This window comes from Variovorax soli NBRC 106424 (assembly GCF_001591385.1).
Classification (GTDB): domain Bacteria; phylum Pseudomonadota; class Gammaproteobacteria; order Burkholderiales; family Burkholderiaceae_C; genus Variovorax; species Variovorax soli.
On record NZ_BCUU01000010.1, the window covers coordinates 1 to 55,954 of the forward strand.

Sequence of the window (55,954 nt, forward strand, 5' to 3'; positions counted from 1 at the left end):
CGCCGGCGCCACGGCTTGCGCGGGACAGGCTGGCGCGCAGCATCTCGGTCAGGTCGATCACCTCGGCGCCGCCGCTGTCCTCGGGGTGCGCCATGGCCACCACTTCCTGGCCGGCGATCTTGGCGTCGATGGCGGCCAGGATGCGCTTCTTCTCCTCGTCCTCGTATTCGGCGGGGTCGTAGCTGTCGGCCGAGATCTGGTCGATGAGCTGCAGCGCCAGCTTGAGCTCGGCCTGCGAGGGGGAGCTCTGCTCGATGTCCAGGTCTTCCAGCGAGCGCACTTCGTCCGCATAGAGAAGCTGCTGCAGCACCAGCCCATGCTCCTGCGCACGCACCTGCACCACGTACTGCTTGCCTTTCCAGGCCCAGCGCGCAAGGGCGCAGCGCCCGCTGTCCTGCATGGCGGCCTTGAGCAGGTTGTAGGGCTTGCCGCCGCGCTTGTCGGGCGCCAGGAAGTAGGCCTTGTCGAAATAGATGGGGTCCACCGCCTCGACCGGAATGAAGGAGACGATGTCGATCAGGTGGCTGGCGTTGTTCTCCAGCGCCTTGAGTTCCTCGGGCTGGAAGATGACATAGCGGTCCTTCTCGAACTCGTAGCCCTTGACCATCTCGGCGCGCGGCACCACTTCGCCGGTCTTCTCGGAGATGTACTGCTGCTTGACGCGCGAGCCGTCCTTGGCCAGCAGGTTGAAGTGGATGGTCGCCGAGCTTTCGGTGGCCGAGTAAAGGCGCACCGGGATCGAGACCAGGCCGAATCCGAGCGAAAGCGACGCAATGGAGCGTGCAGCCATGTGTGACCTCCAAGCCGCGAGGGGCAGGAGAGCCACTTTAGTTTTCTTTGCCCGTCGGAGGCAACTGCCGCGTTGCGGCCCGCCCACGCCCCCGGGCTTGTTCAGAGCTTGTGGGTGGACAGCAGGATGCTGGTTTCCGTGCTGGCGATCCCCTCGATCGCGCGGATGGCGTTGAGCAGCGTGTCGAAGGCCTCGAGCGTGTCGGCCCGCAGCTCGGCCAGCAGGTCCCAGCGGCCGTTGGTGGTGTGCAGGGCCACCACCTGGGGGTGGCCGCGCAGCAGGCGCAGCACCTGTTCGCCGTGGTGGCCGTCGATGGCGATGCTCATCATGGCGCGGATGCCGTGCTGCTCGCCTTCGGGACGCAGGCGCACGGTGTAGCCGACGATGGTGCCTTCGCGCTCCAGCCGGGCGATGCGGTTCTGCACCGTGGCACGGGCCACGCGCAGCTTGCGCGCCAGTTCCACCACCGACAGGCGCGCGTTGTCGCGAAGCAACGAGATGAGCTGGCGATCGGTGTCGTCCATTTGCTTAATTGCCAAGCTGGGCCGGCAATCTGCCAAGTCCAGCAGCAAAGTTGCCAAGTTGCAGGCTTCATTCTGGCAGCCCCATGGCCAAGAATCCCAATCTACGGACGCCACCAGGGAGAAGCCATGACCCAGCTCGCCGACCTGCCCACCCTCTCGCGCTTGATACGCAAAGTCGGTCTCGAACGCTTCATCGAAGGCCTGGCCAACACAATCCGGGAAGACTTCCTGCGCTGGCCGCAGTTCCAGAAACAGCCTCGCATCGTCGACCATTCACCAGGCGGCGTGATCGAGCTGATGCCCACGTCCGACGGCCAGCGCTATGCCTTCAAGTACGTCAACGGCCATCCCGGCAACCCGGCGCGCGGGCTTTCCACTGTGGTGGCGTTCGGCGTGCTGGCCGATGTGGAGACGGGCTATCCGCTGCTGCTGTCGGAGATGACGCTGGCCACCGCACTGCGCACCGCCGCGGTCTCGCTGCTGGCCGCGAAGGCGCTGGCCCGTCCGGGCGCGCGCCGGATGGCGCTCATCGGCAACGGCGCGCAGGCCGAATTCCAGGCGCTGGCCTTCCATTGGCACCTGGGCATCGACGAGATCAGGCTGTACGACATCGACCCGCACGCCACCCGCCGCCTGATGCGCAACCTGGCGCCCTACCCGGCCCTGCGCCTGCTGCCTTGCGAGTCGACGGCCCAGGCCGTGCGCGGCGCGGACATCGTGACCACCATCACCGCCGACAAGCGCCGCGCCACCATCCTCACGCCGGAGATGATCGAGCCCGGCATGCACCTGAACGCCGTGGGCGGGGACTGCCCGGGCAAGACCGAGCTGCATGCGGACATCCTGCGCGAGGCACGGGTGGTGGTGGAGTACGAGCCGCAGTCCCGCATCGAAGGCGAGATCCAGCAGATGGCCGGGGACTTTCCGGTGACGGAACTGTGGCGCGTGCTGGCCGATGCGGCGCCCGGACGCGAGCATGCCCAGAAGCTGACCGTGTTCGACTCCGTCGGCTTCGCGCTGGAGGACTTCTCCACCTTGCGCTACCTGCACCAGCAGCTGCAGCGCCACGGCCTGGGGCGTGAGCTGGAACTCGTGCCGAGCCTGGCGGACCCGAAGGACCTGTTCTCGCTGACGCACGCTGGGCAGCCCGAATCGCCGACGCCGGCCTACACTGGCGCGACGCATGACGACGCCCCGGCAGCATCAGCACACAGCACCGGCCTCGACCCGGGCGCAGCCCCTGGTCACCGTGATCACCGCGCACGGCGGCAACCCGCTGCTCGCGCGCTGTGTTGAATCGGTCGCCGCGCAAAGCCACGGCAACATCCAGCACCTGGTGGTGGCCGACGGGCCGCAGCACTGGGAACAGGCGCGCGCCGCCATCGCGCAGCATGCGGGCCGCGGACACATCGACCTGATCCAGCTGCCCTACCCCACCGGCCGGGACGGCTGGAACGGCCATCGCATCTACGGCGCCGCCACCTTCCTTGCCAAGGGCGAGTACCTGGCCTTCCTGGACGACGACAACGCGCTGGCGCCCACGCACATCGCCGACTGCCTTGCCGTCTGCAGCCAAGGCCGGCCATGGAGCTATTCGCTGCGCAACATCGTGGACCGCGAGCATCGCTTCATCTGCCGCGACGACTGCGAAAGCCTGGGGCGCTGGCCCAGCGTGCTGGGCGAGCAGGACTACCTGGTCGACGTCAACTGCTACTTCCTGCCCCGCCTGCTGGCGGTGCAGGTGGCGCCGCTGTGGTTCAACCGCATGCGCGATCCCGGCGTGCCGGGCGTCGACCGGCTCATCTGCCACGCCCTGCGCCAGATCGCGCCGGACTTCGACTGCACCTACCGCTACACGGTCGACTACCTGGCGGGCAACACGGAACACTCGGTCACGGCCGACTTCTTCCTGCGCGGCAATGCGCAGATGCTGCAGCGCCACGGCGGCAGGCTGCCGTGGGTGCAGGATCAGGCGAACTGAGCGAGCGTCAGGCCGCGGGGCAGTTCGCCGCCTGGTTCGCAGCCAGCGCGCCAACGTTGCGCGCAATCTCGTCGGCCAACCGGCCCGTGATGCGCTGCGCACCCACCGCCACGCCGTCCACCCCGCCGCTGACCGCTTCGCTCAAACGCATCTGGCAGGTGAGCAGCGCGTCGCCGTCGCCGCGCCGGATGCTCCAGCCGAAGGCCGAATCCACCCGCGTGCCCGGCTGGGCATCGAAATCGCGCAACTGCACCGCGATGCGGTAGACCGGAATGCCGCGCGGGCGGCCCGCCTTGGTGGCATCGAATGCCGACAGGCGCCCCGCAATGCCCGCGGCCAGCGCATCGCGCAGCTCGTACTCGAAGGACGAGGACCAGCGCGACTGCTCCAGCACGTCCACCTCGGCTTCGGAGGCGTCGCGCAGCGGCAGCATGCCGCCGCTGCGCCGCACCACCAGCTGCGGGCGCGCCAGGCGCTCGGGCAAGGCGACCGGCGCCATCTCGATGGCCAGGGCCGCCGTGTCGGCCGTGCTGCGCTGGGCCGCGGCGGGCGGCGTGCTTTCGGCCAGGGTGTAGTAGCGCGTTGGCGTGCCGCCGCACGCCGCCAGCAGGCCGAGGACGGCGGCAGGCGCGAGCAGGCGCAGCGAGGAGGACTTCTTCTTCAAGGTCTTCGGGGTCATTTCTTCGTGTCCTCCGGCTTGCCGCGCAGCAGCGACTCGGGGTGCCGTTCGAGGTAGTCGGTCAGCACGCGCAGCGACGCGGCGGCGCGGGTCAGCTCCTGCAGGGTCTGACGCATGTCCTGCTGCAGGGGCGAATCGCTGGCGATGGTGCGCTCGGCCGTGTCCAGCGTCTTGCGCACATCCTTCATGGCGGCGGTGATTTCCGGCGACACGTCGTTGTTCAGGCCGCGCGTGAGCTGCTCGACGCTCTTGAGCGTCTTGTCCATCGAGGCGAGCACGGTGCGCGCGTCCTTGCCAATCTGCTCGAAAGGCACCTGGTTGATCTTGGTCACCAGCTCCAGCACCTGCGCCTGCAGGTCGTCCAGGCTGTTGGGGACGGTGGGCAGCTCCAGCGGATTCTTGTCGGCATCCACCTTGGCCGGCGCCGCATGCGGGAAGAAGTCCAGCGCCACGTACACCTGCCCGGTCAGCAGGTTGCCGGTGCGCAGCTGCGCGCGCAGGCCCTTGCCCACCAGCCAGCGGATGCGCTGCTCGGGCGTCCAGCGGCTGTCCTCGGCCTTCTCGCGCGAGCGCCGGCGCAGGCGGTCGGGGTAGACCTCGACCATCACCGGCATGCGGAACTGCCGCTGGTCGCCGTCGAATTCCACGCCGATGGACTTGACCTCGCCGATGACGATGCCGCGGAAGTCCACCGGGGCGCCCACCGTGAGGCCGCGCAGCGACTGGTTGAAGTACAGCAGCATGCTGCGCGATTCGCCGTCGGGCTCGCGCATGGCATTGCTTTCGTCCTCGGCCAGGGCGAAGGCGGTGTTCTCGGTGGCCGTGGGGCCCATTTCGTCGTCCGGCGCCTGGAAGGCGATGCCGCCCAGCACGATGGTCGCCAGCGACTGGGTGCGCACCGCCACGCCGGCGGCGCTGAGCTGCACGTCGATGCCGCTGGCATGCCAGAAGCGCGTGTTGACGCCCACGAACTTGTCGTACGGCGCATTGACGAACACCCGCAGCGTGACGCCGCGGCCGTCGCCGTCGAGCTGGTAGGAAGCCACCTGCCCCACCTTGATGCGGCGGTAGTACACCGGCGAGCCGATGTCGAGCGAGCCCACGTCCTTGGCGCGCAGCACGAACTGCCGGCCGTTGGCACCGCGCGTGATGATCGGCGGCTGCTCCAGCCCCTTGAACTCGCTTTGCGTCTCCTCGGATTCACCGGCATCCGCACCGATGTAGGCGCCGGACAGCAGCGTCCCCAGGCCGGAAATGCCGGAGGTATCGAAGCGCGGGCGCACCACCCAGTAGCGGGTGTCGACCGCGGTGAAGCCCTCGGCTTCTTTCTTGAGCTGCACCTTGACCTGCACGTGCGAGCGGTCGCGCGCCAGGCGGATGGATTCCACCACGCCGATCTGCACGTCCTTGTAGCGCACCGCCGTCTTGCCCGCCTCCAGGCCTTCAGCGGTGACGAAGTTGATGTAGATCTCGGGCCCGCGCTCGCGCAGGATCTTGGCCACCAGCCACAGGCCGACCAGGGCGGCCACGATGGGAATCAGCCAGATGAGCGAAGGCAGCCAGTTGCGGCGCCGGGTCACCGCCGGCTTGGGCAGGGGTGCGGCAGCGGGCGAACCTTGTGGCGTTCCGGGGGCGTCTGGCGGCGGTGTCTCTGCACTCATGCGATCTGTCCGTTCCTCTTCGTCGTGTCGCGTTGTTGGGCGGGGGTATTGTCTTCCACGGGGGCGTCGTCCCAGGTCAGGCGCGGGTCGAAGCTCAGCGACGCCAGCATGGTCAGCACCACCACGCCGGCAAAGGCGGCGATGCCCAGGCCGGCGGAAATCTCGGCAAAGCCCTGGATGTGGACCAGGCCCGACAGCAGGCACACCACGAACACGTCCAGCATCGACCAGCGGCCGATGAACTCGACGATGCGGTAGAGCGTGGCCCGCTCCTGGCGGCGCCAGTCGGTGCGGCGGCCGGCCGACCAGGCCATGATGGCCAGGGCCGCCAGCTTGAACAGCGGCACCAGGAAGCTGGCGATGAAGATGATGGCCGCCAGCCCCCAGGCGCCCGACACCCAGAAATAGATGATGCCGCTCATGATGGTGTCGTACTGCGAGCCGAAGATGGTGCGGGTGATCATCACCGGCAGCAGGTTGGCGGGCAGGTACAGGATGGCCGCGGCGATCACCAGCGCCCAGGTGCGGTTCAGGCTGTCGGGCTTGCGCCGGTGCAGCCGGGTGCCGCAGCGCGCACAGGGCTCGTGCACCTGGGCGCCGCGCCACACGGTGCCGCAATGGTGGCAGGCCAGCAGGCCGCGGCCGGCCGCTGTTTCCACGTGCGGGTCGGCCGGATTCATCGGGGCACGCCCTCCTCGCGCGGGAACACGATGCGCCAGAACGCCTTGGGCTCGAAGGCCAGAACCGCCGTCAGCAGCACCGTCAGGCCCATGAAGGCCCACAGCGCCGCCCCCGGCAGCACCCGCGCCATGCCCGAGAGCTTGACAATGGCCACCAGCACGCCCAGCAAAAAGACTTCGATCATTCCCCAGGGCCGCAGCACCTGCATGGCCCGCACCAGGATGCTGAAGCCCGCCGGCCGCAACCCGCGCAGCGTGATGGGCACCAGCAGGTACAGGAGGATGCACAGCTGGGACAGCGGAAAGAGGATGGTGGTGGCCAGCACCAGCACCGCCACCTCGGGCATGCCGCCGCGGGTGAGCTGCATCACGGCGCCGACCAGCGTGGTCTGGCTGCGCAGGCCCTGCACCTCGATCTCGACGATGGGAAAGAGGTTGGCGATGGCGAAAAGTACGAGGCAGGCGACGGTGAGCGGCAGCATGCGCTCGTGGGCGCGGCCCCAGCCGCGATCGAGCAGCGTGCCGCAGCGCGGGCAGCGCGCCACGTCGCGCGAGCGCAGGTGCGGGCGCTCGTAGAGCGCGTCGCAGCCTTCGCAGGCCATGAGGTTCGGGACTTCCTGCATAGGGCCGAACCCTAACCGATTCTGGCGCGCCTGCGCGGCTCCCGCGCGGGTGGCTTTTTGTAAAGGGCGGGCGCCGCCCTCCCCGGCGCCGCGCCTCAGGCCGAGCGCAATGCGGCGCGCAGCTGCTCGCCGATCTCGGGCCGCTCCAGGAACGGGTCGGCCGGATTGATGCCGGCCACGATGCCTTCCATGCGGCTCTTCACGTTGCCCAGCGCCTTCGGGTGGCTGTAGACGTAGAACTGGTCGGTCTCGATGGCGCGGAACACATTGCCCGCCACCTCGGCCGCCGTCACCTTGCCGCTGCTCACGGCCTTCTCGCTCATCGCCTTGCCGATCAGCTGGCTCTTGGTGAGCTTCTCGGACGCGGCGCCGCCCGGGCGGTTGCGCTCGCTGGCCGCGATGCCGGTGGGCACGAAGTACGGGCACAGCAGGCTGGCGCCGATCTGGTCCGTCACCAGGCGCAGGTCCTGGTACATGGTCTCGGTCAGGCTCACCACCGCCGCCTTGGCGGCGTTGTAGATGCCCATGTTGGGCGGCGTGAGCAGGCCGGCCATGCTGGCGGTGTTGGTGACATGGCCGCGCCAGGCCGGGTCCTTGGCGGCGGCCTCGAGCATCATCGGCACGAACAGGCGAACGCCGTGCACCACGCCCATCAGGTCCACGCCCAGCACCCAGTTCCAGTCGGCCACGGTGTTTTCCCACACCAGGCCGCCCGAGCCCACGCCGGCGTTGTTGAACACGAAATGCGGCGCACCGAAGCGCTCCTTCACCGCGGCGGCCAGCGCCTCCATCTGCCCGGCGTCGGACACGTCGACCTTGCGCGCCAGCACCTGGGCGCCGGCCTTCTCCATTTCGGCGCGGGCGGCGTCCAGCGCATCCTGCTGCACGTCGACCAGCACCAGGTTCATGCCGCGTGCGGCGCCGATGCGCGCGCACTCCAGGCCGAAGCCGGAGCCTGCGCCGGTCAGGACTGCCGTCTTGCCCTTGAAATCCGAAATCATGCGGGTGTCTCCACTTTTCTCAATACATAGCCGATGCGCGGGAAATGCACGTGCACCGTTCCGGCGCGCTCGTCCTGGCGGCGCAGGCTGAAATGGGTCCGGGTGGCGGCGATGAGCTCGCCCTCGGTCGGCTCGGGCCCGAAGCTCTCGCCAGCCACGGTGACGCGACTGCCCAGCGGGATGCCGTGGTCGTCCTGGAAGGTGCTGTCGACCAGCAGGCTGCGGGGCGTCGAAGCCGCAGCCACCTGGATGGCGCTGGCCGAGTCGAACTTCTCCATCTCGCCGTGGCCGAAGGCGGCCATGCGCTCCATCCACTCCAGCACGGCCGGCGTATGGGTCAGGATGTCCGCCAGCGACGGCGTGCGCACGCGGGTGAACCACAGCGGGTGGTAGAGCGAGAAGTCGGCCACCGTGGGCGCATCGCCCATCACGAAGGGCTGGCCTTCGAGCATGTCGGAGATGCGGCGCAGGTACGACTTGTAGGCGGCGATGGCGTCCAGCGGCCGCAGGCGCGTCATGTTCACGCTCATGGCCTTGCGGTCATCGGCAAAGGCCTTGCCCAGCTCCGCCGGCGCGCCCGCGAACAGCTCGGCCGCGCCCTTGGGCTGGAAGTTGTAGGCCATGGCGGTCCAGAACAGCGTGCTGTCGGCCCACTGCGCCACGGTGCGTGCCAGGCCCTTGCCTTGGGCGGGGTAGATGGCAGGCGCCGGCGCCAGGTGTTCGAGCACGTCGCAGAAGAGCGCCGTGTCGCAGTAGATGTCGGCGCCGATCTGCAGGATGGGCGTCTTGCGGTAGCCGCCGGTGAGCGCCACCACATCGGGCTTGGGCTGGATCTGCGGAATGATCACCGACTTCCAGGCCAGCTTCTTGTAGCCCAGCAGCAGCCGGGCCTTTTCGGCGAAGGGCGAGGTCGGGTAGTGATGGAGGATCAGGTCGGCCACGTTGTCTCCTTCCTTCCTGGGCACCGTGCCCGGGTCTAGATCAGCTTGACCAGCTGCTTGCCGAAGTTCCTGCCCTTGAGCAGGCCCAGGAAGGCCTCGGGTGCCGACTCGATGCCCTGCGCGATGGACTCGCGCGGGCGCAGCTTGCCGGTGGCCACCAGGGTGCCCAGTTCTTTCAGCGCCTCGGGCCAGACTTCCATGTGCTCGCTCACGATGAAGCCTTCGATCTTGATCCGGTTGATGAGGATCAGTGCCGGGTTCGCCATGGGCAGCGGCTGGCCGTCGTAGCCGGCGATCATGCCGCACAGGGCGATGCGGGCAAAGGCGTTGGCGCGCAGCAGCACGGCATCGAGGATGTAGCCGCCGACGTTCTCGAAGTAGCCGTCGATGCCGCTCGGGCAGGCTTCCTTCAGCGCCTGGCTCATGCTCTTGGCGTCAGGGTGCTGGCGATAGTCGATGCAGGCGTCGAAGCCCAGTTCTTCCACCGCGTACTTGCACTTGTCCGGCCCGCCGGCAATGCCCACCACGCGGCAGCCGCGCGCCTTGGCCAGCGCACCGAAGGCGCTGCCCACCGCGCCGGTGGCGGCGGAGATGACCAGCGTCTCGCCCGCCTTGGGCGCGATGATCTTCACCAGGCCGTACCAGGCCGTGACGCCGGGCATGCCCACCGCGCCCAGGTAGTGCGACAGCGGGACATGGGTGGTGTCCACCTTGCGCAGCACGCCGGGCTGCGAGGCGTCGACCACGCTGTATTCCTGCCAGCCGCCGAAGCCCACCACCTTGTCGCCCACGGCGAACTTGGGGTTCCGGCTTTCGACAATCTCGCCCACGGTGCCGCCCTGCATCACCTGGCCCAGCGGCTGGGGCTGTGCGTAGCTCTTGGAATCGTTCATGCGCCCGCGCATGTACGGGTCCAGGCTCAGGTAGTGATGGCGCACCAGCACCTCGTTGTCCTTCAGTTCGGGCGTCTGGCTGGTGACCAGCTTGAAGTTGCTGGCGACGGCTTCGCCGTCGGGGCGGTTGTCCAGCAGTTGCTGCTTGTTCGTGGGCATGGTTGTCTCCGTGGGGATCAGTCTGTTGACGGGGGGCGCTGCTCGTTGGCGCTCGACGCGCTGGTGGGCAGGCGCCGCTTGACGTACTTGAAGGTGCCGGTGGCATGCGCGCAGGCATTGCCCTTCTCATCAAAGATGGTTGCCTCGGTGAAGGCCAGCGTGGCGGTGCGGTGCATCAGCCGGCCCTTGGCCACCAGCGGGCCGACCGACGGGTGCATGAAGCTGGTCTTCATCTCGATGGTGACCACGCCGATCTCGGGCGCCACGCTGCGCGCCGCGGCAGCCATGGTCACATCCAGCAGCGTCATGCAGGCGCCGCCGTGGGTCACGTCGAAGGTGTTCAGGTGCTCCGGCTTGGCCGTGTAGCGCAGCTCCGACTCGCCGCCCTCGAAGCGCGTGATGTCGAAGCCGAGGTGCCGGGCAAAGGGAATTCGGCTGGTGAAGGCCTTCAGGCCTGCTTGGTCGTCTGTGGTCATCCGTGCCTGCCGCCCGTCAAGCGCCCAGCACCACGCTCACGCCGCCGTCCACCGCCATCCACTGGCCGGTGATGTGCTTGCCGGCGTCGCTGGCGTACAGCAGCGTGATGCCCTTGAGGTCTTCGTCGTCACCGAGGCGGCCCAGGGGCGCATGGCTGGCCATCTTCTCCTCGCCGATGGACTTGATGAGGCCCGCCGCCATCTTGGTCATGAAGAAGCCCGGGCAGATGGCGTTCACGTTGATGCCGTAGCGGCCCCATTCGGCCGCCAGCGTGTGGGTGAAGCCGATGACCGCGCTCTTGGAGGTGTTGTAGGCCAGGGTCTTCATTTCCGGCGGGTTGCCGTTCAGGCCCGCGATGGAGGCGATGTTGATGATGCGGCCCGACTTCTTCGGAATCATGTACTTGGTGGCCACCTGCTGCGACAGGATGAAGTAGCCGCGCACGTTGAGGTTCATCACCTTGTCCCAGGCCTCGACCGGATGGCTTTCGGCCGGGGCGCCCCAGCTGGCGCCGGCGTTGTTGACCAGGATGTCGATGGCGCCCATGCGCTCGAGCGTCTCGTCGGCCAGGCGGCGGGTGTCTTCTTCCTTGGCGCAGTCTGCGGCAATCCAGCGCGCGTCGATGCCGCTGTCCTGCAGCTCGGCCGCGGCCTGCTCCAGGTCTTCGGCCTTGCGCGAGCTGAGCATGATCCTGGCGCCCGCCTCGCCCAGCGCATGGGCCATCTGCAGGCCCAGGCCGCGCGAGCCGCCGGTGATGAGCGCGGTCTTGCCGTGCAGGTCGAACAGTTGCGAAACGGTGCGGGTGGTCATGATGCTTCGGGTCTTTCGGTTCGGTTCAGGGTTCGTCGGTTCTTGAAGAGGGTCAGGGCTTGGCCTTGCCCAGCCGCGAGCGCACGTAGATCAGGACCACGCCCACGGCAGCCACGACTGCGCCGGGCACGGCCAGCGACCAGCCCACGGCGGCGCTTTCGCGGCCCGTGGCCAGGCCGAGCACGAGCAGCAGCAGGCCGCCGTAGATCAGCGTCCAGATCCAGGCTTCGAGCCTGGCGTAGGGCTTGGCGGCCTTGGCTTCTTCGGCGGCCATCAGAAGGCCTCCTCGGGCAGCTCGACGCAGGTCGGGTCGCGGCTCTCTACCACATTGAGCCAGGCGCCGATCTTGGGCAGCTCGTAGTTGAAGAAATAGTCGGTGGCGCCCACGCGGCCTGCGGTGGCCGGCTGCGCGGCATCGGCATCGAGGGCCAGCGCGCGCTGCGCCACGTCCAGCCACAGCCAGGCCAGCACCACATGGCCGAAGGCCTGCATGTAGGGCACGGCATTGGTCAGCGCATCGCGCGGATTGCCGGTGGACCAGGCCTCGCGCGTGGCCTGCGCCACCCGCTCCAGTGCGGCGCCCAGGGCTTCCGCATGGGCGGCCAGGCGGGGCGTGCCCGCGGCCTTGCCGATGGTCTCCTGGATGCGCGCGGCCAGCAGCTGCAGCCCGCGGCCGTTTTCCATCAGCACCTTGCGGCCCAGCAGGTCGGCCGCCTGGATGCCGTGCGTGCCTTCGTGGATCATGTTCAGGCGGTTGTCGCGCCAGTATTGCTCCACCGGAAAGTCGCGCGTGTAGCCGTAGCCGCCGTGCACCTGGATGGCCAGCGAATTGGCTTCCAGGCACCACTCGCTGGGCCAGCTCTTGGCGATGGGCGTGAGCACCTCGAGCAGGATGCGCGCGTCGTCGGCCGACTTGTCGTCGCCGGTCTTGTGCTCGTCGACCAGGCGGGCGCAGTACAGCTCCAGCGCCAGCGCGCCTTCGGCATAGGACTTCTGCGCGAGCAGCATGCGGCGCACGTCGGCGTGCTCGATGATGCGCACCTGCGGCTTGGCCGCGTCCTTGCCCTCGGGACCGACCGGGCGGCCCTGCGGGCGGTTCTTGGCGTATTCGAGCGAAGCGTGGTAGCCCGCCATGCCCAGCATGGTGGCGGCCGTGCCCACGCCGATGCGCGCCTCGTTCATCATGTGGAACATGCAGGCCAGGCCCTTGCCGGGCGAGCCCACCAGGTAGCCCACCGCGCCGGCCTTGCCGCCCACCGGGTACTTGCCTTCGCCGAAGTTCAGCAGCGTGTTGGTGGTGCCGCGCCAGCCCAGCTTGTGGTTCAGGCCCGCCAGGGCGACGTCGTTGCGCTCGCCGGTCAGCTTGCCTTCGGTGTCGACCATGCGCTTGGGCACGATGAACAGCGAGATGCCGCGCGTGCCGGGAATGAGCTTGCCGTTTTCATCCGGGATCTTGGCCAGCACGATGTGCACGATGTTCTCGGTCAGCTCGTGGTCGCCGGCCGAGATCCACATCTTGTTGCCCGTGAGGCGGTAGCGCGGGCCCAGCGGGTCGTCCTGGAAATCGGCGCCGTCGGGCACCGCGCGGGTGGCCACGTCGCTCAGGCTGGAGCCGGCCTGCGGCTCCGACAGGCACATGGTGCCGGCCCAGCGCCCGGAGAACTCGTTGAGCGCAAACACCTTCTTCTGCATCTCGGTGCCATGCACCATGAGCAGGTTGGCATTGCCGCTGGTGAGCATGTTCGAGCCGATGCTCACCGAGGCCATGGCGAAGAAGCTGTTGGCCGCCGCCTGCACCGTATAGGGCAGCTGCATGCCGCCGATGTCGTAGTCCTGGGCGGCGGACATCATCCCCGATTCGACGAAGGCCTTGTGGGCGTCGTGCGTGGCCTGGGGAAGGATGACCTTCTCGCCGTCGAAGCGCGGCTCTTCGGTGTCGACCGTGCGGTTGGCGGGGGCGTATTTCTCGCGGGCGATGCGCTCGCAGGTGTCGAGCACCGCGTCGAAGGTTTCGCGGGAGTGGTCGGCAAAGCGCTCGCGCGAACTGAGCGCGGGCGCGTCGAGCCAGTCGTAGAGCAGGAAGTCGAGGGTGTTGCGCAGGGTCATGTGCGGTCGCGGCGAAAGGGTTGCCAGATCGAGGCTGCGAGCGCCGGTTTCGGCTCGCAGCGAATCCGGATCAATGTAATCCAATCGGCGTGGACGGAGTGACTCCTGCATGACACACAGGGGCTCATCCGCGGGCCAAGGTGGCCCGGCTGCGCCAGAATCCGGGGCTTGCCTCCATCCTCACACCGATGAACATTGCAGACTCCTTCGCGGACGTGTCCCGCTTCGTCGCCATCCGCCGCGACATCCATGCCCATCCCGAACTCGGCTTCGAAGAACACCGGACGTCCGAGATGGTGGCCCGGCTGCTGCAGGAATGGGGCATCGAGGTGCACCGCGGCATTGCCGGCACCGGCCTGGTCGGGGTGCTGCGCCGGGGCACGGGCACGCGCACCATCGGCCTGCGGGCGGACATGGATGCGCTGCCGCTGCACGAGGCCAACGAATTCGCACACAAGTCCACCCACGCCGGCCGCATGCACGCCTGCGGCCACGACGGCCACACCACCATGCTGCTGGCGGCCGCGTGGCACCTGTCGCAAAAGGGCAGCCAGTTCAACGGCACCGTCCATTTCATCTTCCAGCCGGCCGAGGAGATGGGCAAAGCCGGCGCCAAGAAGATGATCCAGGACGGCCTGTTCGAGCGCTTTCCCTGCGATGCCGTGTTTGCCCTGCACAACTTCCCGGTCGGCGAGGTCGGGCGCTTTGCGCTCAACGAAGGTGCTCTCATGGCGTCGAGCAATACCTACCGGATCACCTTGCGTGGTCGCGGCACGCACGCCTCGATGCCGCACACGGGCATCGACCCCGTGGCGGCCGTGGTCAACCTCGCCCAGCAGTTGCAGACGCTGGTGGCCCGGACCATTCCGAACACGGAGCGCGCCCTGCTCGCCGTCACGCAGTTGCAAGGCTCGGACGCGCCCAACGTGATTCCCGATTCCGCCACGCTGGGCGGCACCGTGCGCACCTTCTCGATCGATGCGCTGGACAAGATCGAGGCCCGGCTGCGCACCATCGCCCATGGCGTGGCGGCCGCGCACGAGTGCACCGCCGAGATCAGCTTCACCCGCGCTTCGCCGCCCGTGGTCAACCACGCGGCAGAGGCCCGCTTTGCCGCCGAAGTCATGCGCGAGGTGGTGGGCGAGGACATGGTGACGGATGATTTTCCGGCCGTGATGAGTGCGGAAGACTTCGCCCACATGCTGCAGGTGCGCCCCGGCTGCTACGCCTTCCTCGGCAACGGCGACGGCGACCATCGGCTCGACGGCCATGGGCCCGGCCCGTGCATCATCCACAACACGTCGTTCGACTTCAACGACGAGATCATCCCGATCGGCGCCAGCTACTTCGTGAGGCTGGTGGAGCGCTGGCTGCCGGTGGGCCGCGGCAACTGACGGCTCTTCTCTTTCCAAGACCACAGGAACACAAAGATGACGCTTCGCTACACACGCCGCTCCGTCCTGGCCGCATCGGCTGGCGCGCTCGCCGCCAGCGCCCTGCCCCATGCCGCATTCGCCCAGCAGCGGGTCATCCACCTCGTCGTGCCCTACGGCACGGGCGCGGTGCAGGACACGGTGGCCCGGGCCTTCAACAACGAACTGGGGACTGCGCTGGGCGCGGCTGTTCTGGTGGAAAACCGCGCAGGCGCCGGCGGCACCGTGGGTGCCGCGCAAGTGGCCAAGGCACCGCCGGACGGCAACACGCTGGTGCTCGCCGCGGCCAGCCACCACATCGCGGGCTTTCTCTACAGCAAGCTGCCCTACGACCCGCTGAAGGATTTCGTGGGCGTGGCCAACCTCGGCAACACCGGCTACGTGCTGGCAGTGGCCAGCGGTCTGAACGTGGCCAGCACGGCCGACTTCATCAAGGAGGTCAAGGCCAATCCGGGCAAGTACAACTACGCCTCGGCCGGCAACGGCAGCGCCACCCACCTGGCCATGGCTTCATTCCTGTCCAAGGCCGGGCTCACGATGACGCACATTCCGACCAAGTCCACCGGCGAGGCGGTCAACGAAGTGCTGGCCGGACGCGTGCAGGCCGTCATTTCCTCGACCATCGGCGTCGTCGGCTTCCAGGCCGATCCGCGCGTGAAGCTGCTGGCATCCACCGGCCCGCAGCGCAGCCCTTTCCTGCCCGAGTTGCCGACGGTGGGCGAAAGCGGCCTGCCGGGCTACGTCTTCGACTCCTGGTTCGGCCTGCTCGCACCGGCCGCCACACCCAAGGCGGAGATCGACAAGCTCAACGCCGCCACCAACAAGGTGCTGGCCGACCCGGCCATCCAGGAACGCTTCAGGCGCCTGGGCGTGGAACCGCGCACTCAGACGCCCGAGCAGTTCCAGAAGTTGCTGCGCGCGGACTGGGATGCGGCCGGCGCCGTGGTGAAGGCGTCGGGCGCCAAGGTGGATTGAGCGCTGCCGCCCCAAAGCAAAACAGGCCCCGAGGGGCCTGTTCTTTCTTGGCGCAGCGAAAGCCTCAGAGCACTTCGAACACGCCGGCCGCGCCCATGCCGCCGCCGATGCACATCGTCACCACCACCTTCTTGGCGCCGCGGCGCTTGCCTTCGATGAGGGCGTGGCCCGTCAGGCGCTGGCCGCTCACGCCGTAGGGGTGGCCCACGGCGATGGCGCCGCCGTTGACGTTGAGGCGGTCATCCGGCAGGCCCAGCTTGTCGCGGCAGTACAGCACCTGCACCGCGAAGGCTTCGTTCAGCTCCCACAGGTCGATGTCGCTGACCTTCAGGCCCAGGTTCTTGAGCACCTTCGGGATCGCGAAGACCGGGCCGATGCCCATCTCGTCGGGCTCGCAGCCGGCCACGGCAAAGCCGAGGAAGCGGCCCAGGGGCTTGAGGCCCTTTTGCTCGGCGAACTTCTCATTGACGACCACGCAGGCGCCGGCACCGTCGGAGAACTGGCTGGCGTTGCCGGCCGAGATCAGGCCGCCGGGAATGGCCGAGCGGATGCCGCTGATGCCTTCCTTGGTGGTGCCGGGACGGATGCCTTCGTCGTTCTCGACGGTAACTTCCTTGGTACGCAGGCCCATCACGGGGTCGGCCACGCCGGCCAGCACGGTGATGGGGGCGATCTCGTCCTTGAACTTGCCGGCTTCCAGCGCGGCGGTGGCGCGCTGCTGGCTGCGGGCGCCGTACTCGTCCATGGCGTCGCGGCCGATGCTGTAGCGCTTGGCCACCTGCTCGGCCGTCTGCAGCATGTTCCAGTAGATCTCGGGCTTGATCTTCAGCAGCGACGGATCGACGATCATGTGCTTGTTGGCCTCGTTCTGCACGCACGAGATGCTCTCCACGCCGCCGGCCACGTACACGTCGCCCTCGCCCGCGATGATGCGCTGGGCGGCGGTGGCGATGGTCTGCAGGCCCGAGGAGCAGAAGCGGTTGATGGTCATGCCCGAGGTGGTGATGGGCAGGCCGGCCTTCAGCGCGATCTGGCGCGCGATGTTGGAGCCGGTGGCGCCCTCGGGCGTGGCGCAGCCCATGATCACGTCGTCGACCAGGGCGCCGTCGATGCCGGCGCGCTGCACCGCATGCTGCACCGCGTGGCCACCCAGGGTGGCGCCGTGGGTCATGTTGAAGGCACCCTTCCAGCTCTTGGCGAGCGGAGTGCGGGCGGTGGAAACGATGACGGCGCTGGTCATGGTGGGTTCCTTTGCGAGAAAAAGAAGGGTCTCTGGTGAATGGGATCAGTCTTGCGCCACGGCGGTGCCGGCGTTGCGCAGGAGCTGCTGATAGAACTGGATCATCTCCACGTAGTTCTCGATGGAGATTCGCTCGTTGGTGCCGTGAAAGCGCGGCAGGTCTTGCGGCTTGGCGCGCACCGGCGAGAAGCGGTAGACGGCATCGGACACGCCGTTGAAGTGGCGCGAATCGGTGGCCGCCACCATCAGGCTCGGGGCCACCACGCCCTCGGGGAACACTTCGCGCACGGTGCGCTGGATGGCCATGTAGCCCGGCCCTTGCATGGGCGACACCGGCGAAGGCTCGGAATTGCCCGGGTAGTGAGCGACCTTGATGGCGTCGTCCGCCACCGTCTTGTGCACATGCTCTTCCACCGACGCCAGCGACTCGCCCGGCAGGATGCGGAAGTTGACCGTGGCTTCGACATGGCCGGGCATCACGTTGTCCTTGTTGCCCGCCTGGAAGATGGTCAGCGCCGTGGTGGTGCGCAGCATGGTGTTGGTGCTGGGGCTCTTTTCGAGCTGCTTTTGCACCAGCGGGCCGAACAGCCACAGGTTGGACAGGGCCACCTGGTTGAAGCCGGTCATCTCGGGCGCCAGCGTCTCGAACATGCTGCCTGCCACGCCGCCGAGGCTGGCGGGCAGCTGGTTCGATTCGAGCTTGGCGAGCGCGCGGCTCATGCTGCCGATGCCGCTCTGGGCCGGCGGCATCGACGAGTGGCCCGGCGCCGTGTCGAGCGTCAGCTTGAAGCTGCCGAAGCCCTTCTCGGCCAGGCCGATGAGCGCCGCGGGCTGCGACAGGCCTGGCAGCATGCCTTCGGTGATCAGCATGCCTTCGTCGAGGACCCAGGCCAGCTTCACGCCGCGCTCTTTCAAGAGCGCAGCGATCGGCTTGGCGCCGCGCAGGCCGCTCACTTCTTCATCCGCGCCGGAGATGAGGTAGATGGTCTGCTTCGGCTGGAAGCCGCTGGCCACCAGCGCCTCGATGGCTTCCATCTGCGACAGCAGGTTGCCCTTGTTGTCCCATGCACCGCGGCCCCACACATAGCCGTCCTTGATGGTGCCGCCGAAGGGCTCGGTCGTCCATGCGGACTCGGTGCCCGAGGCGATCGGCACCACGTCCTGGTGCGCCATCAAGGCCACCGGCGGCGCCTTGGGGTCGCTGCCCTGCCAGGTGTAGAGCAGCGACAAGCCGCCCACCACCTCTTTCTTCAGGGTGGCGTGCAGCCTGGGAAACTTCTGCTCCAGGTAGGCATGCAGGCGCAGGAACTCCTCGCGGTTGTAGTCGGGGTCTTCCTGGCTGCTGACGGTCTTGAAGCGCACCGCGCCCGCCAGGCGCTCGGCCACGGCCTGCGCATCGACCGGCGCCTTCTGAATGGGTGCCACGCTCACCTGGCGCGAGGGCGTGCGCCAGGTCTTGATGCCCACCGCCGCCGCCAGCACCACGAGGGCCAGCAGAAGCAACAGGACGATGCGCTTGACGACTGCCACGGTTGCCTTCGTTCCCGTCGATCAGCTGAAGGACTTGCCTTCGGCGGCAAGCTTGGTGATCAGCTTGGCCGGTTCCCAGAAGGCCGCGTCGTCGCGCGGGTTCAGCGCAAAGCGGCGCATGGTGGCGGCCACGTTGTACAGGCCCACCTGGCTGGCATAGTGCATCGGGCCGCCGCGCCACACGGGGAAGCCGTAGCCGGTGAGGTAGACCATGTCGATGTCGCCGGCCTTGGAGGCAATGCCGTCTTCCAGGATGTGCGCGCCTTCGTTGACCAGCGCGAACACCAGGCGCTGCACGATTTCCTCGTCGGAGATCTTGCGCGGCGTGATGCCCAGTTCCTTGCGGTGGTCCTCGATCATCTTGTTCACGAGCTCGCTCGGGATGGCTTCACGCTTGCCCGCCTGGTAGTCGTACCAGCCGGCGCCGGTCTTCTGGCCGAAGCGGCCCAGCTCGCACAGCTTGTCGGCCGTCTTGCTGTACTTCATGTCGGCGCGCTCCACGGCGCGGCGCTTGCGGATGGCCCAGCCGATGTCGTTGCCGGCCAAATCGCCCATGCGGAACGGGCCCATGGCAAAGCCGAACTTCTCGATGGCCTTGTCCACCTGTTGCGGCGTCGCGCCTTCGTCCAGCAGGAAGCCGGCCTGGCGGCTGTACTGCTCGATCATGCGGTTGCCGATGAAGCCGTCGCACACGCCCGAGACCACGGCCGTCTTCTTGATCTTCTTGCCCAAGGCCATCACGGTGGCCAGCACGTCCTTGGCGGTCTTCTCGCCGCGCACCACTTCCAGCAGCTTCATCACGTTGGCCGGGCTGAAGAAGTGCATGCCGACCACGTCCTGCGGACGCTTGGTGAACGAGGCGATCTTGTTCACGTCCAGCGTGGAGGTGTTGGAGGCCAGGATGGCGCCGGGCTTGGCCACTTCGTCGAGCTTCTTGAAGACCTGCTCCTTGACGCCCATTTCCTCGAACACGGCCTCGATGATCAGGTCGCAGTCCTTCAGGTCGTCGTAGCTCAGCGTGGTCGACAGCAGCGACATGCGCTGGTCGTACTTGTCCTGCTTGAGCTTGCCCTTCTTGACCTGGGCTTCGTAGTTCTTCTTGATGATGCCGATGCCGCGGTCCAGGGCCTCCTGCTTCATCTCGAGGATCTTGACCGGGATGCCCGCGTTCAGGAAGTTCATCGAGATGCCGCCGCCCATGGTGCCGGCGCCGATCACACCCACGGTCTTGATGTCGCGCTTGGGCGTGTCTTCCGGCACGTCCGGAATCTTGCTGGCGGCGCGCTCGGCCATGAAGATGTGGCGCAGCGCGCTGGATTCGGGCGTGAACATCAGGGCCGTGAAGATGCGGCGCTCTTCGGCCATGCCATCGTCGAACTTCATCTTCGTGGCGGCCTGCACCGCGTCCACGCACTTGAGCGGCGCCGGGAAGTTCTTGGACATGCCGCCCACCATGTTCTTGGCGAACTGGAAGTAGGCGTCGCCCTGCGGATGCTTGCACGGCAGGTTGCGCACCAGGGGCAGTTCACCGCCCTTGCCGGCCACGTCCTTGGCGAAGGCAATGGCTTCTTCCACCACGCTCTCGGCCGAAGCGGCCATCTTGTCGAACAGCTTCTGGCCCGGCAGGCTGGCGAGCAGTTCGCTCTTGACCGGCTCGCCGCTCACGATCATGTTCAGGGCCGTTTCCACGCCCAGCACGCGCGGCAGGCGCTGCGTGCCGCCGGCGCCGGGGATCAGGCCTAGCTTGACTTCGGGCAGCGCCACATTGGTACCCGGCGCAGCCACGCGGTAGTGGCAGCCCAGGGACAGCTCCAGGCCGCCGCCCATGCACACGGTGTGGATCGCGGCCACCACCGGCTTGGTGCAGGCTTCGAGCGCCAGGATGACCGACAGCAGGTTGGGCTCGGCCAGTGCCTTGGGCGTGCCGAATTCCTTGATGTCCGCGCCGCCCGAGAAGGCCTTGCCGGCGCCGGTGACGACCACCGACTTGACCGCCGCATCCGCCTGCGCCTTGGCCAGGCCCTCGGTGATGCCCAGTCGGGTTGCATGACCCAGGCCGTTGACCGGAGGATTGTTCAGGGTGATCACGGCCACGTCGCCGTGGACTTTGTATTCAGCGGTCATGCTGCTTTCCTTTGAATGGGAAGAAATAATGAGTCGGACCCGAAGACGCCGCGCTGCCCGCATCAAAGCCGCGGGCCGGCGACGTCTTCCGTAAAAAGCACGGACGTTCTTTTTTTGGCGATTCTAGGGCGATGTCCTGTGCGCGCCGAGTCGCAACCGGGACAAAGCCCGGGCCTCTTGGTCGGGCCCCTGGGTGCTCAGACCTCGAGCCACTCCTTGCGGGTGGCTGCATCGGCACGCAGCGAATCGGGCGTGCCGTCGAAAACGATCGTACCGTGGCCCATGACCAGGGCGCGATCGGAAATGTGCATCGCAATGGTCAGTTTCTGCTCAATCAGCAACACGGAGATGCCGCGGTCCTTCAGCCGCTTGAGGTACTCGCCCACCAGCTCGACGATCTTGGGCGCCAGGCCCTCGGTGGGCTCGTCGATGATGATCAGGTCGGGGTCGCCCATGAGCGTGCGGCACAGCGTGAGCATCTGCTGCTCGCCGCCGGAGAGCACGCCCGCCTCGGTGTGCTGGCGCTCCTTCAGGCGCGGGAACATGGCGTACATGTCGTCGAAGCTCCAGCGGCTGCCCTTGCCGTTGCCCTTCTGGCCCAAGAGCAGGTTCTGGTGCACGGTGAGCTTGGGGAAGATGTCGCGGTTCTCCGGCACGTAGCCGATGCCCAGGTGCGCCACCTCGTAGGCCTTCTTGCGCAGGATGTCCTGGCCCTGCCAGTGCAGGTGCCCTTCGGCATGCACCAGGCCCATGATGGCTTTTGCGGTGGTCGAGCGGCCCGAGCCGTTGCGGCCCAGCAGGGCCACGATCTCGCCCTTGCCCACCTCGAAGGAAACGCCATGCAGCACATGGCTCTTGCCGTAGTAGGCGTGGATGTCTTGTAGCTTCAGCATGAATCAGTGTCCCCCTTGGGCGTGAGCGACGGGGGAGCCCAGATAGGCTTCCTGGACGCGGTCGTTCGCGCGCACCTTGTCCGGCGTGTCGAAGGCGATCACCTCGCCATACACCACCACGGCGATCTTGTCGGCCAGGCCGAAGACCACGCCCATGTCGTGCTCCACCGTGAGCAGCGTGCGGCCCGTGGTCACCTGGCGGATGAGCGAGATGAAGTGCGCCGTCTCGGTCTTGCTCATGCCGGCCGTGGGTTCGTCCAGCAGGATGACTTCGGCCCCGCCGGCGATGGTGATGCCGATCTCCAGCGCGCGCTGCTCGGCGTAGGTGAGGTTCACCGCCAGCACGTTGCGCTTCTTGGCCAGGCCCACCTGCACCAGCAGTTCTTCGGCCCGCTCGTTCGCATCGTCCAGGTTGGAGAGAAAGCGCAGGAAGGTGTACTTGTAGCCCAGGCTCCACAGCACGCCGCAGCGCAGGTTCTCGAAGACGCTGAGCTTGGGAAAGATGTTGGTGATCTGGAAGCTGCGCGACAGCCCCAGGCGGTTGACCTCGAAAGGCTTGAGGCCGTCGATGCGCCCGCCCTTGAGGTACACCTCGCCGCTGCTGGGCGCCATGCGCCCGCTGATGAGGTTGAAGAGCGTCGACTTGCCCGCGCCGTTGGGGCCGATGATGGCCACCCGCTCGCCGGCCGCCACCGCCAGGTTCACCCCGCGGATGATCTCGGTCTTGCCGAAGCTCTTGCGCAGGTCTTTCAGTTCGAGTGCGTAGGTCATTGCTTGTTCTGCTCCGTGCCTTACAGGCTTTCGCGGCGCTTGATTTCCGCTTCGATTTCTTCCTGCGCATGGCCCCAGACCGCCACGAACTTGCGCCGCACGACCTCGAACGCGGCCAGGCCGGCCACCAGCAGGCCCGCACCCAGGGCCCACGAGCCGCCCTGCGAGGTATCGAGCTCGGTGCCGAACAGGCGCACCTTCGGGCCGAGGGCCGCGTTGAGCTGCATGTGGTAGATCATCTCGATGAGCATCGCCGCGCCCACCACCATGACGGCCGAGGCGAGGATGAGGCCGATGTACGGTGCCACCAGGCGCTTGAACTTGCCGAAGGCGGCCACGCGCACGTTCATCATGACCAGGCTGGCCACGCCGCCGGGCGCGAACATCACCATCAGCAGGAAGACCAGGCCCAGGTACAGCAGCCAGGCCTTGGACAGCTCCGACAGCAGGATGGAGGCGAACACCAGCAGCACCGCGCCGATCATCGGCCCGAAGAAGAAGGTGGCACCGCCCAGGAAGGTGAACAGCAGGTAGCCGCCCGAGCGCAGCGCATTCAGGCTGTCGGCCGCGTTCACGATCTCGAAGTTGATGGCCGCCAGGCCGCCGCCAATGCCGCCGAAGAAGCCGGCGATGATGAAGGCGAAGTAGCGCACCCGCTGCGTGTTGTAGCCGATGAACTCCACCCGCTCCGGGTTGTCGCGCACCGCGTTGAGCATGCGGCCCAGCGGCGTGCCGGTGAAGGCGAACATGAGTGCCGTGCAGACGAAGCAGTACACGGCGATCAGGTAGTACACCTGGATCTGCGGGCCGAAGTTGATGCCCAGCAGCGCCTTGCCGTACACGCGGTCTGTGGTGACGCCGCCCTCCCCGCCGAAGAAGCCGGGGAACATCAGCGCCATGGCCGCCACCAGTTCGCCGATGCCCAGCGTGATCATGGCGAAGGTGGTGCCCGACTTCTTGGTGGTCACGTAGCCGAACAGCACGGCAAAGAAAGCGCCGCCCAGGCCGCCCACGATGGGAATCAGCACCAGCGGCACCGGCATCGAGCCCTTGGCGGCCAGGTTCATCGTGTGGATGGCGATGAACGAGCCCAGGCCCACGTACACGGCATGGCCGAAGCTGAGCATGCCGCCCTGGCCCAGCAGCATGTTGTAGCTCAGGCAGATGATGATGAGGTAGCCGATCTGCGAGAGCATGGTCAGCGCCAGGCTGCTCTTGAAGATGAGCGGCGCCACGATCAGCGCGATGGCGAACAGCGACCAGATCAGGATCCGGCCGACGTTCAGCGGCTTGAAGCGGTAGTAAGGCGTGGCGGTGGTCGTCGAGGACATGGTGGAGCTCATGAACGTCAGTCCTCCCGGGTACCGAGCAGGCCCTTGGGGCGGAAGATGAGGATCAGCACGAGGAACAGGTACGGCAGGATCGGCGCCACCTGCGAAATGGTGAGGGACAGCAGCGGATAGGCGAAGGTCTCGGGCGTGATGCTCATGCCCAGCGACTGCAGTGCCGAGGCGCCCGAGTAGTCCAGCGCCACGGCAAAGGTCTGCACGATGCCGATGAGCAGCGACGCCAGGAAGGCGCCGGCCAGCGACCCCATGCCGCCCACCACCACCACCACGAAGATGATGGAGCCCACAGATGCCGCCATGGCCGGCTCGGTGACGTAGGTGTTGCCGCCGATCACGCCGGCCAGGCCGGCCAGGGCCGCGCCGCCGCCGAACACCAGCATGAACACGCGCGGCACGTTGTGGCCCAGCGCCTCCACCATTTCAGGATGCTTGAGCGCGGCCTGGATCACCAGCCCGATGCGTGTGCGCGTGAGCAGCAGCCACACTGACAGCAGCATCAGCAAGGCCACCAGCATGATGAAGGAGCGCGACTTGGGGAACTGCGTGCCGAACAGCGTGAACAGCGGGCCCTGCAGCTGCTCGGGCAGGCCGTAAGGCACCGTGGAGCGGCCCCAGACGAGCTGCACCAGCTCCAGGATGAGGTACGAGAGGCCGAAGGTCACCAGCAGCTCGGGCACGTGCCCGAACTTGTGCACCCGGCGCAGGCTGTAGCGCTCGAACAGCGCCCCCAGTCCACCCACCAGCAGCGGCGCGATGAACAGCGCCGGCCAGAAGCCCACCACGCCCGACAGCGTGTAGGCGAAATAGGCGCCCAGCATGTAGAAGCTGGTGTGCGCGAAATTGAGCACGCCCATCATGCTGAAGATGAGCGTCAGGCCCGAGCTCAGCATGAACAGCAGCAGCCCGTAGCTGACGCCGTTCAGCAACGAGATGACGAAGAATTCCATTTGAGAAGTCACTCCCTAGGCAGGAAACAAAAAAAGGGCCCGATGTTGGTCGGGCCCTTCTCCATGGAGCCGCTCGAAGTGCGGCGCCGAGGCCGCGTCAGCCGTTCTGGCCGGGACGCTTCATCTGGCAGGTAGTGGGCGTGCTGGCCACGTAGGCGTCGTAGAACTTCACCGGTGCCAGGGTGTAGCCGGTGTTTTCCGGGCTGTAGGGATACTTGGCGCTGGCCTTCTCCCAACGGGTGATGTAGAGGCCCTGCTGCATCTGATGGTCGGCCTTGCGCAGTTCCACGTCGCCGTTGTAGCTCTGGAACTTCATGCCCTCGAGCGTGGCGGCCACCTTCAGCACGTCGGTCGTCTTGGCCTTGGCGATGGCCTCGGACAGCGACAGCAGCACCGTGTAGAGCGACGTGGTGTACATGTCGTCGTTGAAGCGCTTCTTGTACTCGTCGGCCCACTTCTGCATCTGGCCGCCCATGTTGTAGTGGGCATAGCCGACCTGGTAGACCTTGCCGTCGGAGGCCGCGCCCATGGCGGTCGGCGTGCCGGTGGTCACGGCGTAGTAGGTGTAGAACTTGACGTTCAGGCCGGCGTCGTTCGAGGCCTTGATGAGCAGCGCCAGGTCGGAGCCCCAGTTGCCGGTGATGACGGTGTCGGCGCCCGACTGCTTGATCTTGGCGATGTAGGGCGCGAAGTCGCGCACCTGGGCCAGCGGGTGCAGGTCGTCGCCCACGATTTCCACGTCGGGCCGCTTGACCTTCAGGTTCTCCTTGGCGAACTTGGAGACCTGCTGGCCGTGCGAGTAGTTCTGGTTGATCAGGTAGACCTTCTTGATGTCCTTCTGATCCTTCATGTAGGTGGTCAGCGCCTCCATCTTCATGGAGGTGTCAGCGTCATAGCGGTACTGCCAGTAGCTGCACTTGCTGTTGGTCAGGTCGGGATCGACGGCAGCGTAGTTGAAGTACAGAACTTCCTTGCCGGGGTTGCGGGCGTTGTTCTTTTCCAGCGCGTCGATGATGGCCAGCGCCGGGCCGGAGCCGTTGCCCTGCAGGACGAAGCGGGCGCCCTGGTCCATGGCCGAGCGCAGCGCCGCGGTGGTTTCCTGCGGGCTGAGCTTGTTGTCGATGGGAATGATCTCGAACTTGACGCCGGCCGCGTTCTTCTCGTTGAACTTCTCGGCGAAGAACTGCAGCGTCTTGAGCTGGTTGGTGCCCACGGCGGCCATCAGGCCCGAGAGCGGGTCGAGCCAGGCGATCTTGACGGTCTCGCCCTTCTGAGCAAAGGCGCCGGTCGCGGTTGCCGCGACGAGGCTGGCGGTCACGAGTTTCAGTGCGAACTTCATACGAGTCTCCAGAGTTTGCAGTCAGTCTTCAAAAGCCAGGGGCCGAGCGGATTACAAGCGCTTTCCAGGGAGCATTTCACAGGGATTGCCCCTAAGAGAAGCCCATCCCTATCACACAGGTGACAACTTGCGCCGTGGTGGTGCTACCGCCCGGTAGAAATGGCCGCCGGTTCAGAGCCCCGGCAGCTTGTAGTCCTTCAGGGTTTCACGCAGTTTGGTCTTCAGGATCTTGCCGGTTGCGCCCAGCGGAATGGCATCGGCGAACACCACGTCGTCCGGGATCTGCCACTTGGCGGTCTTGCCGTCGTAGAACCTGAGCAGCTCGTCGCGCGTGACTTCCGCGCCGGGGCGCTTGACCACGATGACGATCGGCCGCTCGTCCCACTTGGGGTGGGCCACGCCGATGCAGGCGGCCATCGCAACGGCCGGATGCGCCACCGCGATGTTCTCGATGTCGATGGAGCTGATCCATTCGCCGCCGGACTTGATCACGTCCTTGCTGCGGTCGGTGATCTGCAGGTAGCCGTCGGCGTCGATTGTGGCCACGTCGCCGGTGGGGAACCAGCCCTGGCCGCTCGCGTCCTTGACCAGGGGGTCGCCGCCCTCGCCCTTGAAGTACTCGCGCACCACCCAGGGGCCCTTCACGTACAGGTCGCCGTAGGCCTTGCCGTCCCACGCGACGTCCTGGCCGTCCCCGTCCACGATCTTCATGTCCACGCCGAAGATGGCGCGGCCCTGCTTGAGGCGGATGGCCAGCCGGTCGTCCGGGCTCATCTCCATGTGCTTGTTCTTCAGGGTGCACAGGGTGCCCAGCGGGGACATCTCGGTCATGCCCCAGGCATGCAGCACCTCCACGCCGTAGTCGTCCTGGAAGGCGCGGATCATGGCCGGCGGGCAGGCCGAGCCGCCGATGACGGTGCGCTTGAGGGTGGAGAAGCGCAGGTTGTTCGGCTTCATGTGACCCAGCATCATCTGCCACACGGTCGGCACGCCGGCGGCGAAGGTGACCTTTTCGGCCTCGATGAGTTCGAACACCGACTTGCCGTCCAGCGCCGGGCCGGGAAACACCAGCTTGCAGCCCACCATGGCCGCCGAGTACGGAATGCCCCAGGCGTTGACGTGGAACATGGGCACCACCGGCAGCACCGAGTCGCGCGCCGACAGGCACATCACGTCGGGCAGCGCCGCGGCATAGGCATGCAGCACCGACGAGCGGTGGCTGTACAGCGCGGCCTTGGGGTTGCCCGTGGTGCCGCTCGTGTAGCACATGCTCGAGGCGGTGTTCTCGTCAAACTTGGGCCAGGCGTAGTCGCTGGGTTGTGTGCCCATCCAGGCCTCGTAGCTCACCAGGTTGGGCACGCCGGAATCCTGCGGCAGCTTGTCGGCGTCGCACAGCGCAATCCACTTGCGCACCTTGGGGCAGCGCGCATGCACCGCCTGCACCAAGGGCAGGAAGCTCAGGTCGAAGGCCAGCATGCTGTCTTCCGCATGGTTGGCGATCCAGGCGATCTGGTCGGGATGCAGGCGCGGGTTGATGGTGTGCAGCACCCGGCCCGAGCCGCTCACGCCGTAGTACAGCTCCAGGTGGCGGTAGCCGTTCCAGGCCAGCGTGGCTACGCGGTCGGAAAAGGCCACGCCGTCCGAATCCAGCGCCCGTGCCACCTGGCGCGCGCGCCGCGCCACGTCGGTCCAGGTGTAGCGATGGATGTCGCCCTCGACCCGCCGCGACACGATCTCGCCGTCGCCATGGTGGCGCTCGGCGAATTCGAGCAGCGAAGAAATCATCAGAGGGTGTTCCTGCATCAGCCCCAGCATGGGTTTGTCTCCTTGCGATCAGTCATTGAAACGATTACGTCGCGGAGTATTGCGCAGTGCAACAAGCGCATGACTGGGGGAATGCCCGTAGCAATGACACGGGTCATTGCGCGGTGATCTTCGCGGTGGTGGGCGTCGCGTCCAGAAGCAGCGATGCGGGCCACGGCGACCAGCTGGCGCCGAGCGCGGCGGTATTGGGATCGCCGGTGCGCATGAAGGCGCCGATGCTGGCCATGAACGCCTTGGACAGCGCCACCCGGCCCGGCTCGTTGGCCTTGCTGAAGGCCACGCTCGCCAGCAGCGAGGGGCCGAAGTTGCCGAACAGGAACGGCAGGTCGAAGGCATGCGCCGCGCCGTACACGTCGTTCCACGGCGCCGGCTGCTGCGCCCAGTCGAAGCGGTAGTGCCACAGCCTGGCCTGGTTCGGCTTGAGGGTATTGAGCAGGTTGTCGCGGTTGGCCTCGAACAGCCCGGCGGTGATCAGGCCCGTGGCCGCGTTGAAGCCGGTGACCGGCGTATCCACCGGAAGGTAGGACGCATCGATGATGTCGCCCGTCGCCACCTTGGCCGGCGCGTCGGGGTCGTTGTCGAACATCATCGAGAAGCGCGTCGCATCGTTCACGATCCAGCCCGGCTTGAACGTGGGCGACAGCGAGGGCAGCAAGGACGCGAACAGCTTGCCCTCTTCCCGGGTGGTGCCCGCCATCAGCGGCATGTTCAGGCCCTGCCCCGCCGCCAGCGCGCCGATGGGGTCCAGCGGCACCACCTTGCCGTCCGGAATCGGGTTGGCCGCGTTCAGGCCGGCCGCCAGCACCACCTTGAGCAGCGCGCTGCCGTCCTTGCCGCGCAGGTAGGCGGCAATCTGCTCGGGCGTGCGGCCGGCGATGTAGGCCTGCGCCGCGGTGGCATCGGCGGCCGTGCCGTCGGCCACGAGCAGGCTGGCCAGGATGCCCTGGCCCTGCGCGAGGGATGCCGAGGCCGGCGACAGCGCGGGCACGGTGCGCGGCGGCAGGTTGCTGGCGATGGACACCCCACCGCTCATCTCGATGGCCTTGTGGAAGAGCCCCGCGTTCCTGGACGAGCTCATCATCGCCAGCAGGTTGACCGCGCCGGCGGATTCGCCCGAGAGCGTGACGTTGGACGGATTGCCGCCGAAGCCGGCGATGTCGGACTGGACGAACTTGAGCGCCGCCGCGATGTCCAGCAGCGCGAAGTTGCCCGATTCTTCGCCATCGGCCTGGGCCAGCTGCGGCACGTTGAAGAAGCCCAGAATGCCCAGCCGGTAGTTGACCGTGACGACCACCGCGTTGGCGGCCTTGGCCAGGTTGGCGCCGTCGTAGATCGGATCGGCCGTGTAGCCGGAGATGTTGCTGCCGCCATGCACGAAGACCAGCACCGGCAGGTTCTTCTCGTCGCTGGCCGGGCGCCAGATGTTGAGGTAAAGGCAATCCTCGCTGCCCACCGGCTGGCCCATGGTGGTGCCGATGGAGGCGTCGTAGGTGTTGTTGGCGCCGGGGCCGAACATGCGGCCGATCTGCAGGCAGGCGCTGGCAAAGCTCTTGGCCGGGCGCACGCCGTTCCATGCCTTCGGCGCAGCCGGCGCACGCCAGCGCAGCGCGCCAGTGGGCGCTTGCGCATAGGGCACGCCCTTCCAGAAATAGGTGCCCGACCGAACGCTGTCGTCCACGCCCTGCAGCGCGCCGGCGGAGGTCTGGCGTAGTGCCGGGTCGGCCGCCACAGGGGGCGGCTCGTTCGCCGGCGGCGGCGAAGAGGCCGGTGGGTTGGATGAACCACCGCACGCTGCCAGCAAGGCCGCCGCGGCCCACGCCAGCACCCAGGGTCTGCTCGCGCGCGCCCGTTGCACCGCGACCTTCTCGATGTTCCTGCTCATGGCTTGCCTGTCTCCACACCGGGTTATTGGGAATGCTCTGCCGTGCCGCCGCGCGCCATACTGGCGGCGCGGTCCGGCGACTCGGCCATTCTGTGATCCGGACTCGTCCCCGGCGCTATCCCAAGCGCGCCAAAACAATGACTTCACAAAGCCACTCCATCGCCCCCCGAACACCTGCCCACGGCCCACGTTCCCTGCGGTCCGGCGCACCGGCTCGGCCCGGCCGGCGCACCAGCAGCGCCGCCTGGCTGGAAGGCGTGCTGTCGATGTTCGATGCGCAGGGCCTGAACGTGCCGGCCCTGATGGCCGATGCCGGCTTCGACCCCGATTCCGTCCACCAGCAGGGCGCGCGCTTCGCGGTGGACGACATCACGGTGCTGTGGCAGCGCGCCGTGGCGCATGCCGCCTGTCCCACCCTGGGGCTGAGCCGGCCGCTGGCCGCCGCCTACGGCCGCGTGGGCGCGGTCGGCCACTCCATGGCCAGCAGCCCCGACCTGCGCACGGCGCTGGCGAGGCTGCAGCGCTACATGGCCGTCATCTCGGACGCGACGACCCTCAACCTGGAAACCGATGGCCGCGGCTGCTGGCTCGCCACCTCGCATGCCGGCGGTACCCTGCCCATTCCGAGGCAGCGGCTCGAATTCGCCATGCTGACCACCTTCACGCAGTGCCAATGGATCACGCGGCGCGAGCTGGCGCCGCTGGCGGTCGAGTTCGCCTATGCGGCGCCGGCCGACCGGCGCGCGCATGAAGACGCCTTTGGCTGCGAGATCCGCTTTGGCGCGGCCACCAACCGCATCCTTCTGTCCAATGCCGACCTCGCCGTGCCCCTGCCCACTGCAGACGCCGCGCTGTCGGCCGTGCACGAGCGGCTGCTCGACGAGCAGATGGAAAGGCTGGGCCAGAGGAGCTTCAGCGCCAAGGTCAGCGCCGAGATCGCGCGCTGCCTGCCTTCGGGCGAGCCGCGCCGGCCGGACGTGGCCGCCTCCCTTTGCATGGCCGACCGCACGCTGCAGCGGCGCCTGCATGACGAAGCGGTGTCCTTCCAGTCGCTGCTCGAGCAGACCCGGCAGGAACTGGCCCGCCAATACCTGGCCGATTCGCGCTATTCGCTGGCCGAAGTGGCCGACCTGCTGGGCTTCGTGGACACCAGCAACTTCTTTCGCGCCTGCAAGCGATGGTTCGGCCTGCCGCCGGCGCAGTACCGGGCGAAGGTGCGGCACGCCGACGCCTAGAACCCTGTCAAGGCCCCGGGGAAAAAGGGGCTCTGCCCGCTGAAGGACAATCCGGGGCATGAGCCTTCTTGCCGACGAAGCCCGGGCAGCCCGCCTGGGCCTGCGCTGGAAACCCGGTTTCCACACGCTGGGCCCCGCCTTCTACACCGAACTGCGTCCTCGCCCTCTGCCCGACCCGTACTGGGTAGGGCGCAGCCCGTCGGTCGCCCGCGACCTGGGCATGGGCGCCGGGCAACTGGACACGCCTGAGGCCCTCGAAGCCTTCACAGGCAACCTGCTCATCGAAGGCAGCCAGCCGCTGGCCACCGTGTACAGCGGCCACCAGTTCGGCGTGTGGGCCGGCCAGCTCGGCGACGGCCGGGCCATCCTGCTGGGCGAGACCGACACGGGCCTGGAAGTGCAGCTCAAGGGCAGCGGCCTCACGCCCTATTCACGCATGGGCGACGGGCGGGCCGTGCTGCGATCGAGCATCCGCGAATTCCTGTGCAGCGAAGCCATGCATGCGCTGGGCATTCCGACCACGCGCGCCTTGTGCGTCACGGGCTCCGACGCGCCGGTGCGGCGCGAAGAAATCGAAACCGCCGCCGTGGTCACCCGGGTGGCACCCAGCTTCATCCGCTTCGGCCATTTCGAGCATTTCGCGGCCAACGAGCGCGTGGCCGAACTGCGCCAACTGGCCGACTACGTGATCGACCGCTATTACCCGGCCTGCCGCGAGAGCCAGCGCTTTGGCGGCAACCCTTATGCCAACCTGCTGGAGGCCGTGAGCGAGCGCACCGCCCGGCTGCTGGCGCAGTGGCAGGCGGTGGGCTTCTGCCATGGGGTGATGAACACCGACAACATGAGCATCCTGGGCCTGACCATCGACTACGGGCCCTTCCAGTTTCTGGACGGCTTCGATCCGCGCCACATCTGCAACCACAGCGACACGGCCGGCCGCTACGCCTACAACCAGCAGCCCAACGTGGCTTACTGGAACCTGTTCTGCCTGGCGCAGGCGCTGCTGCCGCTCATCGAAGACCAGCAGGTGGCCGTGGCGGCACTGGAGTCGTACAAGACGGTGTTCCCGGCCGAGTTCGAATCGCGCATGCGCGCCAAGCTGGGCCTGGCCGAAGCGGCCGACGGCGACCGCGAGCTGGTGAACGACCTGCTGCGCGCGCTGGCCGCCGAAAAGGTGGACTGGACCATCTTCTGGCGCCGCCTGTCGCAGCACGTGGCCGGCGACGGCCAGCAGGCCGTGCGCGACCTGTTCATCGACCGAGCCGCCATCGATGCCTGGCTGCCGGCCTACACCGAGCGCCGCGGCCAGCAGTCCGTGGGCGACGCCGAGGCCGCAGCGGCCATGCTGCGCGCCAACCCCAAGTTCGTGCTGCGCAACCACCTCGGGCAACTGGCCATCGACCAGGCCCGCCAGAAGGACTTTTCGGGCGTCGCCCGCTTGCAAGCGCTGCTCGAGGCGCCATTTGAAGAACACCCCGGCCATGAAGACATGGCCGGATTCCCCCCCGATTGGGCCTCCTCCATCGAAATCAGCTGCTCGTCATGACCTACCCCGTTCAAAAGACCGACGCCGAATGGAAGGCGCTGCTCGCCGAAAAAGGCGCCGAGCGCCCGGCCTTCGAAGTCACCCGCCACGCCGCCACCGAACGCCCCTTCACCGGCAAGTACGAAACCCACTGGGAAGACGGCAGCTACCATTGCATCTGCTGCGGCGCCAAGCTGTTCGACTCGGCGACCAAGTTCGACGCCGGCTGCGGCTGGCCCAGCTTCTCGCAGGAGGCGGTGCCCGGCGCCATCAAGAACGTGGTCGACCGCTCGCACGGCATGGTGCGCACCGAGAACCTGTGCGCCAACTGCGGCGCGCACCTGGGCCACGTCTTTCCGGACGGCCCCACCGACACCGGCCTGCGCTACTGCATGAATTCGGCTTCCCTGGATTTCAAGCCCCAGGAATGACACTGCCCCGCCCTCGCCTCTTCTTCACATGAAACTGCTGCTCGACTTCCTGCCCATCCTGCTGTTCTTCGGCGCCTTCAAGCTCTATGGCATCTATGTGGCCACCGGTGTGCTGATGGCGGCCACCGCCGTGCAGATGGCCTGGGTGTACTTCAAGGAGGGCAAGCTCGAGCCCATGCAGAAGGCCACGCTGGCGCTCATCCTGGTGTTCGGCACGCTCACGCTGGTGCTGCACGACGACCGCTTCATCAAGTGGAAGCCCACGGTGCTGTACGCGGCCATGGGCATCGGGCTGGCCGTGGCCTACTGGGGCACGAAGAAGAATTTCCTGAAGATGCTGCTGGGCACCCAGCTGGCCTTGCCCGAGCACATCTGGTCGCGGCTGAACATCGCCTGGATCGTCTACTGCCTGTTCATGTCGGCCATCAACGGCTGGGTGGCGGCCTTCTACAGCACCGACGCCTGGGTCAACTTCAAGCTGTGGGGCTACGTGTTCCCGATTGCCTTCCTGGTGGCGCAGGGCCTGTACATTGCGCCGCACATCAAGTCCGACGAGCCGCAGGCATGAGCATGCTGCACGCCCCTCCCACCGCGGCCGCGCTGCAGGCCCGCCTGGCCGAAGCGCTGCAGCCCACGCAGCTCGAAGTGATCGACGAAAGCGCCGCGCATACGGGCCACGCCGGGGCCAACGCCGAGGGCTACGGCACCCATTTCCGGGTGCGTATTTCCTCGCCTTTGTTCAAGGGCAAGAGCCGCGTGGCGCAACATCGGCTTGTGTATGATGCATTGCACGATTTCGTGGCCCGGGGCCTTCATGCGCTTGCCATCGAAGTGCTCTGACAACTACCTCCCTTGCTTTCCATGAAAAAACAACTCTTGCACGCCGCAGTGGCAGCAACGCTGCTGGGCGCCGTTTCCATGGCTGCCCATGCGCAGAACATCGCCGTCGTCAACGGACAGCCGGTGCCCAAGGCGCGCGTGGACATGCTGGCCCAGCAGCTGGCCGCTGCCGGCCGCCCCGTCACCGCCGAGATGGAGCCGCAGCTCAAGGAAGAGATCATCTCGCGCGAAGTCTTCATGCAAGAGGCGCGCAAGCAAGGCCTGGATGCCACCGACGACTACAAGGCCCAGCTCGACCTGGCCCGCCAGGCGATCCTGATCCGCCAGCTGTTCACCAACTACACCAAGACCCACCCGGTGACCGACGCCGAAGTGCAGGCCGAATACGACAAGTTCGTGGCGGCCAACGCCGGCAAGGAATACAAGGCCCGCCACATCCTGGTCGAGAGCGAAGACCAGGCCAAGAAGATCATTGCGGACATCAAGAAGGGCGCCAAGTTCGAGGACATCGCCAAGAAGCAGAGCAAGGACCCGGGTTCTGGCGCCAACGGCGGCGACCTCGACTGGGCCAACCCGAGCAGCTTCGTGCCCGAGTTCTCCGAAGCCATGATCAAGCTGAACAAGGGCGAAATGACCCAGACGCCGGTCAAGTCGCAGTTCGGCTGGCACATCATCCGCGTGGACGACGTCCGCCAGGCGCAGCTGCCCAAGCTGGAAGAAGTCAAGCCGCAGATCGTGCAGCAGCTGTCTCAGCAGCGGCTGCAGAAGTACCAGGAAGACCTGCGCGCGAAGGCGAAGGTCGAGTAAGGCTCGCAGCTGTCTCGGCCGCTTTGGCGGCCAAGAAAAAACCCTCCTCGGCCATCGGGCCCGGAGGGTTTTCTTTTGCCTGCGGCGTGCGCGGGCGGCGGCCCAAGCGACCTATTCGTAGGTGAGATCGGTCACCTGCAACACGCCCTTGATGATCTTCGTGCCCTGCACGCGGACCTTCTGGCCCTCCTTCAATTCCCCCGTGCCGCTGACAGAGGAATTGGCGAGGGCCGCGCTGACGTCGACCTGCTGCACGCCCGACGAGCCGCGCACCCGCATGATGTTCGAGCCCGATACGTAGTTCTCGATCGTGCCGTGCAGGTCGTAGTAGGTCGTCAACGCCCCGCCGCCGGGAATGTGGCGGATCTTGATGCTGCTCGCCTCCAGCACGCCTGACGAGGGCGACAGCACGCCGATGGCGACCACCTTGACGTCGTTGCCCAGGTTGCTTTCCTGGCCGCCGGTCACTGGGGCGGCCGAACCGTCGACCGCCACACCCATCAGCTTGAACGAGCCCTTGGACGCAAAGTCGGTGATCACGCCCTCGATCTGCACCCGAGCGTCCTTCACGGTGGGCAAGGCGTACCACCCCTCGAGCGCAGTGGCTTGCAGGCGCCCGCCGGAAGGCGCCTGCGCAGCTTCTACGCGGACGATGCGGCCATCCGCCAGGCCATCGGACGGCAAGGCGGTGAGTTGCTTGTAGTCGACGACCAGCGTGCCCAACTGGAAAGTGCTGCTGACGAGGTCGAGCCCGCTGATCATGCCGGTGACAAGCGTCGTTGCGCCGGTGATGTCCTGGGTCTGCACGCGCGTGGCACGCAACAGCCCTGGCGCGACGGGCAGCGCCCAGACCTGAACTTGGGTGCCCATGGTCAGGGCGGTTAGGCCGGTCAGGTCGGCCCAGACGGTTTCATCGTCCACGCTCAGGTTGTTGCCCAGGAGCTGGAACGTGCCGTTCGTGGCATCGATGGCCTCGACCGCCCCGCGCAGCTGCGCCAAGGACTTGAGCTTGAGCGCCGTGCCCGTGGACGTGGCCGCATCGACCGGCCCCGTGACCGCCACCGTCACGCCGAGCTGCCAGCCCGCCGTATCGCGCAAGTCAACCATGGCCGGGTCGGTGTGGTCGATGTCGTAGCGAATGCCGCCGACGATGATGCTGCCCATGCCGTCGACGCTGCCGACGCTGGTGCCGGCATTGGCCGAACTCACGCCCGTGCCGCCCGAGCCCACCCCGGAGCCGTCGTCCGTGCCGTTGCCCGCGGTCGACGTGGAGCCGTCGCCGCCACCCGTGCCCGCGGAACCGCCGCTCGTGCCCGCAGATGTGCCGTCGCCCCCCGTGCTGTTGTCGCCCCCGCTCGAGCCGCCCAGCGTGATGCCGTCGCCCGTGAACGAGCCGGACACGCTGCCGCTGCCGACCTCCGAGCCGCCGCCGCAGGAAAGTAGAAATGCCAGCATGAGCGAGCCCAGGCCCGCCCGCAGGAGCTTGTGTTTGCGGATCATGAGGATCGGTTCTCCCTCTCACCCGTGTCTTGCCGGGTGTCTTCGAAATAGGTGTAGATGCCCACGCGGATGCGGCCGCCGGCGCTGCCGTCGGCGGCCTCGACGGCGCGGGTCATTTGGTCGGTCAGTTCGTGATGCAGGGCGGTCCAGCGCTGGCGCACCAGCGCCTGGATGGCTTCGCAATCTTCCACGGACAGGCCCTTGGCGTAGACAGCACGCTCCAGCATCGGTGCGCGCTCGCCTTCCACATTGGAGGTGGCGGCCAGCAGGTGGTCGCGGGCGTTGTCGCCCATGAAGGCCAGCATCGTCTGCAAGTCGCCTTGGGGCACGAAGCCGTCGGCGAGCAGCTCGGCATGGCCCTGGCTTTCCTGCACCAGGCGCAGGCGCAGCAGTTCGTCCAGGATGGAGCGGTGGTGCCAGTTGCCGCGGCCCGCCTCCCGCGCCAGCTTCTCGAAACTGGGCTGATCGCCCTCGGCCACGATGGGCAGCCGGCGCATGGCCGGCTCGCGCACCATCATCTGCATCCACAGGGTGAAGGTCTTGGAGGCGCTGGACGATTCGGTCGTCTGCAGCGCATCCGGCTCGGTCCGCACCAGGCTGGTAACCGCCTTGCGGTTCAGGCCGGTGGTCACCGACAGCTGGCTCAGGTTGGGCTTGGCAACGCCCTGCTCCTTCCACAGGCGCTCAGCTTCTTCCAGCATCAGCTGGCGCAGCAACTCGTCGAACTGCGCATAGCGCAGCCCCTTCAAAAGAGCCAGGCGCACCACGGGCCGCAGGATGCGTGCACAAGCGGATTGGACCCAGGCGATCTGTTGTTGCATGGTTGATTGAATGGCGCCGACTCAGGTTTGGGTAACTGACTCAAAGGTTTGTGTCTGGCGATTCACCCTATCCCGCCCATGTAACCGTTCGTCCTCAAAAACCAACCGGTCATCGGATTTTCCCCACAACTGAGTCCCTGACGCTGGGGGATTTTCACACGAAACACATTTAGACACATACACTCGCAAATGTGAAATTGGCACATTAACCAGGATGAAAGTGGACGCAATGGTCAAGCAGCGACGGCGCAACGGGTTCACGTTGATCGAATTGATGATCACGGTTGCGGTTGTGGCGATCCTGGCCGCCATTGCTTATCCGTCCTACACCTCGTACATCCGCAAGGGAAAGCGGGCGACCGCGCAGGCGGCATTGATGGATCTGGCGAGCAAGGAGCAGACTTACCTTCTTGACCGGCGCGTGTACACCACCGTGCAAACGGACCTCGGCTTCTCGATTCCCGCTGAAATCCAGACCGCTTACACAATCACCGTCGAGTGCCAACCGGCAGACTGCTCCGGCTTCAAGGCAAAGGCCACGCCGGCGGGAGGCCAGGACGTGTCGGGCGAACAGATGCTGACGATCGACAACACCGGCGCCAAGACTCCGGCAAACATGTCGGGCTATTGGGGCAAGTGACGCGATGCGGCAACTGAAAGCCTTCATCCAGTCTCCGTACCCGACAGGAGGCGCTCGCCAAAGTGGATTCACCGCGATCGAGCTGATGACGGTCGTGCTGATCGTCGCCATCCTGGCGGTGCTGGCAGCACCAGGATTCCAGAAGCTGATCGCGACCCAGCGCATCAAGTCCGTCGCCTCGGCGCTCAATGAATCGCTGTGGGTTGCGCGCAGCGAGGCGCTCAAGCGCAATGACAAGGTGTCGTTCAACTTCGCGAATTCGGGAAGTGACTCCGCCGTCGCAGACTGGAAGATCACCCAAAGCAGCGACGGCTCAGGCACTGCAATCGTTCAGCAAATGGGCTCGCCCGCTGTGGTCTCCACCACTTCGACGGGCGGCGATGTGCTGTTCACCTTCAACTCCTCCGGCCGGCTGACTTCTGGCGCCCCTTCCTGGATAGAGCTCGGCGTCCCGTCTACCGACGTCAAGCGTCGGGTCTGCATATATGTCAGCGGCCGAGCGGTCACCCAACCGGCATCAACATCATGTTCTTAGTCGCACTTCGACGACGGCGAGCGCGAGCCTCTGCCGTGCATGGCTTCACCTTGATCGAGGTACTGGTGACGATCGTCATCATGCTTCTGGGCATTCTTGGTGTGATCGGCATGCAGGCCCGGTCGGCCCTTATGGAATTCGAGTCTTATCAGCGTGGCGAAGCGCTTTCGCTGATCCGTGAAATGCAAGGCCGCTTGACCGACTCGCGGACCAATCTGGACGGCTACCTCAATGCCGGGGTCAGCTCGACCAATGGCAGCATTTACGTGGGTTCGGGAACGGGTGCCAAGGACTTCAGCACTGCCTCCGCCTGTGTCGCCGGAGCGGGCGCTGCCCTGGCGGAAGCGCAATTTGCAATGTGCCAGTGGGCGCAAGCGCTGCAAGGCGCAGCGTCGCTGGAGGGCACTTCGAAGGTCGGCGCCATGATCGGCGCCCGCGGTTGCCTGATCCGGGTCGAGCCGCCCGAGAACAACGCGCTGGCAGACATCTACATCACGATCGTGTGGCAGGGCAAATCACCGGGCGCGGAGCCTGACCCTGACTCTCCCGCGGGCAAGAAGTTCTGCGCCAACGATGTCGATTTCGGCAGCGGACTTCGCCGCGGCATGACGGTCCGTGTGCTCGTGCCTGACCTGGCCAAGAAAACGTGAGCACCCAAATGAGCCGCCGCCCCCTCGCGTCGATTTCCCATGCCCCTTGCCGCAGTCAACAAGGTCTGACGCTCATCGAATTGATGGTCGCGCTCGTCATCGGTCTGTTGATCGTGGCGGCGGTAAGCCTTCTTTTTGCCGGCAGCAGCCGATCGCGCCAACAGCTCGAATCGACCGCCGAAGTGAGCGAGAACGGGCGCTATGCCATCGATGTGCTGAGCCGTGAATTGGCGCAAACGGGCTTCTACGGCTCGCTTGTCGCCCCCATCGCGGCCACGACCAAGATCCCAACCGATATGACGGTTGCGGCCGCCATGTGCCTGACCGGCGCCGCAAATATTGCGACCTGGCAAGACTCGCTGAGCTACTACGCTCTGGGACTCGGCAGCGCGGCTGGCGCAAACATCGACGCCAATCCTTCTTGCCTCACGACACGCAAGGCCGGCACTGACGCGATCTTTGTGCAAAGAGCGAGCACTTGTGCCGTCGGCGATGCGGATTGCCCCGCCGAATCGGCCACAAACGCCTACCTTCAGGTCTCGGAATGCGGCACCGAATACAGCGCGACGCCGATCGTGCTCGGGCAAGGAAGCAACAGGAGTCCTTCCGCTCCACCTCCCGATCCATTCAAGCTTCAGACCAAGAAGTGTGACGGCACCCGGGCGCCACTGCGCCAGATCGTTCGACGCATCTACTTCATCAGCGCGGCGAACATGTTGAGCTATCAGGACATCCCGCTCAGCGGTGCATTACCGGACCCTGTCGTTTTGGCAGAGAACATCGAGCAGATGCAGTTCGAGTACGCCTTCGACACCAGCACGCCTGCAGACGGAACACCCGACATATTCGCAGCTGTGCCAAATCCGGCGCCGGCACCAGCGCCCAACACGGATTGGACGCAAGTCGTCGGTGTACGCGTCTGGCTGCTGTCCCGCTCCACCGACTCGAGCACCACCACCGGCAACGCCGCGGACTTTGTTCTTGGCGCCGATACCACCGTTCACTTCGATGCCAATTCCGCCGGCAATCCGAAGCGGCGTGTCTACAGCACCTATATCTCGTTCGTCACCCCGAAGGCGCGGCGCGAATCATGATGATGAAAGAAGTCCCTCACGCGCGCAGCACACAGTCCGGCGCGGTGCTGCTGATCGGCATGGTGATGCTGCTGATGGTCAGCCTCATCGCGGCCAGCGTTATCCGGCTGTCCACGCACCACACGCAAGTGGTCAACAACGAGCAGTTGCGTACCGAGGCCGTTGCGGCGGCCAACTATGCGCTCGACACGGTGTTGAACCAGCCTCGCACGAATTGGGACCCATACAAGACCGCCACTGGCGCGGCGGTCAACGTCAATCTGGGCACGGTCAAGGCTGACGACAGTACGGCGGGTTCGACGAACGGCACGATGAGCGTCACAGTTGAAAAGCTTACCTGCAAACGTGCCCGCGTGATCAAGAACGCGGAACTCATCAAGAAGAATGCGGACGATGTCACCTACGTGGGCGAATCGGACGCAGCCTGCTTCGGTGGTGGCGGCGGCGGCGGTCCAACGATCGTCGATGTGGCAAAGGTGGGATCGCCCAACGACGACTCGCTGTGCGCGACCGTTCTCTATGACATGCAGGCCAAGGCCAACGACGCGAAGCTGCTGAATGCGGCACCGGTCGTTCAGCAGGGTGTCGAGGTTCGCACGGACATTACAACTCTCGGCAGCGACTGCCCCTGAACGCGACTCAGCCAGAAAGAACACCAATGAACTTCCCTGCCTTTCGACTCGCTCTCGCGACCCTGGCGGCGCTTTCACTGCATTCGCGGGCGGCCGCTGAAGACATCGACCTGTATTCGGCCAACGCAAGCGGCGCGGCGCCCAATGTGCTGTTCTATCTCGACAACAGCTCGAACTGGTCGAACAACAGCCAGGCCTGGGCGTATGCCGACGTTCGCGCGAAATGCGGCAGCTACAGCGCCTCGGCGAAGGCGACCTGCGAACGGTACGTCGACCAAGTCTTCGGCAGCGAAACCAAGTTGGTGCAGGGGGACGTCGAGATTCGGGCGCTGAGGCTCGTGCTCAACGAACTCGCATGCAGTCCGCCGGCCGGCACCACCGCGCTGAACGTGAACGTCGGTCTGATGATGTTCAGTCCGAGCGGAACCGGCACTGTAGACGGCAGCAACGTGTCGGGCTACATCCGGCACGAGATCAAGCCACTGAGCACGCAGTGCGCAGACACAAACGTCCTTACGTCGCTGGTGGCCGACCTGAACGCCGCCGACACCAACTCCCCGGCTTACAAGAGCAATTCTTCGGCGTCCTACAGCTTTGCCCTCTATGAAGCCTTCAAGTACTTTGGTGGTTATTCGCGGCCGGACCTGATTGTTTCCGGCTCCGGCGCGACGGCGGGCTCGCCGACAGGTCGTACGGGGTTCGGCCCGGACCGCTACGGCAATGCAACCGATCTGGAGGATCGCAATGCCTTCACGGACACCACCGCCAAGGCAACCTACAAGAGTCCCATCACTGGTACGAACACCTGCGGAAAGAACTTCATCATCCTGATCGGCAATACGTGGCCGAACCAGGAAGGCGACGTCAACACGAACGCAACGCCGTATCCCACGGAAACACTGATGTCGCGGCTGACTTATGACCCCGGCTACCAGATTTATCCGGTGCCCTTGCCGAACAGCGAGAAATCCAACGTCCGTTTTGCCGACGAGTGGGCCAGGTTTCTCTACAGCACCGACGTAAGCCCCGTCGAAGGACAGCAGAACGTCCAGACCTTCACGATCGATGTCTACAACAAGTCGCAAGACATGAAGCAGGCGAAACTGCTTCAAACAATGGCCGCGGTTGGCCGTGGCCTTCCGCCCAGCGACTACGCCGGCGGCTACTTTTCCGTTGGGGGCGACCTACTGGCGTTGATCAACGCGCTCAAGGAGACGCTGCTCCAGATCGCTTCGGTCAACAGCGTGTTCGCTTCGGCCTCGTTGCCGGTGAGTGTGAATGCGCAGGGCACTTTCTTGAACCAGGTCTTCATGGGCGTCTTCCGGCCTGACGGCCAGGCCATGCAGCGCTGGGCCGGAAACATGAAGCAGTACCAGTTCCAAAGGACCCCCGACGGCAGCAGCCTGTACCTGGCCGATGCCAAGAAAGCGCCCGCGGTCGATTCGTCGAGCGGTTTCATTCTCAATTGCGCTGCGAGCTTCTGGACGCATGACAGCGGCACGTACTGGCAAAGCGTGACCGGAACAAAATCGAGTTGCGACAGGGTCAACGGCACGGTGGACTACACCGGGTTGAACAAATACTCCGACCTACCCGATGGACCGCTCGTCGAACGGGGCGGGAGTGGCCAGATGCTGCGTGATCTGGGGCATGCCTCCCGCAACATCCGCACCTGCCCGGACAGCTTGTGCGCTTCCATCGTTGACTTCAACTCGACGAACGTGACGATCCCCGGCGGCCTGAGCAAGGGCACCGACAGCGAAAGCTTGGTCAATTGGGTGCGCGGCCAGAACGTCGGCGACGGAAACAACACGTTCGACACCAGCGGCAATCTGGTCACCACCACCTACTCTACAAAGGATTCGAGCACAGGCGTCGTGACAGCGGGGCCCGTCACGCGGCCGACGGTGCATGGCGAAGTGGTCCACTCGCGGCCGCTCGCGGTGAACTACGGCTCAGGCACCTCGGATGACGTGGTGGTGTTCTACGGTGCTGGCGACGGCATGTTGCACGCCGTCAACGGCAACCAAAACAGCACCGGCGCCGGCAACGAGTTGTGGGCCTTCATTGCGCCCGAACACTGGAGCAGCACCGACAGCACGGGTTCCTGGAATCTACTGGATCGGGTCCGCTCGAACTACCCGCTCATCAAATATCCCGGCGTGACGGCCACCGGCGCCGCGCCAAAGACCTATTTCTTCGACGGCTCCATCGGCGGCTACCAGGAACTGAACAATGGCGTGCTGAGCAAACTGTGGATCTACCCGACCATGCGTCGTGGCGGACGCGCCGTCTATGCCTTCGATGCCACGAAGAAACCCGGCACTGGGACCAATCAACCGACGCTGCTGTGGAAATTCAGCAGCACGGATAGCGCCAGCCTGGGCCAGACGTGGTCCACGCCGGTGGCCATGCGCGTGAAGATCGGCACGGCCACGCAGACTCTGGTCGCCTTCGGCGCTGGCTACGACACGTGCGAAGACGGCGCCGCCACTGCGTGCGACACGGTCACGCAAGGGCGCGGCATTTTCGTGATGGATGCGCACGACGGCAAGACGGCCACGGCCAACTACCGCTTCTTCGATCCGGGCTCGACGGCCGGCCGTTTCGTCGCCGATCTGACCGTGGTGGATGCCAATGGCGACGGCATCATTGACCTGATCTACGCGGTAGACACACGCGGCAACATCTGGCGTATCAACACCACGGACCCGAACAACGCGTACGCGAGCTACAGCAGTATCAATAGTTGGCCCATCAACAAGATCGCGGCCGTGGGTGACTGGACCAAGGCCTCGGAACGTCGCAAGTTCATGTATGCGCCGAGCGTCGTCATGCTGGGTAAGCAAGCCACCATCCTGGTGGGCACGGGCGATCGCGAGAAACCCCTTGCAACGGACAGTTCCGCCTCGGTCAACAACCGCTTCTACGGCATTCGCGACGACATCACCAAGACCGGCGAAACGAGTGGCAGCACAAGCATCCCTGCCCCCACACTCGTGATCGGCTATGGAAGCAACGACGAGTTGGCCAGCGCAAACCAACTGCAGAACGCGACCGGCAGCACCGCGTCGGTCAACCCGACGACCATGAAGAAGTACGGCTGGTACTTGAATCTGTTCACCACGACCACACCCTATGAACAGGTCGTGACCACGCCACTGACCATCGGAGGACAGACATACTTCAGCACCTTCCAGGCCAACACCGGCAACACGTGCAAGTTGGGTTCGGGACGCGCCTATACGGTGGACTTCCAGACCGGGGCGATCCAACTGAACTCGAAAAATAGGTACGCGCCGGATGACTACGCTTCCCAGGCCATTCCGCCCTCGCCTGTCGGTGGTGTGGTCTCCATCGACGGACAGAACGTTCCGTTCTGCATCGGTTGTGCGGGTCCGACCGTCTTGTCCCCGAAGAGGATCACTCCCAACGTCGATCCTCGTCGCAAGCCGGTCTATCGCTACCAGAAGATCGACAGCTAACGATTCGGAATCCGCTCTGCCCAGAACGAGCGTATGCTGCTGCGCGCCGAGCTTGCCCAGATCACCGCGGCGCATCGGGGAATTCACGCCGCACGCGAACATCCGGCTGCTCGCCAGCGTCAGCTTCCGGCTTCAGGCGCTTTTTCTTGCCGCACGCTGGGACCGCGCGCGAGTTGCCGGTGGCTCGTTCGCAGTTGCAGCCCCCCGCGTGGCTTTGCCTGAAGGCGGCTCAACCCGCTTCTTTGGCACACCCTCGCGCGCACTGCGCATGAACCGGCTCTCGACCGAGGTCACCCCCACGATGCGCGCAAGCTGACGGCTGATGCTGATGTAGGCATGGCCGATGCGGCTGTCGAAGTAGAGCGAATCGCCGCGTTCCAGTCGCACCACCTCGCCCGTGTCGAAGTGCACTTCGATGGTGCCGGACAGCACGTAGGCGAACTCTTCGCCCTCGTGGCGCGCGAAGTCCTCCGGCCCTGCGATGCACCGGGCATGCACCGTGCCCACCACCGGACTCATCAGCTTGCCGGTCGCGTTCGTACCTAGAAACTCGTAGGCGAAGGACAAGCCGCGATAGACCACGCCCTGGCCGGCCCGCGTGACGACCGGGGCCTCCAGGGCCGCGGTCTTCACGCCCTCGCCGGCGAACATGGCGTTCATGTCCATCTTCAACGCATGCCCCAGGGCGGCGAAGTTCTCGTAGCCCAGCGCCAGTTGGCCGCGCTCGGCGCGCGAAATGGTCGGGACCGAGACACCGGACAACTCCGACAACTGCTGCAGCGTCCAGCCAAAACCCTTGCGGGCGCTGCGCAGCCGTCGGCCGAAGGTCTCCCGGTCCAACGACTGCCCCGAAGGCTGCCCTTCCTCGCTCGCGTGCGCTTTCATGCGTTCATCCTCGTTTTCTACCGGGCCCATTCTGCCAGCGGGCTGCGTGGCACCGCCCAGATTGCAGGCCCAATATTTGCGTGCGTGCAAATTGCGTATCCGCAAGTTCTCCATTGCACAACATTGAGTATTTACCCTGAAACGCCGATCATTTTTTGCGTATGCGCAAATTCTTGCCTACACTTCGCGGCTTCTGACGCAGCAGCCCACGGCCACTGCCCCTTCGAAAAACGATCCTTCCTCTTGCGCACCATGACCTCAGAGACCGCCGCCATCCAAGCCGACTTCCTGGTGATCGGCGCAGGCATCGCGGGCGCCTCCGTGGCCCATTGGCTCGCACCGCACGGCCGCACCATCGTGCTCGAGCGCGAATCGCAACCCGGCTACCACTCGACCGGACGATCGGCCGCACTGTTCATGGAAAGCTACGGCACGCCGCAGGTGCGCGCCCTCACCATGGCCAGCCGCGCCTTCCTCGAATCGCCGCCCGAGGGCTTCAGCGAGCACCCGCTGCTCACGCCGCGCGGCGCGATGATGGTCGCCACGCCCGAGCAGCGCGCGGCGCTCGACGAGCACTGGGACATCCTCCACGCCATGTCGCCGCGCGCCCGCCGCCTCACGCCCGAGGAAGCCTGCGCCATCGTGCCGGTGCTGCGCGCGGAACAACTGGCAGGCGCGGTCATCGAGCCCGACGCAGCCGACATGGACGTGCACGCCATCCACCAGGGCTACCTGCGCGGCATGCGACGCGCGGGCGGCAAGCTGGTGTGCGACGCCGAGGTGGCGGCCATGCGGCGCGTCAACGGCCGCTGGCTCGTCGATGCGGGCGGCCAGCGCTACGAGGCGCCCGTGGTCCTCAATGCCGCCGGCGCCTGGTGCGACGTGATCGGCGCCATGGCCGGCGCCATCCCGCTGGGCCTGCAGCCCTGCCGCCGCTCGGCCTTCATCTTCGCCGGCCCCGCCGACACCGATCACGCCGCCTGGCCCATGGTGCACGGCGCCTCGGAAGACTGGTACATCAAGCCCGATGCCGGCATGTTGCTGGGCTCCCCCGCCAATGCCGACCCGGTCGATCCGCAGGACGTGCAGCCCGAGGAAATGGACATCGCTCTGGCCATCCACCGCATCGAAGAAGCGACCACGCTGCAGATCCGCCGCCCCACGCGCACCTGGGCCGGCTTGCGCTCCTTCGTGGCCGACGGCGACCTGGTGGGCGGCTTCGACGAGCGCGCCGAAGGTTTCTTCTGGATCGCGGCCCAGGGCGGCTACGGCATCCAGACCTCGGCTGCCATGGGCGAGACCTGCGCCGCATTGGCGCGCGGCCTGCCGGTGCCTCCACACCCCGCTTCCTTCGGCCTCACGGCCGACATGCTGAGCCCGCGGCGCCTGCGCGCTGCCGACAGCGCCTGAGTCCCACATCCGATTGCCACAGGAGCCCTCTTCCATGCGCATCTTCAGTGCCTCCCTCGCCACCGAAACCAACACCTTCGGTCCCATGCCCACGGGCCTGGCCTCGTTCCGCGAACGCGGCTACTTCCCGGCGGGCCAGCATCCGGACAACCTGACGCTGTTCTCCGGCCCGCTGTGGGCGGCGCGCCTGCGCGGCAAGGACCAGGGCTGGACGCTCATCGAAGGCATGGTGGCCGCGGCCCAGCCCAGCGGCATCACCACGCGCCACGCCTACGAGTCGCTGCGCGAAGAACTGCTGGCCGACCTGAAGGCCGCCCTGCCGGTGGACGTGGTGCTGCTGGGTCTGCACGGCGCCATGGTGGCAGACGGCTACGACGACTGCGAGGGCGACCTGCTGCAGCGCGTGCGCGCCATCGTCGGCCCGGACACCGTCGTGGGCGCCGAACTCGATCCGCACTGCCACGTCACGCCCGAGATGGTGGACAACGCCAACCTGCTCATCACCTTCAAGGAATACCCGCACACCGACGTGCTCGAACGCGGTCTGGAGCTGGTCGACCTGTGCGTGGCCGCCGCGCAGAAGAAGATCCGCCCCGTGGCCGCCGTCGTGGACACCGGCATCATCGTCACCGTCCATACCTCGCGCGATCCGGCACGCAGCTTCGTGGCGCGCATGCAGTCGCTCGAGGGCAAGGAGGGCGTGCTCTCCATCTCCCTGGCGCACGGCTTCAGCTGGGGCGACGTGCCCGGCATGGGCACCAAGATGCTGGTCTACACCGACGGCAACGCGCAGCAGGCACAGGCCCTCGCGCGCCAGCTGGCCGACGAAGTCATCGCCATGCGCGATGCGCTCACGGTGCACTACCCCGACATCGACACCGCGCTCGATGAAGCGCTGGCTTTCCGGGGCGGCCCGGTGGTGATGGCCGACGGCGCCGACAACCCCGGCGGTGGCGCCGCCAGCGATTCCACCTTCGTGCTGCAGCGCATGCTCGAGCGCGGCATCGGCAACGCCGCCCTCGGCCCGCTGTGGGACCCCATCGCCGTTCGCATCGCCTTCGAGGCCGGCGAAGGCGCCAAGCTGCAGATCCGCATCGGCGGCAAGATCAGCCCGCTGTCGGGCCAGCCGCTGGACCTGGACTGCACCGTCAAGGCGCTCAAGCGCGACCTGGTGATGACCGGCCTGGCCGGCACGCCCGTGCCCATGGGCGACTGCGCGCTGGTCGAGGCCGGCGGCATCGAGATCGTGCTCATCACCCTGCGCAACCAGGCCATGGGCACCGACCTGTTCACGCAGCTGGGCTGCGACCTGGCCGCCAAGCGGCTGATCGTGGTGAAGTCCTCGCAGCACTTCTACGCCTCCTTCTCGCAGGTGGGCAAGCACGTGATCTACGTGGCCGCGCCCGGCGCCGTGACGCTGGACCTGAGCACCTTGCCCTACCGGAAGATCCAGCGCCCCAAGTGGCCCATGGACGCGCTGCCCGCCTGACCTCCCTTCCTTTCTCCTTCCTCTTCGACCCACCGGAGTTCCGACGATGAAACGACGCACGCTCGCCGCCCTGGCCGCCTTCGGCGCCCTGACCCTGGGAGGCATCGGCTTCCCGGCCCAGGCCCAGACACCGCCCAAGACGCTGCGCATGGTGGCGCATGCCGACCTGAAGATCCTCGACCCGACCTTCACCACGGCCTACATCTCGCGCAACTTCGGCTACATGGTCTACGACACGCTGTTCTCGCAGGATGCGAGCGGCAAGCCGCAGCCGCAGATGGTGGAGAAGTTCACCCAGTCGCCCGATGGCAAGCAGTGGAGCTTCACGCTGCGCCCGGGCCTGAAGTTCTCCGACGGCACGCCCGTCACCTCGGCCGACGCCATCGCCTCGCTGCTGCGCTGGACCGGGCGCGACAGCCTGGGCCGCGCCCTGGCGGCCAACGGCGCCGACTGGAAGGCGGTGGACGCGCGCACCTTCACGCTGACGCTGGCGCAACCCTTCGGCATGGTGCTGGAGGCCCTCGCCAAGCCCTCGGGCTACCCCGCCTTCATCCTGCCCGAGCGGCTGGCCAAGCTGCCCACCACGGCCCCCATGACCGAGGTGCTGGGCTCCGGCCCCTACGTCTTCAAGCGCGACGAATGGGTGCCGGGCAACAAGGCCGTGTTCGTGCGCAATGCCCAGTACGTGCCGCGCACCGAGCCGGTGAATGGCCTTTCGGGCAGCAAGAAGAGCAACTTCGAGCGCGTCGAATGGCTCTACCTGCCCGATGCCAACAGCGCCGTGGCCGCCCTGCAGCGCGGCGAGGTCGACCTGCTCGAACAGCTGCCGCCCGACTACATCGCACCGCTGCGCGCCGACAGCAACGTGAAGGTGGGCAGCTCCGGCGCCTACGAGGCCTTCCTGGTGCTCAACCACCTGCACGCGCCCTTCGACAACATCAAGGCGCGCCAGGCCTTCCAGATGGCCGTGAACCAGGAGCGCTTCGTCGCCGCCATGGGCTACCCGGCCGACATGCGCAAGTCCTACTGCCACACCTTCTTCATCTGCGGCAGCCCCAACGACACCGGCGCGGGTTCGCAGCCCTGGGCCAAGGCCGACGTGGCCAAGGCCAAGGCGCTGCTGGCCGAGTCGGGCTACAAGGGCGAGAAGGTGGTTCTGCTGGTGCCCACCGACATCACCTACCTCAACGCGCTCGCGCTCATGGCCGCCCAGACGCTCAAGAGCATCGGCGTGAACGTGGACATGCAGTCCATGGACTGGGCCTCCATCGGCGCGCGCCGCGCCAAGCGCGACGCACCGGCGGCCGGCGGCTGGAACGTGTACGTGACGGTGGCCGGCGAGTTCGATGCCAACTCGCCCATCACCAACGCCTACCTCAGCCCCGCGTGCGGCAACTCGCTGCCCGGCTGGCCGTGCGACAAGGAACTGGACGCGCTGCGTGCCGCCTGGCTGCAGTCCAGCGATGCCGCCACGCGCAAGCAGCGCCTGGACGCCTTCCAGACGCGCGCCTTCGAGGCCGTGCCCTACATCAACGCCGGCCAGTATTCGGCCGCCTTCGCCGCGCGCAGCAGCCTGAAGGGCGTGGACAAGCTCTGGGGCGGCATGCCCGTCGTCTGGGCGCTGGATAAGTAAGGCAACGCGCCCGCGACTCGCACCATGAGCTACGTCCTGCGCCGCCTTGTCGCCACGCTGCCGGTCATGGCGGTGGTGGCGGTCGTGGTCTTCCTGCTGATTCACCTCTCGCCGGGCGACCCGGCGGCGCTCATCGCCGGCGACCTGGCCACCGAGGACGACATCCGCCGCCTGCGCGAAGCGCTGGGGCTGAACCTGCCGATCTGGCAGCAGTTCCTGATCTGGCTGGGCAAGCTGGCCACGGGCGACCTGGGCACCTCCATCTTCACCCAGGTGCCGGTGACCACGCTGCTCGGGCAGCGCCTGGAGCCCACGCTGGCCATTGCGCTCCTGACCATGCTGCTCACCATCCTGGTGGCCGTGCCGCTGGGCACGCTGGCCGCGTACCGCGCCGGCAGCTGGATCGACCGGCTGGTGATGGTGTTCGCCGTGCTCGCCTTCTCGGTGCCGGCCTTCCTGGTGGGCTACCTGCTGGTCTATGCCTTTGCCATCCAGCTGCCGTGGTTCCCGGTGCAGGGCTACGTCAGCATCAGCGAGGGCCTGGGCCCCTGGCTGCGCAGTGTCGCCCTGCCCTGCATCAACCTCGCGCTGGTCTACATCGCCCTGGTCACGCGGATGACGCGCGCCACCGTGATGGAAGTGCTGCACGAGGACTACATCCGCACCGCCCGCGCCAAAGGCCTGGGCGTGCTGCCGGTGCTGGGGCACGCGCTGCGCAATGCGGCCGTGCCCATCGCCACCACGGTGGGCGTGGGCATCGCGCTGCTGATCGGCGGCGTGGTCGTCACCGAGACCGTGTTCGCCATTCCCGGCGTGGGCCGGCTGGTGGTCGACTCGGTGCAGCGCCACGACTATCCGGTGATCCAGAGCGTGCTGCTGCTGTCGGCCGGCGTGTATGTCCTGATCAACCTGCTGATCGACCTCAGCTACCGCCTGTTCGATCCGCGAATCAGGTACTGAATGGGCCGCGACATGTCTTCCCTTCCCCTGGACAACCACAGCGCCGCCGCGCCGGCCGACGAGGTGCCCTTCGTGCCGCCGCGCTGGCGCTGGGCGCGCAAGCACCCCACGCTGATCCTCGGCGCGCTGCTGCTGATCGTCGTGGCCGCCGTTGCGCTGGCCGCGCCCTGGATCGCCACGCACGATCCGCAGGACATCGACCCGCTCACCCGCATGCAGCCGCCCTCGTCCGAGCACTGGTTCGGCACCGACGCGCTGGGGCGCGACGTGTTCAGCCGCGCCGTCTGGGGCGGGCGCGTCTCGCTGGTGGTGGGCATCAGCGTGGCCGTGGTGTCCACGCTGCTGGGCGTGGTGCTGGGCCTGGCGGCGGGCTTCGTGCGCCGCGTGGACGGCTTCGTCATGCGCATCATGGACGGCCTGATGGCCATCCCCGGCATCCTGCTGGCCATTGCGCTGATGGCCGTGACGCGCGCCAGCCTCACCACCGTGGTGGTCGCCATCATCGTGCCCGAGGTGCCGCGCGTGGTGCGCCTGGTGCGCTCGCTCGCCCTCACCCTGCGCGAGCAGCTCTTCGTCGAGGCGGCCCATGCGGTGGGCACGCGCCTGCCGGTGATATTGCTGCGCCACGTGCTGCCCAACATGGTGGCGCCGCTGGTGGTGCAGGCCACCTTCATCGCCGCCTCGGCGGTGCTGTACGAAGCGGCGCTGTCCTTCCTGGGCGTAGGGGTGCCGCCCGTCACGCCCAGCTGGGGAAACATGATGGCCGAGGGCCGCAACTTCGTGGCCGTGGCCTTCCACATCATTCTCTATCCCGGCCTGCTGCTGGCCGCCACGGTGCTGGCCATCAACCTGCTGGGCGACGGCCTGCGCGATGCGCTCGACCCGCGACTGGCGCGGCAACTCTGAAAAATGAAACAGCTCGCACGCGACACCCCCCTGGCACCCGGCCAGGTCCTGCTCGAAGTGGACGACCTGCACGTGCGCTTCGACACCCTCAACGGCCCGGCACGCGCGGTCGACGGCGTGTCCTACTCGGTGCGCGCCGGCCAGACGCTGGGCGTGGTCGGCGAATCGGGCTGCGGCAAGAGCGTGACGGCCATGGCCGTCATGCGCCTGCTGCCCACGCCCCCGGCGCGGCTGCGCGGCGCGGTGCGCCTGCGCGGCACCGACCTGCTCACGCTCGGCGAGGCGGACATGCGGCGCATCCGGGGCAACCGCATCTCGATGATCTTCCAGGAGCCCATGACCTCGCTGAACCCGGTGCTCAGCGTGGGCCGGCAGATCGCCGAGACGGTGCGCCTGCACCAGAAGGCCAGCCGCGGCGAGGCCATGGCGCGGGCGGTGGACATGCTGCGCCTGGTGCAGATCCCCGAGCCCGAGCGCCGCGTCCATGAATATCCGCACCAGATGTCGGGCGGCATGCGCCAGCGCGTGATGATCGCGCTGGCCCTGGCCTGCAACCCCGAGGTGCTGATCGCCGACGAGCCCACCACCGCGCTGGACGTGACCATCCAGGCGCAGATCGTGGAGCTGATCAAGCGGCTGCAGCGCGAGCTGGGCATGGGCGTGGTCATGATCACGCACGACCTGGGCGTGGTGGCCGAAAGCTGCGACCGCGTGGTCGTGATGTATGCCGGCCGCAAGGTCGAGGAGGCGGACGTGCAGGACCTGTTCGACCGCCCGCTGCATCCCTACACCCGCGCGCTGATGGCCTCGATGCCCTCGATGAACACACGCAGCGCGCGCCTCACCGAAATTCCCGGCCTGGTGCCCTCGCCGCTGGCGCCGCGCCGCGGCTGCGCCTTTGCGGCGCGCTGCCCGCATGCCAACGCGCGCTGCAGCGCCGAAGTTCCCGCGCTGAGCGACCAGAGCAACGGCCACGGCGTGGCCTGCTTCGCGGTGGAAGAAGGCCGGCTGGCACCCATGGAGGCCCTGAGCGCATGACGCCCGACCACACCCTCTTGCGCGTCGAAGACCTGCGCAAGCACTACGTCGCACCGCGCCGCTGGCTCGCCAGGCCGCAGCCGGCGGTGCAGGCGGTGGACGGCGTGTCCTTCACCGTGGCCCGCGGCGAGACGCTCTCGCTCGTGGGCGAATCGGGCTGCGGCAAGACCACCACCGCCAAGTCGGTCATGCGGCTGATCGAGCCCACGGCCGGCACCGTGCAGCTGGACGGCGAAGACCTGCTCAAGCTCAGCCCGGGCCAGATGCGCGAGCGCCGGCGCGACGTGCAGATCATCTTCCAGGACCCGTATGCCTCGCTCAGCCCGCGCCTGACAGCCGGCGAGATCGTGGCCGAGCCGCTGCGCAACTTCGGCAGGCAGACGGCGGCCGAGCGGCGCGAGCGCGTGCAGTGGCTGTTCGCCAAGGTGGGCCTGCGGCCCGAGGCCATCGACAAGTACCCCCACGAATTCTCCGGCGGCCAGCGCCAGCGGCTGGGCATTGCGCGCGCACTCGCGGTGCAGCCCAAGCTCATCGTCTGCGACGAGCCGGTGTCGGCGCTCGACGTGTCGGTGCAGGCACAGGTGGTCAACCTGCTGATGGACCTGCAGGCCGAGTTCGGCATCGCCTACCTGTTCGTGGCGCACGACCTCTCGGTGGTGCGGCACATCAGCCACCGCGTGGCCGTGATGTACCTGGGCCGCATCGTCGAACTGGCCGACCGCGACACGCTCTTCAACGCGCCGCGCCACCCCTACACGCAGATCCTGCTGTCGGCGGTGCCGGTGCCCAACCCGCGTACGCCGGCGCAGCGCATGCTGCTGCAGGGCGATCCGCCCAGCCCGGCCAACCCGCCCTCGGGCTGCCGCTTCCACACGCGCTGCCCGCTGGCGCAGCCCGTGTGCAAGGAGCGCGCGCCCGAATTGTCCCCGCGCGAAACCACCGGACCCGGCGAACACCGCGTGGCCTGCCATTTCCGCTGAAGACCTGGCGGCCCACTCACCCCTGGAGACCTCATGACACCGACTCACCACGACCTGCTCATCCGCGGCGGCACCGTCATCGACGGCACCCGTGCGCCCCGCTTCGACGCCGACATTGCGGTGCGGGGCGGCCGCATCTCGGCCATCGGCAACCTGGCCGGCCACAGCGCCGACACCGTCATCGAGGCCCAGGGCCGCATCGTCGCGCCCGGCTTCATCGATTCGCACACGCATGACGACCAGGCCGTGCTCTCGCAGGCGGCCATGCCCTTCAAGGTGTCGCAGGGCGTGACCACGGTGGTGGCGGGCAACTGCGGCATCAGCGCCGCGCCGCTGCGCCCGGACATGGAACTGCCCATGCCGCTGAGCCTGATCGACACGCCGGCCGAGGGCCGCTTCACCACCTTCCGCGCCTACCTCGACGCGCTGCGCGCGCAGCCCTCGTCCGTGAACGTGGCCGCCATGGTGGGCCACTCCACGCTGCGCGCCGTCACCATGGGCTCGCTCGACCGGGAGGCCACGGCCGAGGAAATCGCGGCCATGCAGGCGCTGGTGGAAGAAGCCATGGAGGCCGGCGCCATCGGCCTGTCGACCGGCACCTTCTACCCGCCCGCCGTCAAGGCCACGACCGAGGAGATCATCGAGGTGGGCCGCCCGTTGACCGCGCGCCAGGCCCTCTACGTGACACACATGCGCGACGAGGCCGACCAGGTGATGCAGTCGCTGGACGAGACCTTCCGCATCGGCCGCGAACTGGACGTGCCGGTGGTGGTCTCGCACCACAAGGTGCAGAGCCCGCAGAACTTCGGCAAGTCGCAGGTCACGCTGCCGCACATCCGCGAGGCGATGAAGAAGCAGCGCATCTGCCTGGACTGCTACCCCTACACCGCCGGCTCCACCATGATCCGCGCCGACCGCGGCATGCTCGACTGCCGCGTGCTCATTGCCGACAGCCAGCCGCACCCTGAGTGCGCGGGCCGCGACCTGGACGACATCGCGCGCGAATGGGGCGTGGACCGGGTCGAGGCGTCCCGCCGCCTGCAGCCGGGCAGCGCCATCTATTTCATGATGGACGAGAAGGACGTGCAGCGGATCATGGCCTTCGAGGACACCATGATCGGCTCCGACGGCATTCCCTCGGGCGAGAAGCCGCACCCGCGCCTGTGGGGCACCTTCCCGCGCGTGCTGGGGCACTACAGCCGCGACGTAGGCCTGTTCCCTCTGGAGACGGCGGTGTGGAAGATGACCGGCCTCACGGCGCGCAACTTCGGCCTGCACCAGCGCGGCACGCTGCAGCCCGGCCACCACGCCGACATCGTGGTGTTCGACGCGCAAACCATCCGCGACGCCGCCAGCTACGAAGACCCCAAGAAGCCCGCCGAGGGCATCGACGCCGTCATCGTCAACGGCGCCGTCACCTGGCAGCACGGCGCGCACACCGGCGCGCGCAGCGGCCAGGTCATCACCCGCCAACCCACCACCAGCCACGAAAGCCGCAACACATGAGCAGCAGCCCCACCATCGAACGCATCCCTTCTCCCCTGCCCGTCCCCTTCTCGAAGGCGGTCCGCGCGGGCGGCTTCCTCTTCCTGTCCGGCGTGCTGGCCATGGACGCGAAGGGCGGCATCATCGAGGGCGACGTGCAGGTCCAGACCCGCGCCGTGCTCGAGCGCATCGCGCTGAGCCTGAAGGAGTGCAACAGCAGCATGGCCCGCGTGGTGCGCGCCACCATCTGGCTGGCGGACCTGGCCGACTTCGCGGCCTTCAACGAGGAATACGCCAAGCACTTTCCCGAGGGCCTGCCGTCGCGCTCGTGCGTGCAGGCCGTGCTCTACAAGGGCGCCAAGGTGGAGATCGAGGTGCAGGCGCTGGACAGCTGAGGCGGCCGCCCTCACCGCAGCCCTCTCCCGCAGGCGGGAGAGGGAGCCAGGCAGTCACCGGCGCTTGTTCGTGGGCGCCAGCCGCCGGCCCAGTTCAGCCTCCAGGGCCATGGTCTCGCCCTGGCGGATCACCTTGTATTCGGCCTGGCTGCCCGGCGCCAGCATCGCCGTCTCGTTGATGAGCGCGGTGGCATCGGCAATGCGCTTGCCGTTGAGCGCGACGACGGTATCGCCCACGCGCAGGCCGGCCTTCTCGCCCGGGCTGCCGCGCTCGATCTTCTTGATCACGGCGCCGCCGGATGCACCAGGCATCGCCGATGCCGACATCGCTCGCGCTCACGCCGAGCCAGCCCCGGTCGACGCGGCCATGCGTAATGATCTGGTCCATCACCTTGCGCGCCAGGCTCACCGGAATCGCGAAGCCGATGCCCTGGAAGCCGCCGCTTTCCGAGTAGATGGCGGAGTTGATGCCGACCAGGTTGCCGTCGATGTCCACCAAAGCGCCGCCCGAGTTGCCGGGGTTGATGGGCGCATCGGTCTGGATGAAATTCTCGAAGGTGTTGATGCCCAGCCGGTTGCGGCCGGTGGCGCTGACGATGCCGTGCGTAACGGTCTGCCCCACCTCGAACGGGTCGCCCACGGCCAGCACGATGTCGCCCACCTGCACCGAATCCGCATCCGCGAACGTGATCGGCTGCAGATCCGTCGCCTCCACCTTCAGCACCGCCAGGTCGGTCTCCGGGTCGCGGCCGAGCAGCTTGGCATCAACCACCTTGCCGCTGGGCAGCGTGACGGCGAATTCGTTCGCGCCGTCAACCACATGGTCGTTGGTCAGGATGTAGCCCTTGGCCGCGACGATCACGCCGGAGCCCAGGCTCAGCGAATCCTGCGCGCGCCGGCCGCGCCGCTTGGGTGCGCTGCGCGAGTAGACGGTGACCACCGAGGC

Annotated in this window: 51 protein-coding genes and 1 pseudogene (1 of these 52 cut by a window edge); 25 read left to right on the forward strand and 27 right to left on the reverse strand. The window is 66.9% G+C overall.

What is annotated here, in order from left to right:
• Positions 1 to 790, reverse strand: a 790-nt coding sequence (ku, locus tag VSO01S_RS05050; protein ID WP_068640712.1) for a non-homologous end joining protein Ku, incomplete at its 3' end; no start/stop codon positions are given.
• Positions 791 to 891: 101 nt separating this feature from the next.
• Entirely contained in the window at positions 892 to 1,314 is a 423-nt protein-coding gene (locus VSO01S_RS05055; RefSeq protein ID WP_068640713.1) for an Lrp/AsnC family transcriptional regulator, read from the reverse strand.
• A gap of 126 nt (positions 1,315 to 1,440) precedes the next feature.
• On the opposite strand from VSO01S_RS05055, the gene ocd reads away from it, so the two are divergent.
• Positions 1,441 to 2,610 carry an ornithine cyclodeaminase gene (gene ocd / locus VSO01S_RS05060; protein ID WP_084241693.1) on the forward strand — a complete coding sequence of 390 codons (1,170 nt, stop codon included), beginning with the start codon at positions 1,441 to 1,443 and terminating at the stop codon, positions 2,608 to 2,610.
• Positions 2,564 to 3,295 carry a glycosyltransferase family A protein gene (locus VSO01S_RS05065; RefSeq protein WP_068640714.1) on the forward strand — a complete coding sequence of 244 codons (732 nt, stop codon included), beginning with the start codon at positions 2,564 to 2,566 and terminating at the stop codon, positions 3,293 to 3,295. Before ocd ends, VSO01S_RS05065 begins: the two co-directional genes overlap by 47 nt.
• 7 nt (positions 3,296 to 3,302) lie before the next feature.
• Here VSO01S_RS05065 and VSO01S_RS05070 read toward each other — a convergent pair whose 3' ends face one another.
• From VSO01S_RS05070 to VSO01S_RS05120, 11 genes are all read right to left on the reverse strand, one after another.
• Positions 3,303 to 3,974, reverse strand: coding sequence for a PqiC family protein (locus VSO01S_RS05070; protein WP_068640715.1), 672 nt, complete (start codon positions 3,972 to 3,974; stop codon positions 3,303 to 3,305).
• The gene (locus VSO01S_RS05075; protein ID WP_084241695.1) at positions 3,971 to 5,635 is read right to left on the reverse strand and encodes a PqiB family protein; all 1,665 of its coding nucleotides are present in this window, start codon (positions 5,633 to 5,635) and stop codon (positions 3,971 to 3,973) included. The genes VSO01S_RS05070 and VSO01S_RS05075 overlap by 4 nt, the downstream gene beginning before the upstream one ends.
• The gene (locus VSO01S_RS05080; RefSeq protein WP_068640716.1) at positions 5,632 to 6,315 is read right to left on the reverse strand and encodes a paraquat-inducible protein A; all 684 of its coding nucleotides are present in this window, start codon (positions 6,313 to 6,315) and stop codon (positions 5,632 to 5,634) included. Before VSO01S_RS05080 ends, VSO01S_RS05075 begins: the two co-directional genes overlap by 4 nt.
• The gene (locus tag VSO01S_RS05085) at positions 6,312 to 6,938 is read right to left on the reverse strand and encodes a paraquat-inducible protein A (RefSeq protein WP_068640717.1); all 627 of its coding nucleotides are present in this window, start codon (positions 6,936 to 6,938) and stop codon (positions 6,312 to 6,314) included. The genes VSO01S_RS05080 and VSO01S_RS05085 overlap by 4 nt, the downstream gene beginning before the upstream one ends.
• 95 nt (positions 6,939 to 7,033) lie before the next feature.
• Positions 7,034 to 7,939 (reverse strand): SDR family oxidoreductase, encoded by a 906-nt coding sequence (locus tag VSO01S_RS05090; protein WP_068640718.1) that lies wholly within the window; start codon positions 7,937 to 7,939, stop codon positions 7,034 to 7,036.
• Positions 7,936 to 8,880 (reverse strand): glutathione S-transferase family protein, encoded by a 945-nt coding sequence (locus VSO01S_RS05095; protein WP_068640719.1) that lies wholly within the window; start codon positions 8,878 to 8,880, stop codon positions 7,936 to 7,938. Before VSO01S_RS05095 ends, VSO01S_RS05090 begins: the two co-directional genes overlap by 4 nt.
• A gap of 35 nt (positions 8,881 to 8,915) precedes the next feature.
• Positions 8,916 to 9,932, reverse strand: coding sequence for an NADP-dependent oxidoreductase (locus VSO01S_RS05100; RefSeq protein WP_068640720.1), 1,017 nt, complete (start codon positions 9,930 to 9,932; stop codon positions 8,916 to 8,918).
• Between the two features lie 17 nt (positions 9,933 to 9,949).
• A complete protein-coding gene (locus VSO01S_RS05105; protein ID WP_084241696.1) occupies positions 9,950 to 10,408 on the reverse strand; it encodes a PaaI family thioesterase in 459 nt (152 codons plus the stop codon).
• 16 nt (positions 10,409 to 10,424) lie between these two features.
• Positions 10,425 to 11,219, reverse strand: coding sequence for an SDR family oxidoreductase (locus VSO01S_RS05110; RefSeq protein ID WP_068640721.1), 795 nt, complete (start codon positions 11,217 to 11,219; stop codon positions 10,425 to 10,427).
• 52 nt (positions 11,220 to 11,271) lie between these two features.
• On the reverse strand, positions 11,272 to 11,493 hold the full coding sequence (locus VSO01S_RS05115; RefSeq protein WP_068640722.1) for a hypothetical protein: 222 nt from the start codon (positions 11,491 to 11,493) through the stop codon (positions 11,272 to 11,274).
• The gene (locus VSO01S_RS05120) at positions 11,493 to 13,325 is read right to left on the reverse strand and encodes an acyl-CoA dehydrogenase (protein ID WP_068640723.1); all 1,833 of its coding nucleotides are present in this window, start codon (positions 13,323 to 13,325) and stop codon (positions 11,493 to 11,495) included. Before VSO01S_RS05120 ends, VSO01S_RS05115 begins: the two co-directional genes overlap by 1 nt.
• Before the next feature lie 188 nt (positions 13,326 to 13,513).
• On the opposite strand from VSO01S_RS05120, the gene VSO01S_RS05125 reads away from it, so the two are divergent.
• Together VSO01S_RS05125 and VSO01S_RS05130 are read left to right on the forward strand one after the other, a co-directional pair.
• On the forward strand, positions 13,514 to 14,719 hold the full coding sequence (locus VSO01S_RS05125) for a M20 aminoacylase family protein (RefSeq protein ID WP_068640724.1): 1,206 nt from the start codon (positions 13,514 to 13,516) through the stop codon (positions 14,717 to 14,719).
• A gap of 36 nt (positions 14,720 to 14,755) precedes the next feature.
• The gene (locus tag VSO01S_RS05130) at positions 14,756 to 15,733 is read left to right on the forward strand and encodes a tripartite tricarboxylate transporter substrate-binding protein (RefSeq protein ID WP_068640725.1); all 978 of its coding nucleotides are present in this window, start codon (positions 14,756 to 14,758) and stop codon (positions 15,731 to 15,733) included.
• Between the two features lie 64 nt (positions 15,734 to 15,797).
• Here VSO01S_RS05130 and VSO01S_RS05135 read toward each other — a convergent pair whose 3' ends face one another.
• From VSO01S_RS05135 to VSO01S_RS05180, 10 genes are all read right to left on the reverse strand, one after another.
• Positions 15,798 to 16,973: an acetyl-CoA C-acyltransferase gene (locus tag VSO01S_RS05135; protein WP_068640726.1), complete on the reverse strand. Its 1,176-nt coding sequence runs from the start codon at positions 16,971 to 16,973 to the stop codon at positions 15,798 to 15,800.
• Positions 16,974 to 17,018: 45 nt separating this feature from the next.
• Positions 17,019 to 18,503 (reverse strand): M20 family peptidase, encoded by a 1,485-nt coding sequence (locus VSO01S_RS05140; RefSeq protein WP_068640727.1) that lies wholly within the window; start codon positions 18,501 to 18,503, stop codon positions 17,019 to 17,021.
• 21 nt (positions 18,504 to 18,524) lie between these two features.
• Complete coding sequence (locus VSO01S_RS05145) at positions 18,525 to 20,627, reverse strand: 3-hydroxyacyl-CoA dehydrogenase NAD-binding domain-containing protein (protein ID WP_068640728.1); 2,103 nt, start codon at positions 20,625 to 20,627, stop codon at positions 18,525 to 18,527.
• A 197-nt stretch (positions 20,628 to 20,824) separates the two neighbouring features.
• Entirely contained in the window at positions 20,825 to 21,520 is a 696-nt protein-coding gene (locus tag VSO01S_RS05150) for an ABC transporter ATP-binding protein (protein WP_068640729.1), read from the reverse strand.
• A gap of 3 nt (positions 21,521 to 21,523) precedes the next feature.
• Positions 21,524 to 22,291 (reverse strand): ABC transporter ATP-binding protein, encoded by a 768-nt coding sequence (locus VSO01S_RS05155; RefSeq protein WP_068640730.1) that lies wholly within the window; start codon positions 22,289 to 22,291, stop codon positions 21,524 to 21,526.
• 20 nt (positions 22,292 to 22,311) lie between these two features.
• A complete protein-coding gene (locus tag VSO01S_RS05160) occupies positions 22,312 to 23,634 on the reverse strand; it encodes a branched-chain amino acid ABC transporter permease (RefSeq protein WP_068640731.1) in 1,323 nt (440 codons plus the stop codon).
• A gap of 5 nt (positions 23,635 to 23,639) precedes the next feature.
• A complete protein-coding gene (locus tag VSO01S_RS05165) occupies positions 23,640 to 24,587 on the reverse strand; it encodes a branched-chain amino acid ABC transporter permease (protein ID WP_068640732.1) in 948 nt (315 codons plus the stop codon).
• 97 nt (positions 24,588 to 24,684) lie between these two features.
• The gene (locus VSO01S_RS05170) at positions 24,685 to 25,926 is read right to left on the reverse strand and encodes a branched-chain amino acid ABC transporter substrate-binding protein (protein WP_068640733.1); all 1,242 of its coding nucleotides are present in this window, start codon (positions 25,924 to 25,926) and stop codon (positions 24,685 to 24,687) included.
• Positions 25,927 to 26,097: 171 nt separating this feature from the next.
• The gene (locus tag VSO01S_RS05175) at positions 26,098 to 27,741 is read right to left on the reverse strand and encodes a 3-(methylthio)propionyl-CoA ligase (RefSeq protein ID WP_068640734.1); all 1,644 of its coding nucleotides are present in this window, start codon (positions 27,739 to 27,741) and stop codon (positions 26,098 to 26,100) included.
• A gap of 103 nt (positions 27,742 to 27,844) precedes the next feature.
• The gene (locus tag VSO01S_RS05180; protein ID WP_068640735.1) at positions 27,845 to 29,632 is read right to left on the reverse strand and encodes a carboxylesterase/lipase family protein; all 1,788 of its coding nucleotides are present in this window, start codon (positions 29,630 to 29,632) and stop codon (positions 27,845 to 27,847) included.
• 137 nt (positions 29,633 to 29,769) lie between these two features.
• Between VSO01S_RS05180 and VSO01S_RS05185 the strand changes: the two genes are divergently transcribed.
• Genes VSO01S_RS05185 through VSO01S_RS05210 form a run of 6 tightly spaced genes read left to right on the forward strand, consistent with a single transcriptional unit; the run spans position 29,770 to position 34,470 of the window.
• Entirely contained in the window at positions 29,770 to 30,867 is a 1,098-nt protein-coding gene (locus VSO01S_RS05185) for an AraC family transcriptional regulator (RefSeq protein ID WP_373282872.1), read from the forward strand.
• Positions 30,868 to 30,925: 58 nt separating this feature from the next.
• Entirely contained in the window at positions 30,926 to 32,413 is a 1,488-nt protein-coding gene (locus VSO01S_RS05190) for a protein adenylyltransferase SelO (protein WP_068640737.1), read from the forward strand.
• Positions 32,410 to 32,823 carry a peptide-methionine (R)-S-oxide reductase MsrB gene (gene msrB / locus VSO01S_RS05195; RefSeq protein WP_068640738.1) on the forward strand — a complete coding sequence of 138 codons (414 nt, stop codon included), beginning with the start codon at positions 32,410 to 32,412 and terminating at the stop codon, positions 32,821 to 32,823. The genes VSO01S_RS05190 and msrB overlap by 4 nt, the downstream gene beginning before the upstream one ends.
• Positions 32,824 to 32,851: 28 nt before the next feature.
• Positions 32,852 to 33,391, forward strand: coding sequence for a septation protein A (locus VSO01S_RS05200; RefSeq protein ID WP_068640739.1), 540 nt, complete (start codon positions 32,852 to 32,854; stop codon positions 33,389 to 33,391).
• On the forward strand, positions 33,388 to 33,663 hold the full coding sequence (locus VSO01S_RS05205; RefSeq protein ID WP_068640740.1) for a BolA family protein: 276 nt from the start codon (positions 33,388 to 33,390) through the stop codon (positions 33,661 to 33,663). Before VSO01S_RS05200 ends, VSO01S_RS05205 begins: the two co-directional genes overlap by 4 nt.
• A 21-nt stretch (positions 33,664 to 33,684) precedes the next feature.
• The gene (locus tag VSO01S_RS05210; RefSeq protein ID WP_068640741.1) at positions 33,685 to 34,470 is read left to right on the forward strand and encodes a foldase protein PrsA; all 786 of its coding nucleotides are present in this window, start codon (positions 33,685 to 33,687) and stop codon (positions 34,468 to 34,470) included.
• Positions 34,471 to 34,581: 111 nt separating this feature from the next.
• On the opposite strand, the gene VSO01S_RS05215 is transcribed toward VSO01S_RS05210, so the two are convergent.
• Together VSO01S_RS05215 and VSO01S_RS05220 are read right to left on the reverse strand one after the other, a co-directional pair.
• Positions 34,582 to 35,970: a DUF5666 domain-containing protein gene (locus tag VSO01S_RS05215; protein ID WP_068640742.1), complete on the reverse strand. Its 1,389-nt coding sequence runs from the start codon at positions 35,968 to 35,970 to the stop codon at positions 34,582 to 34,584.
• The gene (locus VSO01S_RS05220) at positions 35,967 to 36,791 is read right to left on the reverse strand and encodes a DUF6502 family protein (RefSeq protein WP_068640743.1); all 825 of its coding nucleotides are present in this window, start codon (positions 36,789 to 36,791) and stop codon (positions 35,967 to 35,969) included. Before VSO01S_RS05220 ends, VSO01S_RS05215 begins: the two co-directional genes overlap by 4 nt.
• A gap of 229 nt (positions 36,792 to 37,020) precedes the next feature.
• Between VSO01S_RS05220 and VSO01S_RS28140 the strand changes: the two genes are divergently transcribed.
• The 6 genes from VSO01S_RS28140 to VSO01S_RS05250 are packed head-to-tail and all read left to right on the forward strand — an operon-like array spanning position 37,021 to position 43,827.
• A complete protein-coding gene (locus tag VSO01S_RS28140) occupies positions 37,021 to 37,431 on the forward strand; it encodes a type IV pilin protein (RefSeq protein ID WP_068640744.1) in 411 nt (136 codons plus the stop codon).
• A gap of 4 nt (positions 37,432 to 37,435) precedes the next feature.
• Entirely contained in the window at positions 37,436 to 37,966 is a 531-nt protein-coding gene (locus VSO01S_RS05230; protein ID WP_068640745.1) for a GspH/FimT family pseudopilin, read from the forward strand.
• A gap of 35 nt (positions 37,967 to 38,001) precedes the next feature.
• A complete protein-coding gene (locus VSO01S_RS05235) occupies positions 38,002 to 38,616 on the forward strand; it encodes a prepilin-type N-terminal cleavage/methylation domain-containing protein (protein WP_068640746.1) in 615 nt (204 codons plus the stop codon).
• Positions 38,613 to 39,710, forward strand: a complete 1,098-nt coding sequence (locus VSO01S_RS05240; RefSeq protein WP_153305136.1) for a PilW family protein — start codon at positions 38,613 to 38,615, stop codon at positions 39,708 to 39,710. The genes VSO01S_RS05235 and VSO01S_RS05240 overlap by 4 nt, the downstream gene beginning before the upstream one ends.
• Entirely contained in the window at positions 39,707 to 40,342 is a 636-nt protein-coding gene (locus VSO01S_RS05245; protein ID WP_068640748.1) for a pilus assembly PilX family protein, read from the forward strand. The genes VSO01S_RS05240 and VSO01S_RS05245 overlap by 4 nt, the downstream gene beginning before the upstream one ends.
• 26 nt (positions 40,343 to 40,368) lie before the next feature.
• Positions 40,369 to 43,827, forward strand: a complete 3,459-nt coding sequence (locus tag VSO01S_RS05250; RefSeq protein ID WP_068640749.1) for a pilus assembly protein — start codon at positions 40,369 to 40,371, stop codon at positions 43,825 to 43,827.
• 132 nt (positions 43,828 to 43,959) lie between these two features.
• On the opposite strand, the gene VSO01S_RS05255 is transcribed toward VSO01S_RS05250, so the two are convergent.
• On the reverse strand, positions 43,960 to 44,712 hold the full coding sequence (locus VSO01S_RS05255; protein WP_068640750.1) for a helix-turn-helix domain-containing protein: 753 nt from the start codon (positions 44,710 to 44,712) through the stop codon (positions 43,960 to 43,962).
• A gap of 252 nt (positions 44,713 to 44,964) precedes the next feature.
• Between VSO01S_RS05255 and VSO01S_RS05260 the strand changes: the two genes are divergently transcribed.
• Genes VSO01S_RS05260 through VSO01S_RS05300 form a run of 9 tightly spaced genes read left to right on the forward strand, consistent with a single transcriptional unit; the run spans position 44,965 to position 55,008 of the window.
• Positions 44,965 to 46,122, forward strand: a complete 1,158-nt coding sequence (locus VSO01S_RS05260) for an NAD(P)/FAD-dependent oxidoreductase (protein WP_068640775.1) — start codon at positions 44,965 to 44,967, stop codon at positions 46,120 to 46,122.
• Between the two features lie 34 nt (positions 46,123 to 46,156).
• Entirely contained in the window at positions 46,157 to 47,611 is a 1,455-nt protein-coding gene (locus VSO01S_RS05265) for a M81 family metallopeptidase (protein WP_068640751.1), read from the forward strand.
• 46 nt (positions 47,612 to 47,657) lie between these two features.
• Positions 47,658 to 49,244: an ABC transporter substrate-binding protein gene (locus VSO01S_RS05270; RefSeq protein ID WP_068640752.1), complete on the forward strand. Its 1,587-nt coding sequence runs from the start codon at positions 47,658 to 47,660 to the stop codon at positions 49,242 to 49,244.
• A 24-nt stretch (positions 49,245 to 49,268) separates the two neighbouring features.
• Positions 49,269 to 50,204, forward strand: coding sequence for an ABC transporter permease (locus tag VSO01S_RS05275; RefSeq protein WP_068640753.1), 936 nt, complete (start codon positions 49,269 to 49,271; stop codon positions 50,202 to 50,204).
• Positions 50,205 to 50,216: 12 nt separating this feature from the next.
• Positions 50,217 to 51,110, forward strand: a complete 894-nt coding sequence (locus VSO01S_RS05280; RefSeq protein WP_068640776.1) for an ABC transporter permease — start codon at positions 50,217 to 50,219, stop codon at positions 51,108 to 51,110.
• Between the two features lie 3 nt (positions 51,111 to 51,113).
• The gene (locus tag VSO01S_RS05285) at positions 51,114 to 52,148 is read left to right on the forward strand and encodes an ABC transporter ATP-binding protein (RefSeq protein WP_068640754.1); all 1,035 of its coding nucleotides are present in this window, start codon (positions 51,114 to 51,116) and stop codon (positions 52,146 to 52,148) included.
• Positions 52,145 to 53,128, forward strand: coding sequence for an ABC transporter ATP-binding protein (locus VSO01S_RS05290; protein WP_068640755.1), 984 nt, complete (start codon positions 52,145 to 52,147; stop codon positions 53,126 to 53,128). The genes VSO01S_RS05285 and VSO01S_RS05290 overlap by 4 nt, the downstream gene beginning before the upstream one ends.
• A gap of 33 nt (positions 53,129 to 53,161) precedes the next feature.
• Positions 53,162 to 54,634 (forward strand): N-acyl-D-amino-acid deacylase family protein, encoded by a 1,473-nt coding sequence (locus VSO01S_RS05295; RefSeq protein WP_068640756.1) that lies wholly within the window; start codon positions 53,162 to 53,164, stop codon positions 54,632 to 54,634.
• Positions 54,631 to 55,008: a RidA family protein gene (locus tag VSO01S_RS05300; protein WP_068640757.1), complete on the forward strand. Its 378-nt coding sequence runs from the start codon at positions 54,631 to 54,633 to the stop codon at positions 55,006 to 55,008. Before VSO01S_RS05295 ends, VSO01S_RS05300 begins: the two co-directional genes overlap by 4 nt.
• A 54-nt stretch (positions 55,009 to 55,062) precedes the next feature.
• On the opposite strand, the pseudogene VSO01S_RS05305 reads toward VSO01S_RS05300, so the two are convergent.
• Positions 55,063 to 55,954: pseudogene (locus tag VSO01S_RS05305) on the reverse strand (S1C family serine protease) (it continues 249 nt past the right edge of the window).

What these genes read in the sequence shown, in the direction of transcription:
- VSO01S_RS05055 (WP_068640713.1), bottom strand. Translation starts at nt 1,314, where the DNA reads ATGGACGACACCGATCGCCAGCTCATCTCGTTGCTTCGCGACAACGCG.
- ocd (WP_084241693.1), top strand. Translation starts at nt 1,441, where the DNA reads ATGACCCAGCTCGCCGACCTGCCCACCCTCTCGCGCTTGATACGCAAA.
- VSO01S_RS05070 (WP_068640715.1), bottom strand. Translation starts at nt 3,974, where the DNA reads ATGACCCCGAAGACCTTGAAGAAGAAGTCCTCCTCGCTGCGCCTGCTC.
- VSO01S_RS05075 (WP_084241695.1), bottom strand. Translation starts at nt 5,635, where the DNA reads ATGAGTGCAGAGACACCGCCGCCAGACGCCCCCGGAACGCCACAAGGT.
- VSO01S_RS05080 (WP_068640716.1), bottom strand. Translation starts at nt 6,315, where the DNA reads ATGAATCCGGCCGACCCGCACGTGGAAACAGCGGCCGGCCGCGGCCTG.
- VSO01S_RS05085 (WP_068640717.1), bottom strand. Translation starts at nt 6,938, where the DNA reads ATGCAGGAAGTCCCGAACCTCATGGCCTGCGAAGGCTGCGACGCGCTC.
- VSO01S_RS05090 (WP_068640718.1), bottom strand. Translation starts at nt 7,939, where the DNA reads ATGATTTCGGATTTCAAGGGCAAGACGGCAGTCCTGACCGGCGCAGGC.
- VSO01S_RS05100 (WP_068640720.1), bottom strand. Translation starts at nt 9,932, where the DNA reads ATGCCCACGAACAAGCAGCAACTGCTGGACAACCGCCCCGACGGCGAA.
- VSO01S_RS05105 (WP_084241696.1), bottom strand. Translation starts at nt 10,408, where the DNA reads ATGACCACAGACGACCAAGCAGGCCTGAAGGCCTTCACCAGCCGAATT.
- VSO01S_RS05110 (WP_068640721.1), bottom strand. Translation starts at nt 11,219, where the DNA reads ATGACCACCCGCACCGTTTCGCAACTGTTCGACCTGCACGGCAAGACC.
- VSO01S_RS05115 (WP_068640722.1), bottom strand. Translation starts at nt 11,493, where the DNA reads ATGGCCGCCGAAGAAGCCAAGGCCGCCAAGCCCTACGCCAGGCTCGAA.
- VSO01S_RS05120 (WP_068640723.1), bottom strand. Translation starts at nt 13,325, where the DNA reads ATGACCCTGCGCAACACCCTCGACTTCCTGCTCTACGACTGGCTCGAC.
- VSO01S_RS05125 (WP_068640724.1), top strand. Translation starts at nt 13,514, where the DNA reads ATGAACATTGCAGACTCCTTCGCGGACGTGTCCCGCTTCGTCGCCATC.
- VSO01S_RS05130 (WP_068640725.1), top strand. Translation starts at nt 14,756, where the DNA reads ATGACGCTTCGCTACACACGCCGCTCCGTCCTGGCCGCATCGGCTGGC.
- VSO01S_RS05135 (WP_068640726.1), bottom strand. Translation starts at nt 16,973, where the DNA reads ATGACCAGCGCCGTCATCGTTTCCACCGCCCGCACTCCGCTCGCCAAG.
- VSO01S_RS05145 (WP_068640728.1), bottom strand. Translation starts at nt 20,627, where the DNA reads ATGACCGCTGAATACAAAGTCCACGGCGACGTGGCCGTGATCACCCTG.
- VSO01S_RS05150 (WP_068640729.1), bottom strand. Translation starts at nt 21,520, where the DNA reads ATGCTGAAGCTACAAGACATCCACGCCTACTACGGCAAGAGCCATGTG.
- VSO01S_RS05155 (WP_068640730.1), bottom strand. Translation starts at nt 22,291, where the DNA reads ATGACCTACGCACTCGAACTGAAAGACCTGCGCAAGAGCTTCGGCAAG.
- VSO01S_RS05160 (WP_068640731.1), bottom strand. Translation starts at nt 23,634, where the DNA reads ATGAGCTCCACCATGTCCTCGACGACCACCGCCACGCCTTACTACCGC.
- VSO01S_RS05165 (WP_068640732.1), bottom strand. Translation starts at nt 24,587, where the DNA reads ATGGAATTCTTCGTCATCTCGTTGCTGAACGGCGTCAGCTACGGGCTG.
- VSO01S_RS05170 (WP_068640733.1), bottom strand. Translation starts at nt 25,926, where the DNA reads ATGAAGTTCGCACTGAAACTCGTGACCGCCAGCCTCGTCGCGGCAACC.
- VSO01S_RS05175 (WP_068640734.1), bottom strand. Translation starts at nt 27,741, where the DNA reads ATGCTGGGGCTGATGCAGGAACACCCTCTGATGATTTCTTCGCTGCTC.
- VSO01S_RS05180 (WP_068640735.1), bottom strand. Translation starts at nt 29,632, where the DNA reads ATGAGCAGGAACATCGAGAAGGTCGCGGTGCAACGGGCGCGCGCGAGC.
- VSO01S_RS05185 (WP_373282872.1), top strand. Translation starts at nt 29,770, where the DNA reads ATGACTTCACAAAGCCACTCCATCGCCCCCCGAACACCTGCCCACGGC.
- VSO01S_RS05190 (WP_068640737.1), top strand. Translation starts at nt 30,926, where the DNA reads ATGAGCCTTCTTGCCGACGAAGCCCGGGCAGCCCGCCTGGGCCTGCGC.
- msrB (WP_068640738.1), top strand. Translation starts at nt 32,410, where the DNA reads ATGACCTACCCCGTTCAAAAGACCGACGCCGAATGGAAGGCGCTGCTC.
- VSO01S_RS05200 (WP_068640739.1), top strand. Translation starts at nt 32,852, where the DNA reads ATGAAACTGCTGCTCGACTTCCTGCCCATCCTGCTGTTCTTCGGCGCC.
- VSO01S_RS05205 (WP_068640740.1), top strand. Translation starts at nt 33,388, where the DNA reads ATGAGCATGCTGCACGCCCCTCCCACCGCGGCCGCGCTGCAGGCCCGC.
- VSO01S_RS05210 (WP_068640741.1), top strand. Translation starts at nt 33,685, where the DNA reads ATGAAAAAACAACTCTTGCACGCCGCAGTGGCAGCAACGCTGCTGGGC.
- VSO01S_RS05215 (WP_068640742.1), bottom strand. Translation starts at nt 35,970, where the DNA reads ATGATCCGCAAACACAAGCTCCTGCGGGCGGGCCTGGGCTCGCTCATG.
- VSO01S_RS05220 (WP_068640743.1), bottom strand. Translation starts at nt 36,791, where the DNA reads ATGCAACAACAGATCGCCTGGGTCCAATCCGCTTGTGCACGCATCCTG.
- VSO01S_RS28140 (WP_068640744.1), top strand. Translation starts at nt 37,021, where the DNA reads ATGGTCAAGCAGCGACGGCGCAACGGGTTCACGTTGATCGAATTGATG.
- VSO01S_RS05230 (WP_068640745.1), top strand. Translation starts at nt 37,436, where the DNA reads ATGCGGCAACTGAAAGCCTTCATCCAGTCTCCGTACCCGACAGGAGGC.
- VSO01S_RS05245 (WP_068640748.1), top strand. Translation starts at nt 39,707, where the DNA reads ATGATGATGAAAGAAGTCCCTCACGCGCGCAGCACACAGTCCGGCGCG.
- VSO01S_RS05250 (WP_068640749.1), top strand. Translation starts at nt 40,369, where the DNA reads ATGAACTTCCCTGCCTTTCGACTCGCTCTCGCGACCCTGGCGGCGCTT.
- VSO01S_RS05255 (WP_068640750.1), bottom strand. Translation starts at nt 44,712, where the DNA reads ATGAAAGCGCACGCGAGCGAGGAAGGGCAGCCTTCGGGGCAGTCGTTG.
- VSO01S_RS05260 (WP_068640775.1), top strand. Translation starts at nt 44,965, where the DNA reads ATGACCTCAGAGACCGCCGCCATCCAAGCCGACTTCCTGGTGATCGGC.
- VSO01S_RS05265 (WP_068640751.1), top strand. Translation starts at nt 46,157, where the DNA reads ATGCGCATCTTCAGTGCCTCCCTCGCCACCGAAACCAACACCTTCGGT.
- VSO01S_RS05270 (WP_068640752.1), top strand. Translation starts at nt 47,658, where the DNA reads ATGAAACGACGCACGCTCGCCGCCCTGGCCGCCTTCGGCGCCCTGACC.
- VSO01S_RS05275 (WP_068640753.1), top strand. Translation starts at nt 49,269, where the DNA reads ATGAGCTACGTCCTGCGCCGCCTTGTCGCCACGCTGCCGGTCATGGCG.
- VSO01S_RS05280 (WP_068640776.1), top strand. Translation starts at nt 50,217, where the DNA reads ATGTCTTCCCTTCCCCTGGACAACCACAGCGCCGCCGCGCCGGCCGAC.
- VSO01S_RS05285 (WP_068640754.1), top strand. Translation starts at nt 51,114, where the DNA reads ATGAAACAGCTCGCACGCGACACCCCCCTGGCACCCGGCCAGGTCCTG.
- VSO01S_RS05290 (WP_068640755.1), top strand. Translation starts at nt 52,145, where the DNA reads ATGACGCCCGACCACACCCTCTTGCGCGTCGAAGACCTGCGCAAGCAC.
- VSO01S_RS05295 (WP_068640756.1), top strand. Translation starts at nt 53,162, where the DNA reads ATGACACCGACTCACCACGACCTGCTCATCCGCGGCGGCACCGTCATC.
- VSO01S_RS05300 (WP_068640757.1), top strand. Translation starts at nt 54,631, where the DNA reads ATGAGCAGCAGCCCCACCATCGAACGCATCCCTTCTCCCCTGCCCGTC.